Origin of the sequence: Agrobacterium fabrum str. C58, from assembly GCF_000092025.1 — a bacterium.
In the GTDB taxonomy this organism is placed as follows: domain Bacteria; phylum Pseudomonadota; class Alphaproteobacteria; order Rhizobiales; family Rhizobiaceae; genus Agrobacterium; species Agrobacterium fabrum.
In genome coordinates this window covers 2,036,544-2,094,214 of the sequence record NC_003062.2, presented here as the reverse complement: position 1 = coordinate 2,094,214, position 57,671 = coordinate 2,036,544, and the positions used below count along the sequence as shown (strand labels likewise).

The following is a 57,671-nucleotide window of genomic DNA, read 5'->3' as shown; positions in this document are numbered from 1 at the left end:
CTTGTGGTTTTCGGCAAATGCCCGGAAGGTTGCCACGCTTTCTTCGGACCAGCGTGTACCGCCGATAATGAAAATCGGCCGTTTCGCCTCGCCCAGCATTTTTGCGAAGGCCGTCATCTGCGAAGGGCCGGGATGCGCCTCCACCGGCATATAGGGCTTTGCCTCGGGCGCTTCGACCTCCTCCACCAGCATGTCTTCGGGCAGCGTCAGAACCACCGGGCCGGGGCGGCCGGAGGTGGCAACGGCGAAGGCACGGGTGACGAATTCGGGGATGCGGCGGGCATCGTCGATCTCGCCCACCCATTTGGCGAATTCGGTGAAGGCGCGGCGGTATTCGACTTCCTGAAACGCCTCGCGCTCGCGGGCTTCGCGCTGTACCTGGCCGATGAAGAGGATCATCGGAATGGAATCCTGTCTCGCAATGTGCAGGCCGGCCGATGCGTTGGTGGCGCCCGGTCCGCGCGTCACCATGCAGATGCCTGGTTCGCCCGTCAGGCGGCCCCAGGTGTCAGCCATCATGGCGGCGCCGCCTTCCTGGCGGCAGACGACGGTTTCGATGCCGCTTTCATAAAGTGCATCCAGCACCGCCAGGTAGCTTTCGCCCGGAACGCAGGAAACGCGCGAGACGCCATTGGCCTTCAGCGCTTCGACGATCAGTTGGCCACCAGTTCTTTTCATTCCTGCCTTCATGGCGTCGCGGTCCTTTCGATAGTTTCCAGTTCGGCCAGCACCTGCGCCTGATGTTCGCCGAGCTTCGGGCTCGGGCGCTCATAACGCAGCGGCGTCTGTGACATGATAATCGGTGTCCGCACACCGGGGATGACGGTGCCGTCTTCCGCCTCCAGATCGACGCGCAGGCCACGTGCCTGAACCTGCGGATCGGCGAACATTTCCTCGATGGAGTTGATCGGCCCGGCCGGCACGGCGTTCGTTTCGCAAGCAGTCAGAAGATCGCGCTTGTTCCATTTCAGCGTTTCGGTGGAAATGATCTGCCGCACTTCGACCTTATGCGCCACGCGGGCCTTGTTTGTCGCATAACGTTCGTCATCGGCAATCGCGCCAATGCCGAGAATGTTGCAGAGGCGGCGGAACTGGCCGTCATTGCCGACCGCGAGGATCAGGAAACCATCGGCCGTCGGCACTACCTCATAGGGGGAAATATTCGGGTGGGCGTTACCGAGCCGGATGGGCGGGCGGCCGGAGATCAGGTAATTCATGTTCTGGTTGGCGAGCACGGCCGATTGCACATCGAGAAGCGCCATGTCGATGTGCTGCCCCTCGCCTGATCGCATGGCGTGGATGAGGGCGGCCTGAATGGCTGACACGGAATAGATGCCGGTGAAGATATCGGCGACCGCCACGCCGGCCTTCATCGGCTGGCCGTCCGGTTCGCCCGTAATCGACATGAAACCGGACATGCCCTGCACGATATAGTCGTATCCGGCAAAATCGGCATAAGGTCCGGTCTGGCCGAAGCCGGTGATGGAGCAATAGATCAGCTTCGGATTGAGCACCCTCAGGCTCTCGTAATCGAGGCCATATTTGGCAAGCCCGTCGCGCTTGAAGTTTTCGATAACGACATCGGCAGTGCGGACCAGCCGGCGCACCAGCGCACAGCCTTCGGGCGTTTTCAGATCGGCGACGATGGAGCGTTTGCCACGATTGGTGGCGTGGTAATAGGCGGCAGACAGGTTTTCGCCATCGGCGCTTTCGACGAAGGGTGGCCCCCATGCCCGGGTATCGTCGCCACCTTCGGGGTTTTCGACCTTGATGACGTCAGCGCCCATATCGGCCAGCATCTGCCCCGCCCAGGGACCAGCCAGAACACGCGCCAGCTCAATGACGCGGATGCCTGAGAGCGGCGGTTTCCTGTTCGGCATGTCGGTCATCTGTCCCCCGGGATTTTCTGCTTGCCGGTTTATAGACCGCTGCTTGCCGCGCCGCATGTGATTTTATCTCATGGACTTATTCCGTTTCGGCAAAGACGCCCTCAGTCTTTGACGACCCGGCGCACCAGGCGGCGAAATCCGCCGCTACGGCCTGCCAGCCGATCTCGTTCAGCGTCTCGTGCCGCATTCCCTTGTAGATCGTGTGTTCGACATGACTGAAGCCCGCGTGGCGAAAACGTTCGGCCAGCCACACGATCTCCCTGCCATCATTGGTGGCTGCATCCTGATCGCCGCTGACGAGGAGAAGCGGCAAGGTCTTTGGTAGGCGCTCGATGAGTTTTGGCGCGCGATAGGACAGGTCGAAAACATCCTGCCAGAGCGAAACGCTGGCCTCGAACTGGCAGAGCGGGTCTTCCACATAGGCATCCACGGCCGCCTTGTCGTGGCTCAGCCAGTCGGCATGGGTGCGTTTTTCCGGCATTTTTGCATTCCAGGCGCGGAAGGTCGCCTTCGGCAGGATGGCGCTCGGCACGTCCGATCCCTTCAGCATCTTTTCAAGCCGGAGCACGACCTGTGCGATGCGGCCCATGACGCCGGGATTGAGATTGGAATTCCAGATCGACAGACCATCGAAGGCATCCGGGTGGTTGACGGCGGCGTTGAGTGCCACGAGGCCGCCCATGGAGTGGCCGAACAGAATGACCGGCAGGCCGGGATGTCTTTCACCGACCATGACGCGTATCGCCATGACATCGGAAACGACCTTTTCCGCGCCGTCCTTCCAGGCGAAGCGGCCGAGAGGCGCATCCGCCGCTTTGGTGCGGCCGTGGCCGCGATGATCATGGGCATAGACCTCGAAACCCTGTTTCGCCATGACATCGGCAAAACGGCGGTAGCGGCCGGCGTGCTCGACAAGGCCGTGGCAGATCATCAGCACGCCACGGGCGGGGGATAGAGCGGAAGGTTGATGACGGAAGGCGATCGATGCGCCGGAAGGGGCTTCCAGCCTCTGGATCTGGCTGAACGCGAAGTTATCGGTCGGCTCATTCATCATCGCACCCATCGCCTCATCACGCAGCCTGTCATAATCATGGGGTCATAATCGTGCCAGAGGTTGCCCCAAGGTCCTATTTACCCTACATAGCGGCAAATTTCCCGATACGTACTCTTAAAAATCCGATGTGGAGCATTCGCTACAATGGCACGTCAATTCATCTATCACATGGCTGGGCTGAACAAGTCCTATGGCGCGAAGAAGGTTCTGGAGAACGTCCATCTCTCCTTCTACCCCGATGCCAAGATCGGTATCCTCGGCCCGAACGGCGCCGGTAAGTCGACCGTTCTCAAAATCATGGCTGGCCTCGACAAGGAATATACCGGTGAAGCCTGGCTCGCCGAGGGTGCGACGCTCGGTTATCTCGAGCAGGAGCCGAAGCTCGACGAGAACAAGACCGTGATGGAAAACGTCATGGAAGGCGTGGCGAGCAAGACGGCGATCGTCGACCGCTACAACGAATTGATGATGAACTATTCCGACGAAACGGCGGATGAGGGCGCAAAGCTCCAGGACATGATCGACAGCCAGAACCTGTGGGATCTGGAAAATCAGGTCGAAATGGCCATGGATGCGCTGCGTTGCCCGCCCGGCGACTCTGCCGTAACCGGCCTTTCGGGTGGTGAGCGCCGCCGTGTGGCGCTTTGCAAGCTCTTGCTTTCGCAGCCTGACCTGCTGCTGCTTGACGAACCGACCAACCATCTGGACGCCGAAACCATCGCCTGGCTCGAAAAGCACCTGCGCGACTATCCCGGCGCCGTGATGATGATCACCCACGACCGCTACTTCCTCGACAACGTCACCGGCTGGATTCTCGAACTCGACCGTGGCCGCGGCATTCCCTACGAAGGCAACTACTCCGCCTATCTGCAGGCAAAAGCCAAGCGCATGCAGCAGGAAGCCCGTGAAGACGCCTCGCGCCAGAAGGCGATCAGCCGCGAGCAGGAATGGATCGCTTCCAGCCCCAAGGCTCGCCAGACGAAGTCCAAGGCGCGTATCCGCGCTTATGACGAGCTGGTGGAAGCCGCTGAAAACCGTCGTCCCGGCGACGCGCAGATCGTCATTCCGGTCGCCGAGCGTCTGGGCCGTGTCGTTATCGAAGCGGAAAACCTCACCAAGTCCTATGGCGATCGGGTTCTCATCGAAAACCTGACCTTCAAGCTGCCTCCGGGCGGCATTGTCGGTGTCATCGGCCCGAACGGTGCAGGTAAGACCACACTGTTTCGCATGATCACCGGTCAGGAACAGCCAGATAGCGGTTCGGTGACCGTTGGCGAGACCGTGCACCTCGGATACGTCGACCAGAGCCGCGATACGCTGGCCGGTGACAAAACCGTCTGGGAGGAAATCTCCGGCGGCAACGACATCATCAAGCTCGGCAAGTTCGAAGTGAACTCGCGCGCCTATTGCGGCGCCTTCAACTTCAAGGGCGGCGATCAGCAGCAGAAGGTCGGCAATCTCTCGGGTGGTCAGCGCAACCGCGTGCACCTTGCCAAGATGCTGAAGGCCGGCGGCAACGTGCTACTGCTCGACGAACCGACCAACGACCTTGACACCGAAACGCTGGCAGCCCTTGAAGAAGCGCTGGAAGCCTTCGCGGGTTGCGCCGTTATCATCAGCCACGACCGCATGTTCCTTGACCGTCTGGCCACCCACATCCTCGCTTTCGAGGGTGACAGCCATGTGGAATGGTTCGAAGGCAACTTCGAAGATTACGAAAAGGACAAGGTCCGCCGTCTCGGCCCGGAAAGCATCAAGCCCGGCCGGGTGAGTTACAAGCGCCTGACGCGCTGATCCTCTTGTCGAATCTCTTCGGAAAGGCCCGCCGCAAAGCGGGCCTTTTCTCGTGCAATAATTCGACTTGAAGACGGCGCATGACACTTTGCGCTTGCATCGAACGCGACATCGACATAAAGATATCTTTATATCTTGATTAGTTTGCGAGGCGCAGCAAATTGGCGTTCGGTTTGGACAAATTGGTGGATCTTCTGAAGGCGGCGGGCGAGCCGACGCGCTTCCGTTTGCTGGCGCTTCTGTCCGCCGGGGATCTGACCGTCACTGACCTTACCGAAATTCTCGGCCAGTCGCAGCCGCGCATCTCCCGTCACCTCAAGCTTTTGACGGAAGAGGGGCTGATAGAGCGTTATCAGGAAGGCGCCTGGGCCTATTTCCGGCTTCGGCAGGATGGCGAGCCCGCCGTTGTCGTCAGGCAACTGCTTGGCGCCGCATCGCCGTCTGACGCCGTTCTCCAGCGTGACAGCGAACGTCTTGCCACCGTCAAGCGGGTGCGGGCGGAGCGGGCGCAGGATTATTTCAGCCGCAATGCATCCGCCTGGGACGAGCTGCGCCGCCTGCATGTCAGCGACGAGGCCGTGGAAGGCGCGCTGTTGAAGCTGGTGGGCACAACGCCGATCGATTCGCTTCTTGATCTCGGCACCGGCACCGGCCGCATCCTCCAGCTTCTGAGCGGCATCTACCGCCGTGCGATCGGCGTGGACGCCAGCCGCGACATGCTCTCGGTCGCACGCGCCAATCTCGACAAGGCGGGTGTGGGAAATGCATCCGTGCGCCATGGCGATATTCTCAACCTGCCGCTCGAAGGGCAGGATTTCGATCTGATCGTCATCCATCAGGTCCTGCATTTTCTCGACCAGCCGGAAATTGCGCTCTCCGAAGCCGCGCGCATGCTGCGTCCGGGCGGGCGGTTGATCGTCATCGATCTTGCGCCGCATTCCTTCGAATATCTGCGTGATGAACATGCGCATGTGCGGCTCGGCTTCTCGCATCCGCTGATGGAAGAATGGATGAAAAAGGCCGGGCTTTCGCTGGAGCGCGCTGTCGATCTTCATTCTGAAAAAGCGTCCGACGAGGCTCTGGACGTGACGATATGGGTTGCCCGCGACCAGCGGCTGCTGATGGCAGACGATGTGGTGCAAGAGGCGGTTTTACTTCGCTCCGGGAGGGCATGATATGTTGAGGTCTGAAACCGCACGCCGTGATGGCGATATCCGGTTGTCTTTCGAATTTTTCCCGCCCAAGAATGCCGAGATGGACGCCCAGCTCTGGGAAACGGTTGCCGAGCTGAAGAAGTGGGATCCGGATTTTGTGTCCGTCACCTATGGCGCTGGTGGTTCCACCAAGGCGCCGACGCTGGATGCCGTGCGCCGGATGATCGGTGACAGCCATCTGCCGACCGCTGCGCATCTGACCTGCGTCGACGCCAGCCGTGATGATGTGCATCAGGTCATCGAAGAGTTTCGCAACGCCGGCGTTCGCCATTTCGTGGCGCTGCGTGGCGATCCCTCCACTGGCATTGGCACGGCTTACCAGCCGCATCCGGAAGGTTACGAGAACGCCGCAGCGCTGGTGAAGGGGCTGCGCGAGATCGGCGATTTCGAGATTTCCGTTTCCGCCTATCCGGAAAAACATCCTGAAAGCGCAAGCGAGACGGTCGATATCGACATGCTGAAGCGCAAGGCCGACAATGGTGCGACCCGGGCGCTGACCCAGTTCTTCTTCGATAATGACGTCTTTGAACGCTACATGGAGCGTGTGACTGCGGCAGGCATCACCATTCCGGTGGTTCCGGGCATCATGCCGATCCAGAACCTGACCCAGCTCAAGCGTTTCGCCGGCCGCTGCGGCACCAGCGTTCCCAGATTTCTGGATGAGCGTTTCGAAGGCTATGACGAGGATCTGGAAGGGCGTGCCCGCGTGGCCGCTGAAGTTGCGGCCGAGCAGATCGCCGATCTGCAACGGCGTGGCTTTAACGAGTTCCACCTCTACACCATGAACCGCGCTCCGCTGGTCGACGCGGTGCTGGAAAATCTCGGGCTGCAGCGCCTGCGCCGCAGCGCCGCCTGACGCCGGAAAGCCGATTACCGACATGAAAAAAGCGCAGGTCCCTCGGGGCCTGCGCTTTTTAAATTCGTGTCATCTACGGTTCTTAACTGCGTTTGGTCTTCACGTCGCGTCAGATGAAAAGCATCATCGCTACGAACAAAAACGCCAAACCGACTGCCAAGGCATTGAGAGATTTTGTAAGTCCCATGGGTGCCTCCTGTTGTTGACAGGTTCGATAATATGACCGTTTTGTGGCACTTGAAAAGCGGTTTCTGTGATGCGGTGCAGCACGGCTTGGCGCCTATTAAAAAAGTGACTTCTGTAATATATTGAAAATAAATGATTATTTATCTATCACGCAGTGCTTCATATCTTTAAAAAAGTAAATGACCGGGGTGTTATCCCCAGTCACCCGGTCGAGATTAACAGTTTGCGCCTTGATTCCGGCCGATAGATTAAAGGCCCGGTAGTGCGATTAACCCAGGTTAAAGCGCCTGGAGAAGTGCCTGGGTCGGCCATCCGTCTGCGGGCATTCCGAGGCGCTGCTGTTCCTTCTGGATAGCGACGCGGGTGCCGGAACCGAGAATTCCATCCACCTTGCCGACATCGTGGCCACGCGCTTCAAGCTTGGTCTGCAACTCTTTCATCGTGGCATCATCGAAGCCCGGATCGGGATTGCCCTTGTTATAGACCGGCGCGCCCATCAGGCGGTTGGCGAAATAGGCGGCCGAGGTCGTGTAGATAAACGACTGGTTCCATTCCAGATAGATATTGAAGTTGGGATAGGTAATGAAGGTCGGTCCCTTGCGGCCCTGCGGCATGATAAGGGCCGCGGGTAGGGAGGCAAAATTTTTATTGCCGTCGCGTGGGGTCACGCCAAGCGCAAACCAGTCGCCGGCGGTCAGGGACCCGCCAAGGCCGGATTTTTCCCAGGGCAGGTTTTCCGGTACGGAAACTTCCTGCATCCAGGGTTCGCCCTTCTTGAAGCCGAGGTGCTGGATAAATTTCGCGGCTGTCAGGATCGCATCCGGGGCGCTGTCCTTGACGTTGATATGACCGTTGCCATCACCATCGACACCAAAGGCGATGATGTCCTTGGGCAGCATCTGCACCTGGCCGATTTCGCCGGCCCATGCGCCCGTATTGGTGGCTGGGTCGAGATCGCCGTGCTGGACCATTTCGATCAGCGCCAGCAGCTGCGGGCGGAAAAGTTCCGGGCGGCGGCAATCATGCGACAGGGTCACCAGTGCGTTGCGGGTGTTGAAATCGCCCTGAACGGCGCCGAAATCGGTTTCCATGGCCCAGAAGGCGGCGATGACGCCGGCCGGTACACCGAACTCATTTTCGGCGCGGGCGAAGGTGGAGGAGAGTTCCTGCAGCTTCTTGCGGCCGATATCGAGACGCGCCTGGCTGACGGTGCGCTGGGAGAATTCCAGGAAGGTCTGGCGGAAGACGCCCTGGGCGCGGTCACGCGAAAGCACTTTCGGGTCAATCTGAGCGCCGGCCAGCGCCTTTTCGATGGCAGCGGCTGGAACGCCCTTGGCAACGGCCTCGGCCTTCACGCCCTCGAGAAATGCGCCGAGATCACCACCACAGGCAACCTGCTTTGGATCGTCAGGCGAAGCCACAGGCGGCGTGGCAAGGGCGGAGCCGGCGGAGAGAAGCGACAAAGCGGCGGCAAAAACGATGCTGCGCGACCGGAAGGTGGGCATGGGGAATTTCCTCGATAGGTTGTTGGCCCGCTTTACCCATATGTTTGCGACAAAAAAACGGACCGGACGATCTGGCGTTGCAGAACAACGCCGATTTTTCGAAAGTGTTGCTTCTTGGCCGCCTTATTTGGCGGAAGCAATCCATTTTCGCCAGTTTTTCTCACTTCCGGCAAATACATTGATGTCGGTGGGGCCGTTCACGCCGGGTACGACGCCGGTTGCGGTATATTGCCAAAAGGCCCATTTCCGGTCTTCGTAAATCTTGGCCGGATGGGCGGCGACGGAACGCACCCAGAAATGGTAGTCCTTGAACTGGCCGACGAGATTGTCACGGTGGAAATCGACCGAGGTATAGATGATCGGGCGCTTCCCATAATGGGCCTCGAGGCGGTCGAGGAAGCGCTGCATTTCGGCGCGCACGATACCCGGGGCAGGGCGGGTCTTGCAGGTGGGGGAGGAAGGATTCCACTCCACGTCGAGAACCGGCGGCAGGGTGACGGCTTCTTTCGGCACGTTGCTGATGAACCAGTCGGCTTGAGCGTCCGCCGTCGAACAGAAATAATAGAAGTGGTAAGGCGCATGCAGAATATTCGCCGAGGCCGCGCTGCGCCAATGGTCACCGAATTTCGGATCGATACGGTCCGACCCTTCCGTTGCCTTGATGAAAACGAAGGAGACGCCGGATTTGCGCACGGTTTGCCAGTCGACATCGCCATTCCATTTGGACACGTCGATGCCGTGTACCTCATGGCGGTGCGGGTTGTTGACGCCGAAATCCTGCGGGTCGGTATCGGAGAATTTCGGCCTGGAAACGGATGCGGTTTCCAGCAGGTCGTAACTGGTGGACGTGCAGCCGCTGACCAACAGCAAAGCCGACAATAGTGCCGAAAAACGCAGCCGCATTGGAACCCTGATGATTATTGTTGCCCATCCCGCGGCCGCAAAACGGCGCGCCGTATCTCCCGATTTACGCATAACATGGTAAACAAACTGATATGGCAAGGGGGAGCGCGTTTTTTGCACCTCGCAAGTTGCTGGATTCCAAGCGATTTGCGGTTTTAGTGCGGAGATTGGGCCCGACAGAAGCCTTGAGGACGATGCCGCATGGGGTCGGTCGGGTTTCTTAATCCGCCGGGAATCAGGCGTCAGCCAATAAGCGGTGGATCTTCGGCTGCGGGGCTTCGGCAACCGGAAGCGTGATGACAGCCCGCCATGCGTATCCCCTCGCGATTTCCTCGAAGACGAGATTCCCGTCGAAACGGCCGGCCATATTGGCGAGAACGTAACGGAGATTTGCGCGGGGCGTAACGTGAAAGCGGGTGAGCCAGGCTTGAAGAAGCGTGCGGAACCACTTCGGCAACTGTTCCTGCTGGCCGAAATCGACGATATGCAGCGAACCGCCGGGTTTCAGCGCCGCGAGCGCCTGTTCGATCGCTTTTTCCCAGTCCGGTATCATCGACAGCGCATAAGGGATCATGACGCGGTCGAAGCCATCGGGCTGGCCGAATTCCGAAGACCGGAAAGCGGTGGCATCGGCGACACGCAGAATGGGTCGCTCCGCTTTGCCGGCAAAATTCTCGGAGGCGGTCAGCAGCATTTCGGCTGATATATCGAGGCCGAAGAGTTTGGCGTCGGGAAACCGGCGGCTGGCCAGCAGCAGGTTGCGGCCGGTGCCGCAGCCGATTTCCAGCAGCGTGCCGCCCTTTGGCACGTCGAGGCCGGAAATGGTCCGGTCACGGCCCAGAAGATAATATTTGCGGGTGATATCGTAGATATGGCGCTGGTGGCGATACATGCGGTCCATCAAGCCCGCATGCGCGCTGTCTGCAAGGCCGACATTCTCGCCGATGGTTTTCATGCCATAGCCCTCTGGTAGATATGGAAGCCGCCATAAATGGCCGAGCGGTCCATGGCGTTGAGTTCGTTGGAGCGCTCTTCGAGATAGACCCACTGGTTGCGGATGTCGGGCGAAAGCCGGCCCTCGATAACGCTCTTTTCGGCCGCGGTGCGGAAGATGACGCGTGCCCCGGATGCGGCAGTGCGGCTGATCTGCGACCATAACTCGTTGAGCTGCACATCCGTCATCCAGTCCTGCGCATCGAGCAGGATATAGCGGTCGACGCCATTTGCCGGCTTGCGGGAAAGCAGCTCGGTATAGGTGGCGTGATGCACCGCGACGCGCGCGGTGTTGTTGCGGATCTTTTCGTAATATTCCGGCTTGAGATAAGCGGGCAGGGCACCCTCATGCGGCTCGGGATAACGGCGCGCAAAGGCCTGCCAGGCGAAATAATTGTCGCTGAGCGGGAAGTTGCAGGCAAGCTTTTCCAGCCGCTCCTTGAGGACGGAGGCAACCGTGCCGTCGCTGGAAAGGCTTGCCAGCTCGTCATACTGGCGCGGCGGAATGCCAAGGCCGAAAAGCGAGCTCTTGCGCTTCGTCAGCCAGCGCACCACCGGCTTGTCGAAAAGCGGCGCGACCTTGCTGTCAAAAAACTGGCGCTGTTCGTCCAGCGTCCGGGTCTTGGCCATTTCGGTGAGTTTCACGCCGTGCAGGCGGGCCATGATGTGGCCGGCGCCGATGAAACGGCCGAGCAGGCCGGTCCGGTAGATGTTCCTGTCGAACACCGAAATGCGACGGCGGCCGGAAAGGGTGCGCTTCGACCAGTATGCCTTGGTCGTGGCATCCAGATGCTCGGCGATGAAACGGTCATAACCGACGCTGTTGCTGCGGGTGCCGGCGCGGCCGAAGTGGCGCACCACATCCTGATGGGCGGGCAGATGGCGGAAGGCAGCGAGCTTCAGCTTGTTCAGCGCGATGTGGTGCGGGTTGAGGTCCACCACATCGATGCTGGCCGGGTTGCGCGAGAGATAGGCCAGCATGTTGCAGCCGCCGGAGCCGATGGTGACGATGCGGTGGCCTTCGCCAAGCTCCATCGCTTCCATGTCGATCTCGGGGTCTTCCCAGATCTGCGGATAGACGAGGCCGGAAAAGAGGACGCCGAAAAACCGTTCGGACAGGCCGCTTTTGGAGAGTGCCTTGTGCTGGAGCAATGCGGACTTCAGTTTCGTGTTTTTGCTGAAGCCGGTCTTGGGTGCCGCACTCGTCATATGTTCACCTCTCAGTCGATTGAGAGGCGTCTACAGCCGCCACGCTACAGTTTGATGACAGGGGTTGCTGGCAGAGAGAGCGAAAAGAAAAGACCATTGGAAAACCAGCCCGCACCAGCCCGAGCCGGGCACCAGAGAACGGCGGCGCCGCTGGAAGGCGAGGTGGTCACTGACCACTCAGTCGTCATCCCCGGGGCTATTCCCGAGGTTCTGCAACTGATCGATTTTTTACGGCATGTTTAGATCCCTGGGACGAGCCCAAGAATGACGACAGAAGGGAGCCGCAGCATTTTCAAAAAAGCCGCTCAGCTGCGCGGCGTCTCCAGCACAGGCAGAGGCCGTCAGTTCCGCAGAACGTGCAGCATGCCCTTGCGCTTGGCATCGTAATAATAACCGCGCGCATAAAGGCGGACGGCATTGTCACGGTCGTTACCCGCCACAACCCATGCGCCGCGCAAATATTTGACGGCGTATTTGAGATTGGTTTCGGCATCGAACAGGCCGGAGGCGGGGCCATCGAAGCCCAGGGAGCGGGCCGTGGCATGCCGGATTTGCATCAGGCCGAAATTGCCGCGGCTATAGGCGCCGGGATTGTAGCGGCTTTCGCGCTGCACCACGCGGTGAACCAGATCTTCCGGCACATCATACATGGTGGCGTATTTGGTAATCAGGCCACTCAGCTTTTCGCGTCCCGCCGGTGCGGTTCTGAGCGGTGCCGTCATTGATTCGTTCTGGCGAATTGCGGCGAGCGCGGCATTGGTCGGGCCGGCGGCATAAGCGAGAACCGTGCTGTCCGGTTTCGGCAGCGGGATGACTTTCCGTTCCGCCGTCAACTCGGTGCCGATGGACGGCGAACCGGGTGGTGGCGGCGCGGCCGGGAAGCTGCCCTTGACGGCAGCCACCTGCGGCAGATCGACGGCGGCATTGTGCATGGCCGGTTTTGCCGCCGCATTTGCCGTTTCGATGGCTGCTGCCGCCGGCGTGGTGTGTGTCGGTACAAGTGCCGCGGCCGTGGTCGGCGCGGCTGTCGTTGCTGCGGCTCCAGCCACTTCGGTCGGCTGCTGCATCTGCGTGGCGATGGCTGCGGCGGCTGCAATTTCGGAGGCAGGCGGCAGCGCCACGCGTCCGCCCTTGACGGCGACGGCGGTGGGAAGTGCTGCTGCTTGAGAAGAGGCTGCGGCGTCGGCGGTCTGAACTGCCGGTGCTGCCGGGGTGGCGCCCGCTACGGCTTCAGCCGTCGCTGGTTGCGTCGATGTCTGGGCCGAAGAGGTAGAGGTAACTGTTGCAATTTTCGGGCCGTTCGGCCCTTCCTTCGCGGCATATTCGACGCTGGTGCATGCGCTTAGTGCCAGTGCCAGACCCACCGTGGAAGACAGAAGAAGTGCACTTCTTCCGCGGAATTTGCCCGAATTTCGCATGTTGCCGCCTTCGTTATGCCTGTCTCTCGATACCCCCGCGTCAAGCGAAGCAGGCAGTGTCCCGTCGCGCCTTCATTAACCTATTGTAAGGAAAGCGGCAAGCGGGGACGTGGCGCCCCGGCTTTCAGGTGGATTTTCAGGCCGCGATGCGCCTGTATCCGGCGCTGACGGCGCGGCCGGAAATGAAGTGGGTGCGGTATTTCGGCCGGATTTTTTTATCGCCTGACATGCGGCGCACCAGCGCGAGTGTCTGGCCGGCGAGCATCGCCTGCGCTGCCAGAATCACACATGTCAGAATGAGGATAGCGGCCTGTGCCATGGCGAGCGTTTCAACGGCATTGCCCGTGGTGGAAACGAATTGCGGCAACATCGCAAGGAAAAAAGAGAAATAGCGCGGGCGCAGGGCGGCAACGGCGTAACAATCTCGGAAAATGCCGCTCCAGGATTTGCCCGGCAGATTGTCATTGTCGGCATTGGCCGCCTGGGCTGCGGGCGTTGCGAAGGTCCATAACACGAACAGCATCAGCCAGCCGATGCCTGCCCATTGCACGATTTCCAAGAAAGATTGCGGCAGATAGACGAGACCGGCCACCGGAATGGCGGAAATCGTCATGGCCGTGACGACGCCAAGCGCGCCGCCGCCGACGGAGGGGAAGATCGTCTTCCTGCCGCGAATGGCCGCATAAGAGGCGACAGAGAATACAAGGGGAGAGGGGAGTGCGAACACAACGGCACATGCTGCACAGAAAATCAGCCACGCCTGTCCAGACATTCTCTTCCTCCTTGCCCTCCCTGTCACCGCGTTATTTTAGCCTATCGTAAAATCAGGCCGCTGTGAACGGCTGACCGACGTGTTCCATCACTTCGGTAAACCATTTTGCAGAGAGGTCGAAATGCTTTCCGCCCTTGATACGCGGAAACTCGATGGTCCGCAATTTGCCATTCTGGTCTTCGTCATGACCGGTGACCCCGGAGACCTTATTGAGCGCGCTTTCGACCGCCAGATCGACCATGCCCTGGATGAGGCGAAGATCGTCGCCATTGGCGGGCGCGGAGCGGGCGAAATAGCCCGACTTCTGCACCATGGAGCGCTCGGCGCCGATGAGGCCGGCGAACTGCTTCTGGAACCAGCCGCCAACATTGATGGTGTCGATCTTCACATGGCCGAAGGCATCGCGCTTGACGGCTTCGCCAGCAGCTTCCCGCTCGGCGACGATGGCGTCGAGGCCCGCACCTTCGGAAACGAACAGCGTGACATAGCCATGTTTGTCCATGACCTCTTTGAGGCGCTCGGCTTCCGCCTCGATGTCGAAGGCCATTTCCGGCAGGTAGATGCCGTCGATGTTCTTCATCTGCGTGTTCATCATCAGGCCTTCGACATAGTCGTTGCCGCGGGTTTTCTGGATATAGGCGCGGGCGGTGGCGGCGGTCAGCCAGCCGCAATGGCGGCCCATGACTTCGTGGATGACGAAGGTTTTCGGTGCCGCGCTCTGCTCGTTGCTGACATTGTCGAAGAAGGCAGCACCGACTTCCGCGGCCGTCCAGGCGCCGAGCGACTGCTTGATCGGCACGACGTCATTATCCACCGTCTTCGGCAGGCCGACGACGGTGAGGTCATATCCGTTGGCGCCGAGATAGGCGGCAAGGTCCGCGGCGGTGGTGTTGGTGTCGTCGCCACCGATAGTATGGAGAATGGTGATGCCGTCAGCCGCCAGCCGTTCAGCGGCGACGCGCAACGGATTGTCGCCTTCCTTGACGAGGCCGCGCTTGGCGCAATCGGCGGCATTGGTCAGCTTGACGCGGCTGTTGCCGATCGGCGAGCCGCCGTAACGATGCAGTAGATGCGCCTTTTCGCGCATATCCTTGGTGATCTCGATACGCTCGCCCAGAAGCACGCCCTGATAACCGGAGCGGTAAGCGATGATGTCGATTTCAGGCGCGATGTCGCTATAGCGCTCGATCAGGCCACCCACGGCCGAAGAGAGACAGGGCGCGAGGCCACCCGCGGTCAGCATTGCGACTTTCTGTTTCGCCATCATGGCTCTCCTTTTTGCGTATACCCAAAGACATGTCTGGCAAATGGATGCGACAGCCGCGTGTAGGTGTAAAGTGAATTTATGACGAAAAATGCTGATTTCTTGCGGTTTTTCAGCGGCTTGACGAAAGCAGTCGAATATAATCGTTTCAATCCGCATCGGCGTGGCCGTATTGATACCTCCGCCCGCCGCGCCTGTGGAAAACCAAGGTTGCTCCTTTCGCCGCACTCTTGTTCCTGAAGCAAAACTGTCGCAAAGATGAATAAAAGTTAATGCCGACGGGCCGTCCCGCATATTGCATTCGCGGGAATATCCCTTCATGCTTGCCAGCATGATGTTCGATTTCGCCTGTTTGCAAATTTCATCCCTGTGGGAACGGCTGCTCGGCGCAATCGGCGACGCGGCAGGCAATGCGCTTGGGCGCGTTGTCGAAGCCATCCGCACCCTGTTCGAGGGCGACCCGGAAACCCGCCGCAAGGTATCCTTTTCCGTTGCCATCATTGCACTTTCCGCCAAGATGGCGAAGGCTGACGGCGTGGTCAACGATGCCGAGGTTCGTGCCTTCCGGCAGATTTTCGATTTCCCGGACGAAGAAGCCAAGAACGTCGCCCGTCTTTATAACCTCGCGCGTCAGGACGTCGCCGGTTACGAGGCCTATGCGGAGCGGCTCGCGGGTCTGTGCGGTTCGGGTCATGCCAATTGCGAGATGCTGGAAAGCGTCATCGACGGCCTGTTCCACATTGCCAAGGCCGATGGCCTGATCCACGAGCGGGAACTGGCCTTCCTCGGCCGTATTGCGGAAATCTTCCGTATCACCGAAGATCATTTCGAAACGATCATGGCGCGGCATGTGCACATGGACGGTCGCGATCCTTACCGTGTCCTCGGTGTTTCACCTTCGGACGACTTCCTGGATATTCGCAAGCGTTACCGTTCGCTGGTCGCCGAGCACCATCCGGACAAGCTCATTGCGCGCGGCGTGCCGATGGAATTGCATGCTGCTGCAAATGAGCGTATGGCGGCTCTCAACGCCGCCTATGCGGCCATCGAGAAAGAACGCCGCGTCGCATGAAAGAATGTCTGCCGGATTTTGCCCCGGATTTCGGGGGCGCAGCCGTTGCGCCTTCGCCTAACCATGGCGAAAGACTTGGCGTGGCCGGCCCCGATATCATTCTTCTCCACTATACCGGCATGACGACTGCGGATGGTGCCCTTTCGTGGCTCCGCAATCCGGAAAGCCAGGTTTCCAGCCACTATTTCGTCTTCGAGGATGGGCGTGTCATCCAGCTCGTGCCGGAAAGCCGCCGTGCCTGGCATGCGGGAAAAAGCTCCTGGGCAGGGGATGAGGACATCAATTCCCGCTCCATCGGCATAGAAATCGCCAATCAGGGTCACCCCGGCGGACTGCCGGAGTTTCCCGAGGCGCAGGTGGCAGCCGTCATCGAATTGTGTCGCGATTGCGGCCGGCGCTGGTCTATCGCCCCGGAAAGGGTGCTTGCCCATTCGGATGTCGCGCCGATCCGCAAGGTCGATCCGGGCGAAAAATTCCCGTGGGACATCCTGTCGCAGCACGGCGTCGGCCACTGGGTGGAGCCCGCGCCGATCCGCGGCGGACGCTTTTTCCAGCGCGGCGACCATGGACAGCCGGTCGAAGCACTGCAATCGATGCTGTCCATCTATGGATATGGCGCTGAAATTACAGGCGCTTATTGCGAAAAAACGGAAGGGGCCGTGGCTGCCTTCCAGCGACATTTCCGCCCCGCTCTCGTGGATGGCATCGCGGATTTTTCCACCATCGACACGCTGCACCGGCTGATCTCCAGCCTGCCGAGATTTTCGGCCGCCTGAGCGCGGATTCTGGAAAAGCATTCCCGTTTTTCCAGCGCCTCCAAGTCGCTTTTTTGTTGTGCCACAGTTAATCCGCATTGAGGAAGTCTAAGAACGGCACTGTATGCGGTGACGTTCTTCAGGGGAGCCTGCCGTCAATATCAATGAAGGAGACCGGACAGCGGAGCGTCGTGATCGACTTTCCGGGCCCAAGCTGTTTGTGCCATTTCACTGTTTCTGTCATCCGATCTGGAGACTTTTTCTACATATGAACAGGTTTGTTGTTGCTGTCGTGGCGGGCGTTGTTGCGCTCGCTTCGCAGGCGGGGATTTCTTTTGCCAAAGATGAGGACGTCAAGACCAAGACCGTGACGCTGGAGACCTTCGTGCGCAAGCCCGGTTATCCCATTCCCGAAAAAAGCCTGCCTGCCTCTCTCAAGAACGGCTATTCCGATCTGATCGTCAAATATGCCAAGCGTTACGGCGTTCCCACTAACCTGGCGCATGCCGTGGTTTCGGTGGAAAGCAAGTTCAACCCCAAGGCCCGTGGCAGCGCCGGCGAGGTCGGGCTAATGCAGATCAAGCCGGCAACGGCGCGGATGATGGGTTTTCGCGGCGCGACCAAAGCGCTCTACGATCCCGAGACGAATATTCGCTGGGGCATGCAATATCTGGCGACGGCGCATCAGCTTGGCGGCGGCGAAGTGTGCAGCACCATCCTGCGTTACAATGCCGGCCACGGTGCCACCCGCATGAACCCGGTCTCCAAGCGTTATTGCGGCAAGGTGCAGGCATTGCTGGCGAGCTGAGGCCGGCATCGATCATCTGCGAAATTGCGAAAAACGATTCCGGTTCGGGTCGGCATGCTGTAGTCAGAAACAAATCTGATACGGAGCATGACATGCCGGATTTCAAATATATCGTGGTCGGGGCCGGGATGATGGGAGCGGCCGCGGCGCGGCATCTTTCGGTGCAAACGGATGGCGTGGCGCTGATCGGGCCGGCCGAACCGGCTGATCGCAAGACACATCAGGGTGTATTTTCAAGTCATTACGACGTAGCGCGTATCACCCGCGGTTTTGACGGCGATCCGGTCTGGGCCGAACTCGCGTTGCGTTCGATCCGGCGTTACGCCGAGATAGAGGCGAAAAGCGGCATCCGGTTCTTCACCGAAGCGGGCTGCCTGTTCACGGGCAACGGCAAGGGGCTTGCGGGAGACTATGTATCGCGGGCGCTTTCCTCGGCAGATCGTCTCGGTCTTGGCGTGGAAACGCTTGGTGCTGAAGCGCTGGCAGGACGGTTTCCGATGTTTGCGCTGCCTGCCGATCATGGCGGGAGCTTTGAGGCCCGCAATGCCGGCCACATCAATCCACGGGCGCTGGTGAAAGCGCAATGCGCAATCGCCGAAGCGCAGGGCGGCCGGCTTGTGCGCGAGACGGCGGCGCATATTCGCGATACCTCCCGTAGCGTCGAGGTCATGACGCGGGAAGGGGCCACCTATACGGCGGAAAAGGTCATCGTCGCGGCGGGCGGTTTCACCAATATGGCGGCGCTTCTGCCGTCACCGGTCGATATGGCGGCGACGGGCCGCACCATCGTGTTCTTCGAGCTGGATGAAGCACGGCAGGCGCTGTTCAGCGCGATGCCCTCGACGATCGTGCTGGCGGAAACCGAGGACGATATCGTCTATATCCTGCCGCCAGTGCGATATCCCGATGGCAAGGTCTATCTGAAAATCGGTGGCGAAAGCGAAAAGGGCAGGCTTGAAACGCTGGTCCAAGCGGTCGACTGGTTCCACTCGGACGGCACGCCCGATGAGGTGGAGTTCCTGACGAAAAAAGCCCTGTCGCTGATGCCGGCGCTGGCCGGCTGCCCGGTCACATCAGGATCCTGCGTCGCCTCCATCACCTGCAGCGGTTATCCCTATATCGGCTATACGCAATCCTCCAATATTGCGGTTCTGACCGGCGGCAATTTCGTTTCCGCCAAGTCTTCGGATGAGATCGGGCGACTGGGCGCGCAACTGCTTCTCAATGGCCAGCTGACCGAGGATGAGTTCGCCGCCGAAATGTCGCCGGTTTTTGTCTGACATTCTCCATGCAGGCAGCTACAAGAATGCGGGTGAACGGAACAGGTAAAGAGGGCGGCATGTCGGGACATTTCAACTATATCGTCGTCGGTCGCGGCATGATGGGTGCGGCCGCTGCCCGCCATCTGGCGGAAACGGTGGACGGCGTGGCCCTGATCGGTCCCGGCGAGCCTGCCGATATAAAGTCGCATCAAGGCGTTTTCGCCAGCCATTACGATGAAGCGCGGATTACTCGCACCATCGATGGCGATCCCGACTGGGCCTTGCTCGCCAACCGCTCCATCGCGCGTTATGCCGATATTGCCGCACGTAGCGGTGTCGAGTTTTACGCGCCGGTCGGCTGCCTGATGGTGGGGCCCGAACGGGGCGGTGCCAATCCCTTTGTCGACGATGTTCTCAGGGCGGCGGCTCGGCTCGGCGTCTCCACGGAACTGCTTGGTGATCAGAGTCTGAAAAGCCGCTTTCCCTATTTCTCCTTCGAACCGGGTTGCGAAGGCGTGTTCGAAAGGGACAATGCCGGTTACGTCAATCCGCGCGCTCTGGTGAAAGCGCAGGCTATACTCGCCGAAAAGGCGGGCGTTACGCTGATCGACGATATTGTCGTCTCGACGCGGGAAGAGGATGGCCGCGCCTCGGTCCAGACGGCCTCGGGCGCGGTTTATACCGCAGAACGGGTGCTGGTGGCGGCCGGCGGCTTCTCCATCACCAGGGATTTGCTGCCGCAGCCGGTCGGGCTCGATGTTTATGCCCGTACCGTCGCTTTCTTCGAGATCGATGAAGGAGATCTGGGTCAATATGCGGGCATGCCGTCGCTGATCTATGAGCCGCACGACACCACGAAACATATCTATCTGCTGCCGCCGGTGCGTTATCCTGACGGCAAATTCTATCTGAAAATTGGCGGTGATCCCGATGATAAAAGGGTGGGCAGCGACCCGGAGATCCGCGAATGGTTCCGTTCCGGCGGGCGCGAAAGCGTGCGTGATCACCTTTCGGAGATTGTCGGAACACTGGTGCCTTCCGTTGATCACTCTCGTGTCTCGATGGCCGCCTGCGTCGTCTCCAAGACAAAGAGCGGCTATCCGGCCATCGGCTTCACCGCGTCACCGCGTATTGCGGTTCTGACCGGCGGTAACGGTACGGCGGCCAAGAGTTCCGATGAGATCGGGCGGCTGGGTGCTGCGCTCCTGCGGGACGGAAAAATCGCAGATGATGCCTTCTCGACGGATTTCAAACCGGAATTTCTTTGATCTTTCCGTCGCTTTTCGGTGGCTTTCGCTGCGGAACATGGTTATGCAGCCCATGCCAGTTGGCCGGGCAGCCGCGCTCTACCAATGTCGAAAGACGGTAAGGTGAGGAAAGTCCGGGCTCCACGGAAATACGGTGCCGGATAACGTCCGGCGGGGGCGACCCCAGGGAAAGTGCCACAGAGAGCAAACCGCCATGCCTTGCATGGTAAGGGTGAAAGGGTGGGGTAAGAGCCCACCGCGCCGCTGGTGACAGTGGTGGCAAGGTAAACCCCACCGGGAGCAAGACCGAATAGGGATGACACGGGGCGGGCGAAAGCCTGTTCACAGCCGGTTTCCGGGCCCGTCATCCGGGTGGGTTGCGAGAGGCGGCATGCAAATGCCGTCCCAGATGAATGGCTGCCACGTTCCGGGTCAAACCGGGGCCATACAGAACCCGGCTTACAGGCCAACTGGCGAATTTTCCTGCCGAATTTTTCGGCGGGGCTCACCCCTCGATGATATGGGGAACGTAGCGGGAGAGATTTGCGGTGATGGGCGACACGTCCTCGCGAATGCCAAGTCCGCAGGATCGATCGCCGACGATCCAGCTTCCCAGCACTGCATATCCGAACTCGCTCTTGAACAATGGTGCGTAGGCCTGAAAAACATACCCCTCTTTGCCATAACTGCCGGGGGCCGATAAAATTTCGCGTCGGTTTCGGTAGAGGCTGACATTTTCACCTTCACGCGAGAGAAGCGGCTTCACCACGTAATCCTGTAATTCGTATATTTCAGGATCGTCGGGAAAGAAGCTGGGGAGCAGATTCGGGTGATTGGGATGCCGTTGCCAAAGCATGGGCAGCAGGCCTTTGTTCGATAGCAGGGCTTTCCAGGCTGGCTCGATGAAAATGCCGCTTTCCGCAGGCAGATTTGCGGCAAAGGATTCCCGTAACATGAATTCCCAGGGATAAAGCTTGAAGCAGCGCTCAATGACGCGGCTTTGAAGGTCAGCGTAACGCCCGCTCGCATCGATGCCGATGTCCCTGATATCGAGAAATTGGGCGCGGTGGCCAGCCTGAATGGCGCAGTCCATTAGGTAAATTGTCGTGCCGCAATCTTCGGCGCTGTCGCTCACCGCTGCGAAATGGAAAATCGGGGGTGCGGACGAAAACTTGGACCACCAGGAGGTAGTTCATGTATTCCTACGCAGACAGACTTCGAGCGGTTGAGCTTTATATCCGGCTGGGCAAGCGGCTTAACACGACCATTCGCCAGCTGGGATATCCCACCAAGAATGCGCTGAGGGGTTGGTATCGCGAGTATGTGCAGCATCTCGACCTGCGTACTCAGCCGGTAGCGCGAGCGCCAAAATATTCAGAGGCTCAGAGGCAGGCGGCACTTGAGCACTTTCGCACCCATGATCGTTGCATCTCTGGGACGATGAGGGCGCTCGGCTATCCCGGTCGAGGAACTCTAACCGCATGGGTTCGTGAGGCTTTTCCGGAGGCGCGGACATCAATGGTCGGTCGATCGTGGCACCCTGGCTATTCCGAGGAGGTCCGGCAAGCGGGGGTAATCGGACTATGCAGTGGAGATGAAAGTGCTCAGCAGGTAGCTGACCGTCTGGGCGTCTCGAGACCGACATTGTATAGCTGGAAAGACCAGTTACTCGGTCATGAGGCTTCTTCATCCATGAAACGCCGCAAAGCCAACCCCAAGGTGCCTGAACGTGAAGAACTCGAGCGAAAGCTTGAAGCCCTCCAACGCGATGTCCGCCAGTTGCAACTCGAACATGATCTCCTGAAAAAGGCCAACGAACTATTAAAAAAAGGTCTGGGCGTCGATCTGCTGATCCTGAGTAATCGGGAGAAGACACAGCTGATTGACGCCCTCAAGGAAGTTTATCGCTTGCCAGAGCTGCTTGCCCAACTGCGAATTGCCCGAAGCTCGTACTTCTACCATCGCGCCCGTATGTGCCTGGCAGACAAGTATGCCGCCGTCCGCCTCAGCCTTGCGGAAATTTTTGAAGCGAACCGTCGTTGTTACGGCTACCGCAGACTACAGGCGTCACTGGCCAGGAAGAGCGTGATCGTCTCGGAAAAGGTTGTCCAGCGCTTGATGAAGCAGGAGCACTTGGCCGTAGCCAGACCGCGCCGACGGCGTTTCGGATCATACTTGGGAGAAATAAGTCCGGCACCCGAAAACCTGATCAATCGCGACTTTCATGCAGACGCGCCGAACGTGAAATGGCTGACAGACATCACCGAGTTCCAGATCCCAGCTGGCAAGGTCTACCTTTCGCCCATCATCGACTGCTTTGACGGAATGGTCATCAGTTGGTCCATCGGAACCCAACCAGATGCGGGTCTCGTCAACACCATGCTGGATGCAGCCATCGGGACCGTCGCCAACGGCGAGGAACGGCCTATCATCCATTCTGATCGAGGAGCCCATTATCGATGGCCCGGCTGGTTAACCCGTATCAGCGAAGCAAGACTGGTTCGTTCGATGTCCCGAAAGGGATGCTCGCAAGACAACGCCGCGTGCGAAGGGTTCTTCGGTCGGTTGAAAACTGAGCTCTTCTATCCACGCGACTGGAAGGCAATCACGATCGAACAGTTCGTCGCCGAGGTGGACGCCTACATCCGATGGTACAATGAGAAGCGTATCAAGATATCGCTGGGATCACTCAGCCCCGTCGAGTATCGTCAGAGCCTCGGCCTGAAATTATAAAGCAGTCCAACTTTTTATCCGCACCCCCATCCTGTCTCGCGAGAATTGCCCAAAGGCCTCGATCAAGGCTTCTTGAACCGAGTTGAACTGGTCGGTTTGCGCCGGGAGCGTTCCAAGGGCGACCTGATCGGTCAGCCAGTTATACTGGAAATATCCCGTTTCGAAGACGGAAGTGGGCGTGTCTGCATTGTATTCCAGCAGCTTTGCGGGGCCATGTCCGTCATAGGCGAGATCAAAACGGCCATATAGGTGGCGGTCACCCCGCCGCCATGAATTTCGGATCACATCGTGATAATCGCGCGGGATGGCAAGGCGGGTGAGCGCCTCCTCACTGTTTACGATGTCGGCGACGAGATCCATGCACATATCGTGTAGAATCTGGCTCGGTTCTTCGATATTGCGTTCGATTTCCTCAAGTCCAAAGCAATAGGCCGCATCGTCCACCCAGTAAGGTTCGCCGTGCATTTCATGGAAGGAGAAACCCACGGCATTGGCTTTTTCGCGCCAATCCGGGCGCGGTGGTACTGTGATGCGGCGCATGTCAGCTTCCGGAAAAGGAGTGGCCGCCGAATCCGCCGCGGCCCTTGACGTTCGTTTTGGCGTTGAGCGTCTTCACATCATTGGCCAGCGCGCCGCCTCCTGCAGCGCCTCCGCCTCCGCCGTTGTTCTGTTGGCCGGCACTCACGTCCGGTGTGACGAGGTCGCCGTTGCGTTTTCGATAGGCCGACATCGCACCCGCGGAACCAGACTCGTTGTTTTGCTGACGGCGACGATATTCACTGTAGTCTGAAAAGTTTTCGACGGATCGGGGCATCACAAATCCGGCCGGTGAAGGGACGAAAGCGCTCGTGCTGCTGGAATTGTCGGAATTGACGCTCTGTCTCAGCTGAGCGCAATTACCCGCACCATATTCCATTTCGCATGCGACCATGTTGCGAAATCTCGGTGCCGTGGCGAGGTGATGCTGGTTGGCGTCTTCGGATGCCGCTTGGCAAGCCTTGGGATAAACGCCTGAGGCGACGCACTTGTCAACGGAGGTGTAGAGGACCTCTTCCTCGGTTGAAAAAGCCATAAAAAGGCCTATCGCGGCAATCGTGCCCAGGGCAAGACGCGGATGTTCTGTCACGTCCAGATGCATGTCTGTTCCTCAATACGCCATGCAGGCGGCATTCAAAGTCCCGATGACCACGGCGATGCCGCCGCTCCAGAGCCCGGCCGCGACATTACCCTCCGTGATTTTCAAATGCAGGTCGGTCATGGTGAGCTTGGCGATGTAGAACGCAAGGACTTGCACCAGCAGGCCGATCGCTGCCCAGATCACGTAGTCGGGCAGGCTGACCGAATGGGCCGCCGCCGATGCCAGCGGAAGGCTGAAGCCGATCAGGGCGCCTAGAAAGGCGACCACCGCCGAAATATTTCCAGCCTTGATGAGCTCAACTTCTTCGTGTGGCGTCAGGCGCGTGTAAATGGTGGAAAAAATCGCAAAACACACTAGGCCGATGCTGAAATAACTTAGAAATGCGGGTAAACCGGCCGCGTATATTGTCATCATTATATCTCAATAAAAATCAATTTGAGGAGTATAAAATCAATTGAAAGTTTAAAAAGTCAAGCTCTCATTGGCCGTATTCGATCTCAACGTGGTCCGTATCAGCGCCGCCGGTGATCTATTCCTTCCTCGTTCGTCTTCATGGCCGCGAGTGGCGGGCAACTCGAAAAAATTACGCCGTTGATAGAAGCGGGGAACATATACACGGTGGTGGATTGGGTCTTCCTGCTCGAGAAGGCCAGAGAGGCGTCGGGGACTGCATGCAAACGGGTCGTAAGGAGGACAAGGTCGTGTAGCCGTAAGTGATGTCCGGCTGCTCTCCTTTTGCAGTTGGAGCGGTGCTCCAAATCATTTCCTTGTTTTTACAACAGAAACGTTGATTTCACAGCACCTTTCCGCGCCGTGAATGTGCCTCCGTGCGACTGAAGTAAACCATTCGTTAAACTTAACGGCTTATGAATTTCCGATGCGAAGTCGGTATCGTGCCGGCTTCATCCCATTGACGCCCATAGTGTCCCATGATATCCCAAATGCACACCACATTGGGTCGTGTTTTTGACCCGCAATCGCTGAAACGAGTGAGGAGCCTGCGAGGGGCTGCTGCAGGGCATCTTGCCCTGGCGCTTGGCGATGTGTCGTGCGTACCGGTGTCGTCTGTGAAGTGGATGGTTCGCTTCGCGGAACGCGGTTTTGGCGAGTTGAGTAATGGACCGCTTTTTATCGAACGTGACGAACAGGATCGACGCCAAGGGGCGCGTTTCGGTTCCGTCTCCGTTTCGTTCGGTGCTGGCGAGGCGCGACATTCAGGAGCTTTATTGTCTCCAGGATTTCGCCTTTCCGGCAATCAGCGTCGGCGGTCCGGATCTGCTGGAGCGCTACGAGCGGCAGATAGCGTCCATGGATGCCTTCTCGCCGGAGGCGAACGCGATGTCGCTGCTGGTTCACGGCGGCGGTGTTTTCATGAAGCTCGACCAGGAAGGTCGATTGATGGTGACGGATTTTGTGCGGGAATTCACCGGCATCTCCACCGAGGTCACCTTCGTCGGACGGGCGGATCATTTTCAGCTTTGGCAACCGAATGCGTTTCTGGCGGCGCAGGCGGAAGCAAGAGCGGGGCGCGGTTTTTCGGCTGCTCGCCCCGCATAGGACGGGGACACGGAATGGCGGCGAATTCTGGCGGGCGATCTTCTGATGCCGATGGCGGACCTCAGCGTCACATCCCGGTCCTGCTTCGCGAAGTCATTGCCGCGCTGGAACCAGCGCCCGGCAAGATCATTCTCGACGGAACCTTTGGCGCCGGCGGTTATACCCAGGCCATTCTTGACCAGGGTGCCAACGTCATCGCGCTCGATCGCGATCCGACAGCAATCGCCGGCGGCGAGGCGATGGTTGTCGCCAATGGCGGCCGATTGAGCCTCATCCAGTCGCAATTTTCCGATCTTGCCAAGCATGCTCCCGAGGATGGGCTTGATGGCGTCGTTCTCGATATCGGCGTTTCCTCCATGCAGATCGACGAGGCCGAGCGCGGTTTTTCCTTCCAGAAGAATGGTCCGCTCGACATGCGCATGTCCGCTTCGGGCGTTTCGGCGGCCGATGTCGTCAATCGTGCGAAGGTCGGCGATCTCATTCGCATCTTCGGTTTTCTCGGTGAAGAAAAGCAGCCGGGCCGCATCGCCCGCGCCATCGAGAAGAAGCGGGCGGAAGAACCCTTCCGCACCACCCGCGATCTGGCTGGTCTCATCGAGATCGTCACGCCGCGCAAGGCGAAGGACAAGATCCATCCCGCAACACGGGTGTTCCAGGCGCTGCGTGTTTTCGTCAATGATGAGCTTGGCGAGTTGGCGCAGGCGCTGTTCGCTGCAGAACGGTCCTTGAAGCCCGGCGGCCGGCTGGTCGTCGTCACCTTCCATTCGCTGGAAGACCGTATCGTCAAGAAGTTCTTCTCCGACCGTTCGGGCAAGGCCGCCGGTTCCCGGCATCTGCCAATGGTGGAGGACAAGCCCGCCATTTTCGAGAATATCGGCAAGCCGATGATCGCCGCCAGCGACGAGGAGGCGGAGCTTAATCCGCGGGCCCGTTCCGCCAAGTTGCGCGCCGGCCTGCGCACCACCGCACCGGCGCGGGCCGCGGATTTCTCGATCTTCGAGCTTCCCGATCTCGCCAGCCTTGAAAAGATGGGAGGCTGATATGCTGCGCACTTTCGATGTCATCTTGATGGGTGTGATGGTCGCTGCGGCCGTCGTGACCTATTCGATCAAGCACAAGGCCGATCTGAAGCTTGAGGAGGTCCGCAAGCTCGAGGCCGAGATCAAGCTTGAAAAGGATACGATCGATCTTTTGAGAGCCGACTGGGCGCTTCTGACGCAGCCGAACCGCCTACACCGTGTCGTGAACGCCTATCAGACCGAGCTTGGCCTTTCGCCGACGCTGCCGACGCAACTGGCGCAGCCGCGCGAGCTTCCCATGCTGCGCTCGCAATTGCCGCAGCCACCCGAACCTGAAGGCATGAGCGTCGAGGACGTGATTGCCGCCGCCGTCAACGGTTCCAAGCCGGGCGCCACGCTCGGTGGTGCCTCGAAGCCGAAATCGCCGCCCGCCGGCCAGATCGCCGTGAACGGCGTTCCGGTTCCGACGCCCCGCGCACGCGTTTCACGTCCGGCGCCGGCGCCGACACCTGTACCGGTTGCCTCCGCCACCGCTGGCGATGAAACCGGCGAGATGGATGAAACCATAACAGGATCGGTGAACCGCTGATGTCTTTCCTTTCCCGTGTCATGGTCCTGAAGAGCAAGGCTCACTTTTCCGCCAGCACCACCGGTGTCTATACCGACCACGCTGCTTTTGAGGGCGCCCGCAAGAAGCGCGCTGCCCAGGCGAAAAGCCGCGTCGGCCTTCTCATTTTCGGTTTCATCGCCTTTTATGCCGTCGTCGGTGGTCGTCTGGTGCAATATGGCATGGCGGAACAGGAAACGGTGTCGAGCATCGCGCCCGCAGACCGGCTGATGGCGTCGCGCCCCGATCTCCTCGACCGCAACGGCGAGGTGCTGGCCACCGATATCCGCACCGTCTCGCTGTTTGCCGAGCCGCATCGCATTGTCGATATCGACGAGGCCATCGAAAAGCTGCGCACCGTGCTGCCTGACCTCGACCAGCGCGGCACCTATCAGAAGCTCACCTCCAATTCGCGTTTCCAGTGGCTGCGCCGTCAGCTGACGCCGAAGCAGCAGAGCCAGATTCTGGCGCTCGGCATTCCCGGCGTCGGGTTCCGCCCGGAAAAGCGTCGCTTTTATCCCGGTGGGCCGACCGCCGCCCATGTCGTCGGCCACGTCAACATCGACAATCGCGGTGTTGCCGGCATGGAACGTTACGTCGACAGCCAGGGGCTGGCCGATCTGACGGCGCTCGGCATGACCAGCGACCAGCCGCTGGAACCGGTGAAGCTTTCGATCGATCTGCGCGTGCAGTCCATCGTGCGTGAAGTCGTGACGGCGGCGATCGCCAAGTTCCAGGCGATCGGTGCGGGTGCCGTGGTTCTGGATGTGCATACCGGTGAAGTTCTCGCCATGGCCTCGGTGCCGGATTACGATCCGAACAACCCGGCCGAAGGCGCCAAGGAAGGCTGGCTCAACCGCATGTCGAACGGCACGTTCGAAATGGGGTCCACCTTCAAGTCCTTCACGATTGCCATGGGTCTCGATTCGGGCCGCGTCCGTCTCGGTGATATGTTCGATGCGCGTTATCCGATCCGCATCGGCGGCTTCACCATCAAGGACTTCCACGGCAAGGGCCGGATGCTTTCGGTGCCGGAAATCTTCCAGTTTTCTTCGAATATCGGTACGGCCAAGATCGCCGACACCGTTGGTACCGAAGGCCACAAGGAATTCCTGACGCGGCTTGGCCTCCTGACCCGCATGCAGACCGAACTGCCGGAAGTGGCGTTGCCGTCGCAGCCGCGCGAATGGAAGAAGATCAACTCCATCACCATTTCCTTCGGTCACGGTGTTTCCACGACACCGCTGCAGACGGCGGTTGCCGGTGCGGCGCTCGTCAATGGTGGCAAGCTGATCGAGCCGACATTCCTGCCGCGTACCCGCGAACAGGCGGATCAGGTGGCGAAACAGGTTCTGAAGCCTGGCGCCAGCAAGGATATGCGTTTCCTGTTCGAGTGGAACGGCGTCAACGGTTCCGGCCGCAATGCGCGCGTCGACGGCTTCAACGTCGGCGGCAAGACCGGCACGGCTGATAAGGTCGTCAACGGACGTTACGTGCACGACAAGAACTTCAACGCTTTCCTGTCGGCCTTCCCGATGGATGACCCGCAATATGTGGTGCTGTCCTTCATCGATGAGCCGAAGACGGACAAGGGCAACGGCGCGGCGCTTGCCGGCACGTCCGCAGCACCGATGGTGCACGACATCATCACCCGCACGGCGGCGGTGCTGGGCGTGAAGCCGAAGTTCGGCAAGGATGGCTCGGCCTTGCTCGTGTCTTATTGATTGTTAGCTTATGATGTTCCGGCGATTCGCGCCGGGGGGACAAGACGGACACAGTCGATGAATTTGCGAGATATATCCGGAAATGCGTTTCCGGAATTGAAAGAATTGCTCCTGTCTGAAATCGGGGCGATCGAAATCGGGGGGATCACCGCAGACAGCCGCAAGGCTGCGCCCGGCAGCCTGTTCGTCGCGGTTGCAGGCACCAAGGCTGACGGTGCGGCCTATGTGAAGGACGCGGTTGCCAAAGGTGCGGTCGCCGTTGTTTCCGGACACGCAGTGGAAGCCGACGTGCCGGTGCTGGTGGTCACGGACCCGCGCCTTTATCTCTCGCTTGCCGCCTCCCGTTTTTACGGAAAACAACCTGATACCATGGTTGCCGTCACCGGCACGGCGGGCAAAACATCCGTTGCCTCCTTCGTGCGGCAGATCTGGGCTTTTGCTGGCCATGCCGCCGCTCAGATCGGCACCACGGGCGTCATCGCTCCTGGTCGCGAAGATTATGGCGCGCTGACGACGCCCGATCCGGTGACGCTGCACGCGCTTCTGGCCGAACTTGCGAGCGAAGGCGTGACCCATGCGGCAATGGAGGCCTCCAGCCATGGTCTGGACCAGCGTCGTCTTGATGGCGTGCACCTTTCCGCCGCCGGCTTCACCAATCTCGGCCGCGATCACATGGATTACCATCCGACCATCGAGGACTATATGGCCGCGAAGATGCGGCTCTTCGATACGCTGATGGAAAAAGGCGCTCCCGCCGTGATCTTTGCTGACGATCCATGGTCGGACAAGGCGATCGGTGCGGCGCGCGAAGCGGGTCTCGAGGTGCGCACCGTCGGCCGCAACGGTCAATATCTGACGCTGAAGCGTGTCGAGCATTTCCGTCACAAGCAGATGATCGAAGTACATCATGACGGCGTAATCTTTGAAGTCGACATTCCATTGGCTGGCGATTTCCAGGTGGCGAATGCGCTTGTCGCTGCCGGTCTTGCCATGTCCACCGGCGTTCCCGCCGCGACAGCGTTGAAGGCGCTTGAAAAGCTTGTTGGCGCTGCCGGTCGTCTCGAACTCGTCGGCCAGACGAAGAATGGCGCGCTCGCCTATGTGGATTACGCCCACAAGCCCGACGCACTGGAAAACGTGCTGACCTCGGTTAGGCCCTTCACCTCCGGCCGAATCATTACCGTTTTCGGTTGTGGTGGCGACCGCGACAAGGGCAAGCGCCCGATCATGGGCGAGGTGGCGACGCGGCTTTCCGACATCGTCATCGTCACGGACGACAATCCGCGTTCGGAAGATGCCGCAACGATCCGCTCCGAGGTCATGGCGGCGGCAGCCGGCGCGTTGGAAATCGGCGATCGGGCAGAGGCGATCCGTCATGCGGTGTCGATGCTGTCGCATGGCGATACGCTGATCGTCGCGGGCAAGGGGCACGAAGAAGGGCAGATCGTCGGCTCCGTGACGCTGCCGTTTTCCGATCATGAACAGGTGCGCTCTGCACTGGCAGAGCTGGAAGGATCGAAGATTTGAGCTGGTTATGGACAGTCGCCGACATGATCGCCATCACGGCAGGCCGCCCGGTGGGCAACCTGCCGACCGGTATCACCGGCATTTCCATCGACAGCCGGACGGTCAAACAGGGTGAAGCCTTCTTCGCGATCAAGGGTGATCGGGTAGACGGCCATGACTATACCAGCTTTGCCGTTGCCAACGGCGCCAGCCTTCTGGTGGTTGCCGAAGCCAAGCTGCCGGCGCTTGGTCGCCTAACCGTGCCGATGATCGTGGTCGAGGACGTACTTGCAGCCCTTGGCAAGCTTGCCCTTGCGGCGCGCGAAAGAACCTCGGCGCGCATCATCGCGGTGACCGGTTCGGTGGGTAAGACAACGACCAAGGAGATGCTGCGGCAGGCTCTGGCCCCTTCGGGGCGGGTGCATGCGGCGGTGGCGTCCTTCAACAACCATTGGGGCGTGCCGCTGACGCTCGCACGCATGCCTGCCGATACGGAATTCGGCGTGTTCGAAATCGGCATGAACCATTCCGGCGAAATCCGGCCGCTGGTAAAGATGGTCCGCCCGCATGTGGCGATCATCACCACCATCGCGCCCGCCCATCTCGGCAATTTCAAGAATATCGAAGAGATCGCTGCCGCGAAGGCCGAAATTTTCGAAGGCGTGGAAGAGGGCGGCTCCGTCATCCTCAACCGCGACAACGCCCAGTTCGAGCAGCTTGAAGAGGCGGCGCAGGAGGCGGGTATCGAACATATCCTCACCTTCGGCCAGCATGCCAAGGCCGATTTCCGCCTTGCGGATTTCGAGAGCACGACGACGGGTTCGACGATCTGGGCGATCCTCAACGGCGAAACCAGCGAGCTGCACATCAACATTCCCGGCCGGCACATCGCCGACAATGCGATGGCGGTCCTTGGTGCCGTTGCCGTCACCGGTGCCAATCTCGACCGTGCGCTTGAGGCGCTCGGAACGCTCGAGGCGGTGAAGGGACGTGGCCAGCGCCACCACCTGACGATCAATGGCGGATCCTTCCTGCTGATCGATGAAAGCTACAATGCCAATCCGGCCTCCATGCGTGCGGCGATTGCCGTGCTGGCGGAAACGGAAACGCAGGGTCACGGCCGGCGCGTCGCCGTTCTCGGCGATATGCTGGAAATGGGCGAGTTTTCGGCGCAGTTGCACGAAGAGCTGGCCGGGCCGCTGCTCGCTGCCGGTATCGAACATGTCTGGCTCGCGGGCGAGGCCATGGCCGCGCTTCGCGACGCGCTGCCTGACAGCGTCACCGTCATCTGGTTCCCGACGACGGCGGAACTCACCGATTTTGCCCTGCAATGGGTGCAACCGGGAGACGCGCTGATGGTAAAATCGTCACTTGGGCTTGGTTTCGGCAAGATTGTCGCCGCCCTGCTTGACAAGTATCCGGCATTCCCCGAGACGGAACGCCAAGTCTGAAATAGCCTTTTGAAAGGGCAATTATGCTGATCTGGCTCGTCGAACTGTCGGACAAAGTTCAACTGTTCAACCTCTTCCGGTACATCACCTTCCGGGCGGGTGCTGCAATGTTCACCTCTGCGTTGATCGTGTTCCTGTTCGGACCGGCGATCATCAACTCGCTGCGCGTGCGCCAGGGCAAGGGCCAGCCGATCCGCGCCGACGGGCCGCAGACGCATTTCAAGAAGGCCGGTACGCCGACCATGGGCGGACTGATGATCCTTGCGGGCATTCTCGGCGGTTCGCTGCTCTGGGGTGACCTGTCGAACGTCTATGTCGTTGCCGTTCTGATGGTGACGCTCGGTTTCGGCGCCATCGGCTTTTACGACGATTATCTGAAGGTGACGAAGCAGAGCGACAAGGGTTTCTCCGGCAAGGCCCGTCTCGGCATCGAATTTCTGATTGCGGCGATTGCCGTGTTCTTCATGATGAAGATGGCGCTTGCCTCCGCACCGCATGGCGGCACGCTCGGCAGCTCCATCGCCTTTCCCTTCTTCAAGGAATTCGTGATCAATCTCGGTTATTTCTTCGTACTGTTCGGTGCTTTTGTCATCGTCGGTGCGGGCAATGCGGTGAACCTGACCGATGGTCTCGATGGTCTCGCCATCGTGCCGGTCATGATCGCTGCCGCCACCTTCGGCGTGATCGCCTATCTCGCCGGTAATGCGGTTTTTGCCAATTACCTGCAGATCAATTTCGTGCCCGGTACGGGTGAACTCGCCGTCATCGTCGGTGCCGTCATCGGCGCGGGCCTCGGTTTTCTGTGGTTCAATGCGCCGCCCGCCGCCATCTTCATGGGCGATACGGGTTCGCTGGCGCTCGGCGGTCTGATTGGCTCCATCGCCGTCGCCACCAAGCATGAGATCGTCATGGTCATCGTTGGTGGTCTGTTCGTCATGGAAACGCTGTCGGTCATCATCCAGGTCTTCTGGTTTAAACGCACCGGCCGCCGCGTCTTCCTGATGGCGCCGATCCATCACCATTTCGAGAAAAAGGGCTGGACGGAAAGCCAGGTGGTTATCCGTTTCTGGATCATCTCCGTCGGCCTCGCGCTGCTCGGTCTTGCCACCCTGAAGCTGAGGTGAGCGATGATCCCGGTCACGTCGTTTAGGGGTAAGAAAGTCGCTCTCTTCGGGCTCGGCGGTTCCGGTCTCGTCACCGCCCGCGCGCTGGTTGCCGGTGGTGCTGCTGTCGTTGCTTTTGACGACAATCCTGACAGCGTCGCGAAGGCGCAGGCCGAGGGTATTGCGACTGCGGATCTCCACACGATTGACTGGTCTTCGTTTTCCTCGTTTGTGCTGGCTCCGGGAGTCCCGTTAACGCATCCGAAGCCGCATTGGTCGGTGGACCTTGCGAAGGCGGCGGGCGTCGAAGTGATCGGCGATATCGAGCTTTTCATCCGTGAGCGGCGGGTGCATGCGCCGGATTGCCCTTTCATTGCGATTACCGGCACCAACGGCAAGTCGACGACGACAGCGTTGATCGCGCATATTCTGCAATCATCGGGCCGCGATACCCAGCTCGGCGGCAATATCGGCACGGCGGTGCTGAGCCTCGATCCGCCCAAGGCACAACGTTTCTACGTGGTGGAATGCTCGTCCTACCAGATCGATCTGGCGCCGACGATCAATCCGACCGCCGGCATTCTGCTCAATCTGACGCCTGACCATCTCGACCGGCACGGCACGATGCAGCATTATGCCGACGTCAAGGAACGGCTGGTGGCCGGCAGCGGCACTGCGATTGTCGGCGTGGATGACAGTCATTCGACGCTGATTGCCGATCGCATCGAGCGCGCCGGCGTCAAGGTGGAGCGCATCTCCAAGCGCAATGTCGTTTCCGAAGGTCTCTATGCCGAAGGCAGCCAGATACTCAGGGCGCATGGCGGCACGTCTTCGCTGCTGGTCGATCTCGACGGTATCCAGACGCTTCGCGGCAGCCACAATGCACAGAATGCAGCGGCAGCGATTGCTGCCTGCCTTGCGGTCGGTGTTTCCGAAGAGGAAATTCGTGCCGGTCTCAAGTCCTTCCCCGGTCTCAAGCACCGCATGCAGCCCGTCGGCCGGCGTGGCAATGTCACCTTCGTTAATGATAGCAAGGCGACCAACGCCGATGCGGCAGCGCCCGCACTTTCGAGCTTTGACCGCATCTACTGGATCGCCGGCGGTTTGCCCAAGGCGGGCGGCATCACCAGCCTTTCGCCGCTCTTCCCGCGCATCGCCAAGGCCTATCTGATCGGTGAGGCAGCGGCGGAATTTGCTGCGACGCTTGGCGAGGCGGTGCCTTACGAAATATCCGGTACGCTGGACAAGGCGGTGCAGCACGCGGCGGCGGATGCGGAAAAAGATGCGACGGCCGGCAATGTCGTGATGTTATCCCCGGCTTGCGCAAGCTTCGATCAATATAAGAACTTTGAAATCAGAGGTGATTCGTTCGTCGCGCAGGTTGCGGCGCTCGAGGGCATGACGATGCTCGTTCACTCTGGAAAAGGGGGCTGAGGCCATGGTAAGCCGAGTTGATCGCGGTCCGGTCGCGGAGTGGTTCTGGACCATCGATCGTTTCTTTCTGGCGGCGTTTGTCGCGCTGATGGGTATCGGCCTGATGCTGTCCTTTGCAGCGTCGCCTGCGGTTGCCGAGCGTATCGGTCTCAACAGCTTCTTTTTCGTTGAACGCCAGGCGATGTTCATGGTGCCGTCACTGGCAATCATGGTCGGCCTTTCCTTCCTGTCACCCCGACAGGTCAGGCGCGTTGCGGTCATCATGCTGATTGCCGCACTGTTGATGATGATCTTTGCGCTGTTTTTCGGCATAGAGGTCAAGGGCGCGCGGCGCTGGATTTCCATCGGCACTTTCTCGATCCAGCCTTCCGAATTCATGAAGCCGGCCTTCGTCATTGTCTGTGCATGGCTCTTTGCTGAGCGGGCGCGCCATCCTGAAATTCCGGGCAATCTCTTCGCCATCATCACCTTTGGCATCGTTGCCGCACTTCTTATCGCCCAGCCGGACTTCGGTCAGACGATCCTGACATCGGTGGTCTGGGGCGGCATGTTTTTCATGGCCGGCGTGCCGTGGTTCTGGATCATCATGCTCGGTGGTCTCGGTGTCGGCGGCATTGTGACCGCCTATCTCATGTTGCCGCACGTTGCAGGCCGTATCGACCGGTTCTGGACGGGTGAGGGCGATACGTTCCAGGTGGATACCGCGCGCGAGGCGATCATTCGCGGTGACTGGTTCGGGCGTGGACCGGGCGAGGGCATTGTCAAGCGCATCATTCCAGACAGCCATACTGACTTCATCTTCTCGGTGGCGGCGGAAGAATTCGGCATTATATTCTGCATGTTCCTCGTCGCGATCTTCGCCTTCATCGTGCTGCGCGGCCTCTCGCACGCCTTCAAGGAAAAGGACGATTTCTGCCGTTTTGCCGTGGCCGGTCTGGTCCTTCAAATCGGCATGCAGTCGATGATCAATATCGGCGTCAATCTGGAGCTGATGCCCGCCAAGGGCATGACGCTGCCGCTGATTTCATATGGTGGTTCGTCGATGATGGCGATCTGCGTGACCGCCGGCTTCCTTCTGGCGCTGACACGCCACAGACCGGAAAAGCGGGCGCAGGAGCGCAGCTTCTTCCGCGTCGGTTCCGGCGTTCCTGCGGAGTAAACGATCATGAACAAGGGTATTGTTCTTCTTGCCGCCGGGGGAACCGGCGGCCATGTGTTTCCGGCGGAAGCCCTGGCGCATACGCTGAAGGCGCGCGGTTATCAGGTGCATCTCGTCACCGACAGCCGCGCCGAACGTTATGCCGGCAAGTTCCCGGCCGATGAAATTCACGTCGTGCCTTCAGCCACCATCGGCTCGAAAAACCCGATTTCGGTCGTGCGTTCGCTCTGGAAACTATGGGTGGGCCTGCGCACCGCGCGCCGGCTGGTGACGAAACTGAAGCCGGTCGCGGTTGTCGGTTTCGGCGGTTATCCCACCGTGCCGCCGCTGCTGGCCTCGACCGGACTTGGCGTTCCTTCGATCATTCACGAGCAGAATGCGGTTATGGGCCGCGCCAACAAGGCGCTCGCTGCCCGCGTGAAGGCGATTGCCGGCGGCTTCCTGCCGCCCGCCAACGGCCAATATTCGGAGAAGACGGTTGCGACCGGCAATCCGGTGCGCCCGGCGGTGCTGGCTGCATCTGAAATTCCCTATACGCCTTCACAGACGGGCGAGACCTTCCAGCTTGTGGTTTTCGGCGGCAGCCAGGGCGCGCAGTTCTTTTCGAGCGCCGTTCCGGCAGCGATCTGCCTGATGAAGGACGAGCAGCGCAAACGCATCGTCGTGACCCAGCAGGCGCGCCCCGAAGACAAGGACAGCGTCATCGCCTCCTACCAGAAGCTGGGTGTGAAGGCTGACGTTTCCCCCTTCTTCGGCGACATGGCCTCACGCATCGGTGAGGCCGATCTCGTCATCAGCCGCTCGGGCGCCTCGACCGTATCGGAGCTTTCGGTGATCGGCCGTCCGTCGATCCTCGTGCCTTATCCGCATGCGCTGGACCATGATCAGGCGGCGAATGCGGCAGCGCTTTCGGCAGCCGGCGGGGCAAGCGTCATCAAGCAGGCGGAACTGTCGCCGCAGAAGCTTTCCAGCCTGTTGTCATCGGCGCTTGCCGAGCCCGACCGGCTTTCTGCCACCGCGGCAGCGGCCAAGGCGACCGGAAAACCGCATGCGGCGGATGTGCTGGCCGATCTGGTCGAGGCGATTGCCGAAGGCCGGTCCGTACAGGAATTCAAGAAGAAGAATGAAGGAGTTGGGGCATGAAGATGCCGAAAGCCATAGGCCTTGTGCATTTCATCGGCATAGGCGGGATCGGCATGAGCGGCATTGCCGAAGTGCTTCACAATCTCGGCCATCGCGTTCAGGGGTCGGATCAGGCCGACAGCGCCAATGTGCAGCGCCTGCGCGACAAGGGCATCGAGGTTTTCGTTGGCCACACGGCGGATAATCTCGGTGATGCCGAGGTCGTTGTCGTTTCCACCGCAATCAAGAAGAACAACCCGGAACTGATCGCCGCGCGTGAAAAACACCTGCCGATCGTTCGCCGCGCCGAAATGCTGGCCGAGTTGATGCGTTTCCGCAATGCCATCGCCATTGGCGGCACCCACGGCAAGACAACGACGACCTCCATGGTCGCAACGCTGCTCGAAGCCGGCAATCTCGACCCGACCGTCATCAATGGCGGCATCATCAATGCCTATGGCACCAATGCGCGCATGGGCGAGGGCGAGTGGATGGTGGTGGAGGCCGACGAATCCGACGGCACCTTCCTGAAGCTGCCGGCCGATGTGGCCGTCATCACCAATATCGATCCGGAGCATCTGGATCACTATGGCAATTTCGACGCCGTGCGCGCTGCTTTCCGACAGTTCGTCGAGAACGTGCCGTTCTACGGTTTCGGCGTCATGTGCCTCGATCACCCTGAAGTGCAGGCGCTGGTCGGCCGGATCGAGGACCGCAAGGTCATCACATACGGTGAGAACCCGCAGGCCGACGTGCGGTTCTCGAATGTCCGCATCGATGGTACGCGGTCGATCTTCGACGTGGAAATCCGTCGTCGCCGCACCGGCAAGATATTCTCCTTCAAGGACCTCGTACTGCCGATGCCCGGACGCCACAATGTGTCCAATGCAACGGCGGCGATTGCCGTTGCCAACCGTCTCGGCATCTCGGAAGCCGACATCAAGAAGGGACTTGCCTCCTTTGCCGGTGTCAAGCGTCGCTTCACGCTGACGGGTGAGGCCAATGGCGTGCAGGTCTTCGACGATTACGGCCATCATCCGGTTGAGATCAAGGCCGTGCTGGCGGCAGCGCGGGAGGCCTGCAAGGGTCGCATCATCGCCGTGCACCAACCGCACCGCTACAGCCGTCTTTCCAGCCTGTTTGACGATTTCGCCCATTGTTTCAACGATGCCGATACGATTCTTCTTGCCCCGGTCTATGCTGCGGGCGAAGATCCAATCGAAGGTGCAAGCTCGGAAGCGCTGGTTTCGGCCATCAAGGCCGCCGGTCACCGCGATGCCCGTTTCCTCGAAAAACGGGAGGACCTTGCGTCGCAGGTCGCAGCCATTGCGAATCCGGGTGATTTTGTGGTTCTCTTGGGGGCTGGAAATATCACACAATGGGCAGCCGCGCTGCCTTCGGAATTGAAGAGCATATCAGGAAAGTCTGAATGAGACAGGTCGATGGGGTTAAATTGCTGGGGAGGCTCGGCGACGGGGTAAATGAATTGCGGGGACGTCTGACACCGGATGCGCCCATGGACCGCGTGACGTGGTTCAGAGCCGGCGGTCTTGCGGAGGTGATGTTCCAGCCGCACGATACCGACGATCTGATCGCCTTCCTGAAAATTCTGCCGGAAGACGTGCCGTTGACCGTGGTCGGCGTTGGCTCGAACCTGCTGGTGCGTGATGGCGGCATTCCGGGCGTTGTCGTGCGTCTGTCCGCCAAAGGCTTCGGCTCGGTGGAGCTTGCGGACGAAAACCGCATCAAGGCCGGTGCGATCTGCCCGGACAAGCACATTGCCGCCATGGCCATGGATAATGGCATTGGCGGTTTCCACTTCTATTACGGCATTCCCGGCTCCATCGGTGGTGCGCTGCGCATGAATGCCGGCGCCAATGGCGGTGAAACGCGTGAGCGTGTCGTTGAGGTCTATGCGGTCGACCGTCAGGGCAACCAACATGTGCTTTCCAATGCGGATATGGGCTACAGCTATCGCCATTCCGGCGCCGATGCCGGCCTGATCTTCACCGGGGCGCTGTTTGAGGGTTATCCGGAAGACAAGGCAAAGATCCGGGCGGATATGGACGCTGTGCGGCATCACCGCGAGACCGTGCAGCCGATCCGCGAACAGACCGGTGGTTCCACCTTCAAGAACCCTGAAGGTCATTCCGCCTGGGAACTGATCGACGAGGCGGGTGGCCGCGGTCTGGTCATCGGCGGCGCGCAAATGTCGTCGCTGCATTGCAATTTCATGATCAATACCGGCCATGCGACCGGCTACGATCTGGAATATCTGGGCGAGACCATCCGCAGGCGCGTGTTCGAGAAATCGGGCATCCGGCTGGAATGGGAAATCAAGCGCCTTGGCCTCTTCATGCCGGGCCGTGAAGTGGAGCCGTTCCTCGGGGCGTAAGCCTTGATCGCGCTTCTATACTGAAAGAAAATACGAGTGTTGATAAGACCGTTGCGTTTATCGTAACGGTCGATCAACGATTTTTGCCATAATCTTGGCGACAAATACGTGAGTGGGCGAAGTAACGCCCCGCTCCTTAAATATTAAATCTTTCTTTATTTGCAAATACCAACGGCATTACGTGATTTAGGCACTCTGAGCATGATGTTGGGTCTTTGGAAAAAACCGATCGAGATGATGAGTTTTTCGGTCGCTACGCAGGCGGGTCGCCGGCGGCTGGGGCCTCTTGAATTCTCCGTTCGTATCGCTTGTCTCGTGACGCTCATTGTCATCGTGATGTGCACGGGTGGCCTGACGCTTCTCGCGCAGTTCGGGCTCGTGACCGATCTCTTCAACGGGATCATGTTAAGCGTGACGCTCGGCGGGGCTGTCGCCTTTACGGTGACGTTGCTGGTCTGCTGGCTGAATGCGAGGGAAGTGCAAATTCTCGTGCAGTCCCACGAACGCTTCCTGCACCTGAGCCATACGGACGCGCTGACTGGCCTTAGCAACCGGCTAGGCCTTTATGCGGCATGCGCCGAACTTGGCAGCGACTATTGTGTTGCCTTTTTGGACATCGATCATTTCAAAGCGGTGAACGACGGGTACAGCCATCTTGTTGGTGACCTCGTCATCGCAAGCGTCGCCCGCCGGATAAAGGAGCATTTCGATCCTCCCGCGCATGTCGCCCGCCTGGGTGGCGAGGAGTTCGTCGTCGTGCAGGAAACCAGCCCGCTCGCGTTTCTGCAGATGTGCGAAAGGGTTCGTGCGGCGATCGAGACGACGCCGGTGGCGTATCAGGATCTGCGAATTACGGTGACGATTTCAATTGGCGTCGCCTTTCGCGGCGACGCCGAAATCTTCGACAAGGTCATGCACAATGCCGATCTCGCGCTTTATCGGGCCAAGGGCGGAGGACGCAATCGCGTTTGCATGAGCGGTCATGTCGAGCGGCGCCAGGCAGTGGCTTAAGCAGAAATAGACAAGGAAAAGCCCGCGAAACGAAGGTTTCGCGGGCTTTTTGACGTCGATGGTCTCAGATCAGACTTCGTCCTTGCGGGACAGAAAAATGCAGGCCAGCGTGATGAGGGCGGAGATGCAGAGGTAGTAACCCACATAACCCATGCCGTAATTCACCTGCAGCCATGTGGCGATGTAAGGCGCCAGCGATGCGCCGAAGATACCGGCCATGTTGAAGGTGATGGACGAGCCGGTGTAACGCACGCGGGTCGGGAAGGGGGCGGCGAGCGCCGTGCCGATCAGGCCGTAGGTCATGCCCATCAGCATCATCGCCAGAGCCGCGAAGACGAAGATCGAGCCTTCGCCGCCAGTCATCAGGCTGGGGAGCAGGAAGGAGAACAGGCCGATCAGTATCGTCGTCACGATCAGGACTTCACGACGGCCGAATTTCTCGGCGAGCTTGCCGGCGACCGGGATGAAGATACCGAAGACGATGGAGCCGAGGATTTGCACTTCCAGTGCATCAAGGAACGGAATTTTCAGAACCTTGACGTTGTAGGACAGAAGATAGGCGGTGCCGATATAGAACAGCACGAAGGTGGCCAGCGCCACGAAGGTGCCGAGCACGAGGCTGCGCTTGTGGCTGCGGAACAGTTCCGCAATCGGCACGGCCACACGTTCTTCCTTTTCGATCGCTTTCTGGAAGTCGGGCGTTTCGGTGATCGACAGGCGAACCCACATGCCGACAGCGATCAGAATGATCGAGGCGACGAAGGGGATGCGCCAGCCCCAGCTCAGGAGCGCTTCCTGCGACATGAAGTGCAGCAGAATCCAAAAGACGCCGGAGGAGAGGAAGAGACCGACGGGTGCTCCGAGCTGCGGGAACATGCCGTACCAGCTGCGTTTACCGGGCGGGGCATTTTCCGTGGCGAGCAAGACTGCGCCGCCCCATTCTCCGCCAAGGCCAAAACCCTGGCCGAAGCGGCAAAGCGCCAAAAGCAGCGGCGCCAGAACGCCGGCCGTCTCATAGGTCGGCAGAAGGCCGATCACGACCGTCGACACGCCCATGGTGAGCAGAGCTGCGACAAGCGTCGCCTTGCGGCCAACGCGATCACCATAATGGCCGAAAACCACCGCGCCGAGCGGGCGGGCGAAAAAGGCGATGGAGAAGGTGGCAAAGGATGCCAGAAGCGCCGTCGTCGGGTCGCTGTTCGGGAAGAACAGGGCCGGGAACACGAGCACCGCGGCCGTGGCGTAAACGTAAAAATCGAAAAACTCGATGGTCGTGCCGACCAGGCTGGCAGTGAGAACTCGTGCAGGCGAATTTGTCTTTACAGCGTTCGAATTGCCAGCTGTCGACGATACCCGAGATACCGCGTCAGTCATGGTTTGGGTTCCATTTCAGATGATTGGAATGTCATGCCTTGGAAGGCAGGGACTGCGTTAACGCAATTTTTGTTCCTATGGAATGCTAAAAAAGAAATAATGCAAATAATGTGATTGTTGAACACCGCAGGCCTCGCAATGCACTGCCGGTCACGGTGCTGCGATTGAGAGACTGATTCAGGCCGCGGATTTAAAATGCTGAAACGCCAGATAATTTTGTCTGGGGAATAAGCCCGTCTGTTAACGTTTCGACCTTGCCTTCATCGCGAAGTGGCGAACCCGCCAGGGCGGTTTTATTTCCGATCATTGAAAACCTGCATGTTGCAATCCGTACAACTCTCTGATTCCAAGGAGGTAATCGGGATTGATGCTGATTCTTTAACGGAACTCGGCATGTTGGACGCGGCGGTTAACGAAAGTAAACGATTCATTAACCTTAATGGCGTTTAACTGATCTCAAGGATCATGTGCCAGAATCACCGTCCGTTTCATTCGGTCGGTTTGGACATGGTTCGTAATGGAGAGTTGGTGTCAGAGGGTTCGATGGGCGGCAAGCACGTAGCTGTTCTTTTGGGTGGATTTTCGTCGGAGCGGCCGGTCAGTCTCTCGTCGGGCAACGCCTGCGCGCTTGCGCTCGAAGGCGAAGGCTACAAGGTCACCCGTGTTGATGTGGGGCGCGATGTCGCCGCCGTACTCGATGAGCTGCGCCCGGATGTCGCCTTCAACGCCCTGCATGGCCCCTTCGGCGAGGACGGCACCATTCAGGGTATCCTCGAATATCTGGCCATTCCCTATACACATTCCGGCGTGCTGGCGTCCGCCCTTGCCATGGATAAGGCGCAGGCCAAGAAGGTTGCCGCCGCCGCTGGCATCCCGGTTGCTGGCGAGCGCGTCATGAACCGCTTCGATTTCACCAGCGAACATCCGCTGCAGCCGCCCTATGTGGTGAAGCCGGTGCGCGAAGGTTCGAGCTTCGGGGTCGTCATCGTCAAGGAAGACCAGTCGCATCCGCCGCAGATTCTCACCTCGTCGGAATGGCCTTTCGGCAACCAGGTGATGGTCGAGCGCTACATTCATGGGCGCGAACTGACCTGTGGCGTGCTCGACGGCGAGGCGCTGGGCGTCACCGAAGTGGTGCCGCTGGGTCACAATTTCTATGATTATGATGCGAAATACGCTGCTGGTGGCTCGAAACATGTCATTCCCGCAGGAATTTCACCGAAAATTTACCAAAAGATTCAAACATTGGCGGTTATGGCGCATCAGGCGATCGGGTGCCGTGGCGTAAGCCGTTCAGACTTTCGTTACGACGACCGCTTCTCAGAAGATGGCGAAGTTATCTGGCTTGAAGTGAATACGCAGCCGGGCATGACGCCGACCTCCCTGGTGCCGGAAATGGCGGCCCATGCTGGCCGCTCCTTTGGTGACCTTGTCAGCTGGATGGTGGAGGACGCTTCGTGTTTGCGGTGACCGGCAAAAAGTCGACGGCAAAAAAGCGCGAGCAATACGCGGCGACGGCCAATGCCGACGATCGCAGGGTGCTGCCGCGTCCTCTGCGTCGCTTCGTGCGTTTCGGTGTCAGCCTTGCGACCGGACGCATTCATATTCCCGCCCATACCGGCACGATTTCGGCCGTCGCCTTTTACGCGATGATCGGGCTTTACGGCATGTCGCTCGGCGGCCATACGAATATCGTCACCCAGACGACGACCTCGGCCGCCGGTTTCGCGGTTGAGGACGTCAAGGTCTCCGGCAATCTGCAGACTTCGGAAATCGAAGTCTTCCAGCTTCTCGGCCTCGACGGCAGCACCTCGCTGATTGCGCTTGATATCGATGCGGCACGCCGCAAGCTCGTCCAGCTTCCCTGGGTGGAAGATGTCGATATCCGCAAGGTCTATCCGAAGACGGTGGAAGTTCGCCTGAAGGAACGCCAGGCCTTCGGCATCTGGCAGCACGGCACGGAACTGTCGCTGATCGAAAAAAGCGGCAGTGTCATCGCGCCGCTGCGTGACAATAAATTTGCCGCCCTGCCGCTGTTCGTCGGACGCGACGCGGAAACGGGTGCTGCCGGTTTCGTCGCGCAACTGGCCGACTGGCCGGAAATCCGCAACCGCGTTCGCGCCTATGTGCGCATTGCCGGTCGCCGCTGGGATCTGCATCTCGATAACGGTATCGTCGTCAAGCTGCCAGAAGAAAACCTGCCGCAGGCGCTGCAATTGCTGGCGCGGCTCGATCTCGAGGAAAAGGTGCTGTCGCGCGATGTCGCAGCGGTGGACCTCAGACTGACGGACCGCACCACTATCCAGTTGACCGAAGGTGCTGCCGAACGCCGTCAGACCGCGGTAGATGCGCGCACCAAGGCTCTCAAGAAAGCGGAGAAGAACACATGAGCTTTTTTGGTTCTTCCCATTTCGGCCTGCCTCGTCTGAAGCCGCTTTCTTCCAAGCGCAGCCACATCGTCTCCGTACTCGACATCGGCTCGACCAAGGTCGTCTGCATGATCGGCCGGCTGACACCGCGTCAGGAAAGCGAAATCCTGCCGGGCCGTACCCACAAGGTCGAAATCATCGGCATCGGCCATCAGCGCTCGCGCGGCGTGAAATCCGGCGTGATCGCCGATCTCGACGCACTCGAAGGCGTGATTCGTCTTTCGGTCGATGCGGCCGAGCGCATGGCGGGCCTGACCGTCGACAGCCTGATCGTTAATGTTTCGGCCGGACGGCTGGCAAGCGACATCTATACCGCGAGCATCGATCTCGGTGGCCAGGAAGTGGAAGCAAGCGACCTGCGCAAGGTTCTGGTGGCGGCAAGCCAGCAGTCCATGCGCCAGGACCGGGCGATCCTGCATTCGCTGCCGACGGGTTATTCGCTGGATGGAGAGCGCGGCATCCGTGATCCGCTATCGATGTATGGCGATCTTCTCGGTGTCGACATGCATGTGGTGACGGTCGAACGCACGGCGTTGAAGAACCTCGAGCTTTGCGTCAATCGCGCGCATCTTTCGGTCGAAGGCATGGTGGCGACGCCTTATGCCAGCGGTCTTGCGGCGCTCGTCGACGATGAAGTCGAGCTTGGCTGTGCAGCCATCGACATGGGCGGCGGCACCACGACGATCTCGGTTTTTGCTGAGGGCCGCCTCATCCACACCGACGCGATCGGCCTTGGCGGCCATCACGTCACGACAGATCTTGCACGAGGCCTCTCGACACGAATCGAAGATGCGGAGAGACTGAAGGTGGTGCATGGTTCGGCTTTGCTGAATGGCGCGGATGAGCGCGACATGATTTCGATCCCGCCGATTGGCGAAGATGATCGCGATCAACCATCGCAAGTTTCAAGAGCACTTGTTACCCGCATCGTGCGGGCGCGTATCGAAGAGACGCTGGAATTGATCCGTGATCGTATCCAGAAGTCCGGCTTCAGCCCCATCGTCGGCAAACGCGTTGTCCTGACTGGCGGCGCAAGCCAGCTGACGGGACTGCCGGAAACGGCACGGCGCATTCTCGCCCGCAACGTTCGTATTGGCCGCCCCATGGGCGTGGCCGGTCTTCCGGTAGCGGCCAAGGGACCGGCATTTTCAACCGCCTGCGGACTGATGATCTATCCGCAGGTGGCGGACATCGAAATTCATGCGGCGCAAGGCGGAATGTTTTCGCCGTTTGGCAACGGTAGCGGCCGGATAGCCCGGGTTGGGCAATGGCTGAAAGAAAGTTTTTGAGTGGCCTCGTGGCGTAAGCCGGAGGTTTCAGAGTTGAGTTTTCAAGAATCGGCCAGCGGGGCGATGCGGCCAGAGAAAGAAGGAATGGTAAAATGACGATACAGCTGCAAAAGCCTGATATCACCGAGCTGAAGCCACGCATTACCGTTTTCGGTGTTGGTGGCGGTGGCGGTAACGCTGTCAACAACATGATCACGGCTGGCCTCCAGGGCGTCGACTTCGTCGTCGCCAACACGGATGCGCAGGCTCTGACCATGACGAAGGCAGATCGGGTCATCCAGCTCGGCGTCAACGTCACCGAAGGTCTCGGCGCCGGTTCCCAGCCGGAAGTCGGCCGCGCTGCCGCTGAAGAATGCATCGACGAGATCATCGATCACCTGAACGGCACCCACATGTGCTTCGTCACCGCCGGCATGGGCGGCGGCACCGGCACCGGTGCTGCACCCGTCGTCGCACAGGCTGCCCGCAACAAGGGTATCCTGACAGTCGGCGTCGTCACCAAGCCTTTCCACTTCGAAGGCGGCCGCCGCATGCGTCTGGCCGAACAGGGCATCGAGGAACTGCAGAAGTCCGTCGATACGCTGATCGTCATTCCGAACCAGAACCTCTTCCGCATTGCCAACGACAAGACGACCTTCGCCGACGCCTTCGCCATGGCTGACCAGGTTCTCTATTCCGGCGTTGCCTGCATCACCGATCTGATGGTGAAGGAAGGTCTCATCAACCTCGACTTCGCCGACGTCCGTTCGGTCATGCGTGAAATGGGCCGCGCAATGATGGGCACCGGCGAGGCTTCGGGTCCGGGCCGCGCAATGCAGGCTGCGGAAGCGGCAATTGCCAACCCGCTGCTCGACGAAACCTCGATGAAGGGCGCACAGGGCCTGCTGATCTCCATTACCGGCGGTCGCGACCTTACCCTGTTCGAAGTCGACGAAGCGGCGACCCGTATCCGCGAAGAAGTCGATCCGGATGCCAACATCATCCTCGGCGCAACCTTCGACGAAGCTCTGGAAGGCCTCATCCGCGTTTCCGTCGTCGCCACCGGCATCGACCGCGTTGCGGGCATCGGCGAACAGAACATTGCCGAAATGCGCGCAGCTGCCGCCAAGCCGCTTATCCGTCCTTCCGCGGCCGTTGCTCCCGCTCCGGCCGCAGTTCAGCCTGCACATGCAGTATCGCAGGCACCAAAGACCGTAGACCAGATCGCCCAGACCATCCGTTCGGCGGAAGCTGAAATGGAACGCGAACTTGGTTTTGCCGCCCACCAGCAGCCTTCTCAGGACTTCCGTCCGCAGAGCAAGCTGTTCGCATCGTCCCCGGCTGAAGCGCCGGCGGCTCTTCGTCCGGCCCAGCCGGTTCAGCAGGCTGCTCCGGCGCCGGTTGCTCAGGCACCGGTCTACCACGCTCCGGAACAGGTTGCCGTTCCGGCGCCGCGCATGCAGCAGCCGCAGGCACCAGTCTACCAGGAGCCTGCTCCGGTTGCCCGCCAGCCAGAGCCGGTACGCATGCCGAAGGTCGAAGACTTCCCGCCGGTCGTGAAGGCCGAGATGGATCACCGTGATCGCGCTACTCCGGTTGCACAGGAAGAGCGTGGCCCGATGGGTCTTCTGAAGCGCATCACCAACTCGCTTGGTCGCCGCGAAGAGGAAGAAGTTCCCTCCGACATGATGGATGCGCCGAGCATGGCGCCGCAGCGCCGCGCGCCGCTTTCGCCGGAAGCCAGCCTCTACGCACCGCGTCGTGGCCAGCTTGACGATCACGGCCGTGCGACGCCTTCCTCGTCCAGCCATCACGACGACGATCAGCTGGAAATCCCGGCCTTCCTGCGCCGCCAGTCCAACTAAAGGCGATTCCATACGCTCTTCGAAACGCCCGGATCTCACGATCCGGGCGTTTTGTTTATTTTACGTTATTAACACTAAATTAATTTGCGTTTTCAAAGGCTTGTGCATGTAACAATCCGAAACGAACAGTGATTTGTCGTGACACCTTCATGTGCGTATGTATGAGCCTGGGTAAGGGATAATACGGACTTGGCCGGTTGCCAAAACCGGCTTGAAAACTTGAACGGCGCTGGTTCAGACGGCGCGGTTTGCAAAACAAGGCATAGACGCATGACCATCGGACTGCTCGGATTTCAGACAACTATCGCACATGCTGTTCAGCTTAAAGGCATTGGCGTGCATTCCGGCAACCCGGTGTCGATGACGTTCCAGCCCGCGGAAGCCGGAACGGGCATTCTGTTTCAGCGCCTTCACGACAATGGCAGCGTCACTGAGTTGAAGGCCGTTTCGGCCAATGTCGGCAATACCGATCTGTGCACGGTGCTCGGCCGTTCGCTATCCCAGTCAGTGGCGACGATCGAACACGTCATGGCTGCCATCTACGCGATGGGCCTCGACAACCTCATCGTTGAAGTCGACGGTCCCGAAGTGCCGATCATGGATGGCAGTTCCGCTCCCTTCATCGAGGCGATCGAATCGGTCGGCATCAAGAATCTCGGTGTGAAGCGCCGTTACATCCGCGTCACCAAGCCGGTGCGCATCGATTCGGGTGCGTCCTGGGCTGAGTTCCGCCCCTATGACGGCACACGCTTCGAGGTCGATATCGATTTCGACACGCCGCTGATCGGCAGGCAGTCCTGGAAGGGTGATCTGACGGCAGAGACGTTCAAGAACGAACTGTCGCGTGCCCGCACTTTCGGCTTCATGCGTGACGTGGAGCGTCTGTGGGCCGCGGGTTATGCGCTCGGTTCCTCGCTTGAGAATTCGGTCGTCATCTCCGACGACAACAGCGTCATCAACATGGAAGGCCTGCGTTACGCCAAGGACGAATTCGTTCGTCACAAGACGCTGGACGCCGTGGGTGACCTGGCACTTGCCGGTGCGCAGTTCATCGGCTGCTACCGCTCCTATCGTGGTGGCCACAAGGTCAACGCGAATGCGCTGAAGGCGCTGCTGAGCGATCCTTCGGCCTATGAGATCGTCGAAGCGCCGGCTGCCCGCAATCAGGTGCGCGCCCGCGAATTCGTGGCGGTCAACATGCCGGAATTTGCACCCTGGTCTGCGTAAGTTTGTTTGCAGGCTATCAATTGACAGAAAAAGCCGCTCCCCTTGGGGCGGCTTTTTTGTGAGGCGGGGCAGGAAGTTGCATGTTATCGCCCGATAATCGTGCGATTGCATGGGCCGATGCCATAAAAATGCGTTAATGCGTCATCATTGCGTTGCCCTGCGGATGCTTTTATGGCTAGAACGCCAGTGCAAAGCCGATGCTTATGTATTTGCGCGGGAAGTGGGAACTGTCGAATGAAGCATGTAGGGTCTGGTGCAATGAAGGGTACGATGCGGGGGATCGCCGTTTCGTTGATGTTGGTCGGCGCAAGTGTCGTCGTCACGGCCTGCCAGTCCGATCCGGATATCGACATTACCAAGCTCGGCGTCGAGACCGATCCGCCTGACGTTCTGTACAAGCAGGGGCTTGCCAACATGAACGCCGGCAACATGACGGAAGCCTCACGCAAGTTCGAGGCGATCGACAAGCAGTACCCCTTCACCGAGTGGGGCCAGAAGGCGCTTGTCATGCAGACATTCATTGCCACGCGCACCAACAAGAACGATGTGGCCATCACGTCCGGCAGCCGTTTCCTGCGTCAGTATCCGCGCTCCAAGGATGCCGCCTATGTTCAGTACATGATCGGCCTTGCCTATTCGAAGCAGATTTCCGACGTGACGCAGGATCAGCGCGCCGCGCAGCGGACGATCGAAGCGATGAACAAGGTCGTGAACGACTATCCGTCTTCGGAATATGTCGCCGATGCACAGGCCAAGATTCGTTTCGCCCGCGACCAGCTCGCCGGCCGTGAAATGCAGGTCGGTCGTTATTACCTTGAGCGCAAGGAATATCTCGCCGCCGTTTCGCGCTTCCGCATCGTCGTCGAGCAGTACCAGAACACCAACCAGATCGAGGAAGCGCTGGCGCGTCTGACCGAAGCCTATTACGCCATGGGCCTGGTGGATGAAGCGCAGACCGCGGCCGCCGTTCTCGGCAACAACTATCCCGACAGCCAATGGTATGCAGATTCCTACAAGCTGCTGAAGGGCCAAGGCCTGGAGCCGCGAGAAAACAAGGGGTCCTGGATTTCGCGCGCCGGCAAGAAGCTCATCGGCGCCTGAGACGGGGCATAGGCCATGCTGGTCCAGCTCTCCATACGCGACATCGTTCTGATTGAAAGGCTCGACCTCAGTTTTGAGGCGGGCCTTTCCGTGTTGACGGGCGAGACGGGTGCCGGCAAATCCATCCTGCTTGACAGTCTTTCGCTTGCGCTTGGTGGTCGTGGTGATGGCGGCCTTGTGCGCCATGGCGAAGACAAGGGGCAGGTGACCGCCGCTTTCGAAGTCCCGAACGATCATCCCACCCGGCTTCTCCTGCGCGAAAACGGCCTTGATGACGATGGCGACCTTATTTTCCGGCGCGTGCAATCGGCTGACGGGCGCACCAAGGCCTATGTCAACGATCAGGCCGTGAGCGTGCAGATGATGCGCCAGCTTGGGCAGATGCTGGTCGAAATCCATGGTCAGCATGACGACCGCGCCCTTGTCGATACCGACGCCCATCGCACGCTGCTCGATGCCTTTGCGGGACTTAGTGATGAGGCGCGCAGCGTTCAGGGCCTCTACCGTACCTGGAAGGATGCCGACCGTGCTCTGAAGACGCACCGGGCCAAGGTGGAGGCGGCGGCGCGCGAGGCGGATTATCTGCGGTCTTCCGTCGAGGAGCTGGAAACACTTTCGCCGCGCGACGGCGAAGAGGACGAACTGGCCGAGCGCCGGGCGGTGATGCAGAAATCCGAACGCATTGCCGGTGATATCGCCGAAGCCAGCGAATTCCTGAACGGTAATGCGTCGCCCGTGCCTGTCATCGCCTCGATGATGCGCCGACTGGAGCGCAAGAGCCACGAAGCGCCCGGCCTGCTGGAAGATACCGTACAGTTGCTGGATGCTGCGCTGGACAGTCTTTCCAATGCGCAGATGGAAGTGGAGGCGGCGTTGCGCCGCACCGAATTCGATCCGCGTGAGCTGGAGCGGGTGGAGGAACGATTGTTCGCGCTGCGCGCTGCCGGCCGCAAATATAATGTTGCCGTGCCTGACCTGCCGGCGCTTGCCGAAAAAATGGTGACGGATCTCGCCGATCTCGATGCCGGCGAAGAAAAGCTCGGCAAGCTCGAGGCCAATCTCGGCATCGTGAAGGCTGATTTCGACCGGGCCGCCCGGTCGCTTTCCGAAAAGCGCCGCAATGCGGCGGAGGCGCTATCGGGGGCTGTCATGGCCGAACTTCCGGCGCTGAAGCTGGAGCGGGCGCGGTTTACCGTCGAGGTAACTTCCGATCCCGAGCAGGCGACGGCCGACGGCATCGATACGGTGGAATTCCACGTTCAGACCAATCCGGGCACACGGCCGGGGCCGATCATGAAAGTGGCATCGGGCGGCGAATTGTCCCGCTTCCTGCTGGCCCTTAAAGTGGCGCTGGCGGATCGCGGTTCGGCACCGACCCTGGTGTTCGATGAAATCGATACGGGCGTCGGCGGTGCGGTGGCGGATGCCATTGGCCAACGGCTGCGCCGCCTGTCGAAAACCGTGCAGGTTCTGTCCGTCACCCACGCGCCGCAGGTGGCGGCACGGGCGGCCACCCACCTTCTCATTTCCAAAGGCCCATCGGGCGATGGCAGCGAGCGCATCGCTACGCGCGTCGCGACCATGGAACCGAACCACCGTACCGAAGAGATCGCTCGCATGCTTGCCGGCGCGTCGGTGACCGACGAGGCGAGGGCTGCGGCGGCCCGTCTCCTCGCGGCAAAGGACTGATCGTTCGCCCAGCGCTGCAAGAGCGCCTTTGGTGTTGTGGGTCTTGTGAGACTGGCGGCAAAACTGATTTTATTGCTGTTTCATTTCGGCTAAAAGCGTTCGGTAATTCTGAAACGAGGCCGCTATGTCGAAAGACCAGATTCCCGTCGAAAACCTGACCGAGCTTGAAGCCTCTTCGGAGCTGGCGTTTCTGGCAGCCGAGCTTGCCCGTCATGATGCGCTTTACCACGGCAAGGACGCACCGGAGATTTCCGATGCCGACTATGATGCGCTGAAGCGGCGCAACGATGCCATCGAAGCGGCGTTTCCGGCATTGGTGCGGGCTGACAGCCCGTCGAAGAAAGTCGGCTTCACACCGTTGCCGACCTTCGCGCCCATCGTGCATGCCCGTCCGATGCTGTCGCTCGACAATACGTTTTCGGAAGAGGACCTGCGCGATTTCGTCAGTTCCGTCTATCGTTTCCTCGGGCACTTGCCTGATGATTCCATCGCCTTTACCGCCGAGCCGAAGATCGACGGGCTTTCCATGTCGATCCGCTATGAGAACCGCAAGCTCAAAACGGCGGCGACGCGCGGCGATGGTACGACCGGCGAAAACGTCACCGCCAATATCAGGACCATCAAGGAAATTCCGAACGAACTGCCGGCCGATGCGCCCGATGTGGTGGAGGTACGCGGCGAAGTCTATATGGCCAAGAGCGACTTCCTGGCGCTGAACGCCCAGATGGAGGCCGATGGCAAGCAGACCTATGTGAACCCGCGCAACACGGCATCCGGTTCTCTGCGCCAGCTCGATGCGAATGTGACGGCGAAACGCAAGCTGCGGTTCTTTGCCTACGCGCTGGGTGAAGTCTCCAACGGCGGCCAGCCGGCGCGGATTGCCGATACGCAATATGGCATCGTCGAGAAGTTCCGGGAGTGGGGATTCCCGGTCAATCCGCTGATGAAGCGATTCACCTCCGCCCAGCAATTGCTTGAGCATTATAATGAAATCGGTGTCGCACGGCCCGATCTCGATTACGATATTGACGGCGTCGTCTATAAGGTCGACCGGCTCGATCTTCAGGAACGTCTGGGTTTCCGCTCCCGCAGCCCGCGCTGGGCCACTGCACACAAGTTTCCGGCCGAGCAGGCCTTTACCACCGTCGAGAATATCGAAATTCAGGTGGGACGCACCGGCGCTTTGACGCCGGTGGCGCGCCTCACGCCGATCACCGTTGGCGGCGTGGTCGTCACCAATGCGACGTTGCACAATGCCGATTATATCGAAGGCATCGGCAATAGCGGCGAGCGTATCCGCCCGGAGGATCATGACATTCGCATCGGCGACACTGTCATCGTGCAGCGTGCCGGCGATGTCATTCCGCAGGTGCTGGATGTGCTTCTGGAGAAGCGCGCGGCTGGGGCGGCGAAATATGTTTTTCCGGAGAAATGTCCGGTCTGCGGCAGCCATGCGGTGCGGGAACGCAACGAAAAGACCGGCAAGCTCGATTCGGTCACCCGCTGCACCGGCGGTTTCGTCTGCCGGGCGCAGGCGGTGGAGCATCTGAAACATTTCGTCTCGCGTAATGCCTTCGACATTGAAGGGCTGGGCACCAAGCAGATCGATTTCTTCTTCGAAAGCGACGATCCGGCACTTTCGATCAAGACCGCGCCTGACATTTTTACGCTGAAGGCGCGGCAGGAAGCGTCTCATCTGACCAAGCTCGAGAATATCGACGGCTTCGGCAAGGTTAGCGTGAAGAAGCTGTTCGATGCGATCGATGCCCGCCGTGCGATTGATCTACACCGGCTGATTTTCGCGCTCGGCATCCGTCACGTCGGCGAGACCACGGCGAAGCTTCTGGCGCGTTCCTATGGCACTTATGAGCATTTCGAGAAGGCGATGAAGGCGGCGGCCGATCCGGCGAGCGATGCCTGGGCGGAACTCAACAGTATCGACGGCATCGGCGAGGTGGTGGCCCGTGCCATCATCGAGTTTTACAAGGAGCCGCGCAATCTCGATGTTATCGACCGGCTGATACGGGAGCTTCAGCCGAAGGAGGCCGAGAAGCCTTCAACTGAGGGCAGCCCGGTGGCAGGCAAGACTGTCGTCTTTACCGGCTCGCTGGAAAAATTCACCCGCGATGAGGCGAAGGCGCGGGCCGAAAGCCTGGGCGCAAAGGTTGCCGGTTCCGTTTCGAAAAAGACGGATATTCTGGTGGCAGGGCCGGGGGCGGGCTCCAAGCTTGCCAAGGCGACGGAGCTGGGTGTGCAGACCATGGACGAGGATGAGTGGCTGGCGTTGATCGGCGGCTGATACGGCGTCATCGCTGTGTTGCCTTGCACCGCTAGAGGTTTGCGCCTGAAACGGGGAACGCATCATGGATGACCGCATTGTCGTCACCACTCAGCAGGTCCGCGCGCTGATTGCCAGCCAGTTTCCGCAATGGGCGGCGCTGGATGTTCAGCCGGTGGACCTGAGCGGCTGGGACAATCGCAGCTTTCGCCTTGGCGAAGATATGCTGGTCCGCATGCCGAGTGCTGAGCGTTATGTGGCGCAGGTGGAGAAGGAACATCGGTGGCTGCCGGAGCTTGGACCTCTCCTGCCGGTCCCAATTCCAGCACCGTTGGCGCTTGGACAGCCGGGCGAGCAATATCCATTCTGCTGGTCCGTCTACCGCTGGCTCAAGGGCGAACCTCTCGCCCGGTATCTGGACAGCATCGAGCTTTCGGCCATTGCCATCGATGTTGCTGCGTTTTTAAAGGCCCTGCACGGCATAGATGCTTCGGCGGGCCCACCTGCCGGCGCGCATAATTTCCATCGTGGCGGCTCGCTCGCAGTCTATGACGGGGAGGCGCGGGCCTCGGCGGCGCGCCTTGCCAATGAAGTGGATCAGGCGCTGGCCATGGAGATATGGCAGCTTGCCCTTTCCAGCCATTGGCAGGGGAAGGGCGTGTGGGTGCATGGCGATATTGCCGAGGGCAATCTGCTGGTGCAGGACGGGCGGCTGTCGGCGGTCATCGATTTCGGCAGTTCCGGCGTCGGTGATCCGTCGTCCGATCTCATTCTCGCGTGGAATGTGCTTGATGCGCATAGCCGGGCTGTTTTTCGCCAGGCTCTGGGTCTGGATGAGGCCACATGGCAGCGCGGGCGCGGCTGGGCACTGTGGAAGGCGCTTATCGTGCTGGATGCCGAGCGCGGGCGGAACGAAAAAATGGCCGAATGGTCGCGGCGGACCCTTCGGGAGATATTTGCGGATCACTTGGAAAACTGATCGCCTATCGAAGCCGTGCCATCACATGGGCATCGACGTATTTTCCATCACGATAGGCATCGTTGCGCAGGGTGCCTTCGCGTTCGAAACCGAATTTCTCGTAAAGCCGGATGGCCGGGAGATTGTCGGTGAAGACGTTGAGCTCGATGCGACGGATATCGTGCCAATTGTCAGCCGTGTCGATGAGAGCCCCAAGAAGATGCGATCCCACACCTTTTCCCGCGAAATCGTCATGAACACTGATCACCAGATCGGCGATGTGGGCCTGCCGTCCCGCCCGGCGATACAACCCGCCATTGGCAACGATCTTTCCGTGCCATTCGCCGATAATCGCAATATCGTTCGGACCGCGGTTTTCCATTGCCTTCCTGGTCTTTTCCACCGATTGAAACGGTTGCCGAAGCGTGCCGTAACGAACCCCCGGCAGATTGAACAGTTCGGTCAAGGCTTCGGCATCGTCCAGACGTGCAGCACGCAGGATAACGTCGCTTAACTGGAACTGTCTGTCTTCATTGTCGGCAATTTTTACAGTGTGCATGCCTGTCTCCTTGGGCGTGTGTGGAGCAGGTGTCCGAACCCTGCTCTGGCTGGCAGGGTGGAAATGGATCGCTTAACGCGACGACATACCTTCCCCTGCCGAATGGCCGGTCATTGTATGGCGACGGGTGATGTTGTGTTTCGTTGCGATCATGCGCGCAGAATGCTTTTGCCCCGCGACCCTGTCAAGCGGGCGCGTTGCGCAGCAGGCTTCGAAGTTTCACCGGTAACCTTCCATCGATGGCGGCCAGTCCGGCGGCGATCATCGCCATGCCCGCGAAGTGCTTGATTTCCAGCTGCTCGCCGAGAATGAGCGAGCCAAGTAAAATGGCGCTGACCGGTATGAGGAAGGTGACAAGGGCGAGGTTGGTGGCGCCGGCGCTGGCAAGAATGCGGAAGAAGATGAGATAGGCAAGCGCTGTCGATAGCAGGGCGATGCCGATCAGCGCCCCCCAGGTGCCAAGGCCTGGCATGGCGAGTGTCCAGGGTTTGTCGATGAGGAGTGCGGCGGGGATAAGCATCAATGTCGACGAGGATATCTGCCCGGTGGCGGTCATCAGCGGCGGCACGCCCATGGCCTTAAAGCGACGGCCGAAGATGCCCGCGAAGGAATAGGAGATGGCCGCGCCGAGAATGGCGATCTGGCCCCACAGGCCGGATGATCCGCCAAAGGCTGCCGGTCCGATCATGGTCGCCACGCCGACAAAACCGATTAGCACGCCGGCGAGCTTGTTGCCGGTCATCTTTTCGTCGGCGGTCAGAAAGTGGGCGACGATGACGGTGAAGAGCGGCGTCGTGGCATTGAGGATCGAGGCGAGACCGCTGGCGATCTGGGTCTGGCCCCAGACGATCAGGCAGAAGGGAATGATGTTGTTGAGCAGGCCCATGCCGAAAAAGGCGCGCCACACCGCCCATTCACGCGGCAGACGAAGGCCCATGATGCGGCAGACGACCAGCAGCGCCACGGCCGCAAGGCTGACGCGCAAGGTGACGATGGTGACGGGGGGCAATTCCTTCACCGCGACGCCGATGAAAAAGAATGATCCGCCCCATAGCAGCGAAAGTGCTATCAGCATCGCCCATTCACGGGCATCCATCTGTTTCTGTATCGCCATCTTCGTCTCCCACGGGGTATGAATATTGACATGGTCGCAGATCGGGGTGCTGCCATCCACCCGATATCGGTTGAGTTTATCTGAAGCTCATATTGCTGGCGTTCCGCAGCTTTCATGTCCTGTTGCGTCTATTTACTCCCTGTTTTAAGATGTTTTCAAACGATTGTTTCTCGTTGGATAATTGAGTTGAGCTAAACCATGGCGACGGAACTTCCATCTCTGAAGGGGCTGCAGGCCTTCGAGGCCGCAGCGCGTTATCGCAGCGTCACGCTTGCTTCCAACGAGCTGAACGTCACCCCTGGTGCGGTCAGCCTGCAGATCCGCGAGCTGGAGGCGCGCCTTGGCGTGCAGCTGTTCTTTCGCAAACCGCGCAGCATCCAGCTGACGCGCGAGGGAGAGCGTTATTACGGCGCGCTCCGCACCGCCTTCCGGATGATGCGCGAAGCGACGGCGGAACTGACGGCACGCTCCGAGATCACTGTTCTGACGCTTAGCTGCACGCCGACTTTCGCCGTGCAATGGCTGATGCCGCGATTGCCTTCCTTCCAGCAGCAACACCCGCATGTGGATGTCCGTATCAGCGTGACCAACCGGCTGGTGGATTTTTCGCGGGACGATGTCGATCTGGCGGTGCGGCATGGTTTCGGGCGTTATGAAGGGCTGGAGAGCATCCGTTTCATCGATGACAGCACCCTGCCGGTCTGCGCACCGCAACTTCTGGAAAAATACGGGCCGCTTCGGGAGGCGGGAGACTTGAAATCCGTGCCGCTGCTGCATGATGAAAACCGCAACGAGTGGCGGCGCTGGCTGGAGGCGGCGGGCGCATCCGAGGTGGACGCTTCGGGCGGCACGGTCTTCATCGACAGCAATGGCGCGCTGGATGCGGCCAAGGCTGGGCACGGCATTGCGCTGACGCGGCGTTCGCTTGTTTCCCGCGAACTTGTGGAGGGCGCATTGATAGCGCCCTTCGGCACGGACATGGCCAGCACGCTCGCCTATTTCCTGGTTTATCCACGGCGCATGCTGGATAATCCCGATCTCGTGACGCTCATCGACTGGATGCTTTCGCAAGCGGGTTCCACTGAGGCTGGTTCTCTTTGACGCCAATCCGGTCTATGCCGGAAGACAACAACGGGAATCACTCTTGAAAACTATCGCCATCGATTTCGAGACCGCCAATGAGGAGCGGGGCAGCGCCTGCTCCGTCGGGCTTGCGTGGATTGAGGACGGCCAGATCGTTCGTGTCGAGGAACGTCTCATCCGCCCCAGGGACATGCGGTTTTCGCCCTTCAACATCGCGGTTCACGGAATTCGCCCTCGTGATGTCGAGGACGCGCCGGAGTTTCCTGAGGTGATGGAGGAGTTCATCGACGATTTCCACGGCGCGACCATGATCGCTCATAATGCCGCCTTCGATTTCAGCGTCATGCGTGCGTCGTTCGACAAGTACCGGCTGTCCTATCCTGATCTTTCCTACCTCTGCAGCGTCAAGATCGCCCGACATGTCTGGCCACATCTGGTGTCGCACAAGCTGAATGTCATTGCCCATCATCTCCAGTTGCGTTTCGTGCATCATAATGCGGCGGAAGATGCGGTTGTCTGTGCTGCCGCCTCGATTGCGGCGGCGCGGGCTCTCGGTGTTGCGCATA

48 protein-coding genes, 1 other RNA gene and 2 pseudogenes (2 of these 51 cut by a window edge) are annotated in these 57,671 nt (G+C 59.8%); 34 read left to right on the top strand and 17 right to left on the bottom strand.

Translation table 11 applies throughout. The features are described 5' to 3' along the window. From ATU_RS10390 to ATU_RS10380, 3 genes are all read right to left on the bottom strand, one after another. Window positions 1–678: the start of a thiamine pyrophosphate-binding protein gene (locus tag ATU_RS10390; protein ID WP_010972077.1), read on the bottom strand. It extends 975 nt beyond the left edge of the window; the window shows 678 of its 1,653 coding nt (coding positions 1–678); it begins with the start codon at window positions 676–678; its stop codon lies off the left edge, out of view. 8 nt (window positions 679–686) lie between these two features. Then, a complete protein-coding gene (gene caiB, locus ATU_RS10385; RefSeq protein ID WP_010972076.1) occupies window positions 687–1,889 on the bottom strand; it encodes a succinate--glutarate CoA-transferase in 1,203 nt (400 codons plus the stop codon). A gap of 76 nt (window positions 1,890–1,965) precedes the next feature. Next, window positions 1,966–2,940, bottom strand: coding sequence for an alpha/beta hydrolase (locus tag ATU_RS10380; RefSeq protein ID WP_046033583.1), 975 nt, complete (start codon window positions 2,938–2,940; stop codon window positions 1,966–1,968). 147 nt (window positions 2,941–3,087) lie between these two features. Here ATU_RS10380 and ettA point away from each other — a divergent pair, with 147 nt between their 5' ends. From ettA to metF, 3 genes are all read left to right on the top strand, one after another. Further along, on the top strand, window positions 3,088–4,737 hold the full coding sequence (gene ettA / locus ATU_RS10375) for an energy-dependent translational throttle protein EttA (protein WP_006310476.1): 1,650 nt from the start codon (window positions 3,088–3,090) through the stop codon (window positions 4,735–4,737). Between the two features lie 161 nt (window positions 4,738–4,898). Then, entirely contained in the window at window positions 4,899–5,912 is a 1,014-nt protein-coding gene (locus tag ATU_RS10370; RefSeq protein WP_006310475.1) for an ArsR/SmtB family transcription factor, read from the top strand. Window position 5,913: 1 nt separating this feature from the next. Further along, window positions 5,914–6,807: a methylenetetrahydrofolate reductase [NAD(P)H] gene (gene metF, locus ATU_RS10365; RefSeq protein ID WP_035255983.1), complete on the top strand. Its 894-nt coding sequence runs from the start codon at window positions 5,914–5,916 to the stop codon at window positions 6,805–6,807. 464 nt (window positions 6,808–7,271) lie between these two features. Here the strand turns inward: metF and ATU_RS10360 are convergent, their stop codons facing one another. The 7 genes from ATU_RS10360 to ATU_RS10330 form a co-directional block, all read right to left on the bottom strand. Next, window positions 7,272–8,498 (bottom strand): lytic murein transglycosylase, encoded by a 1,227-nt coding sequence (locus ATU_RS10360; protein WP_010972073.1) that lies wholly within the window; start codon window positions 8,496–8,498, stop codon window positions 7,272–7,274. 123 nt (window positions 8,499–8,621) lie between these two features. Beyond that, entirely contained in the window at window positions 8,622–9,401 is a 780-nt protein-coding gene (locus ATU_RS10355) for a glycoside hydrolase family 25 protein (protein ID WP_006310472.1), read from the bottom strand. Window positions 9,402–9,636: 235 nt separating this feature from the next. After that, window positions 9,637–10,356, bottom strand: a complete 720-nt coding sequence (locus ATU_RS10350; protein ID WP_035255987.1) for a class I SAM-dependent methyltransferase — start codon at window positions 10,354–10,356, stop codon at window positions 9,637–9,639. Continuing rightward, on the bottom strand, window positions 10,353–11,603 hold the full coding sequence (locus ATU_RS10345; protein ID WP_010972070.1) for a BtaA family protein: 1,251 nt from the start codon (window positions 11,601–11,603) through the stop codon (window positions 10,353–10,355). The genes ATU_RS10350 and ATU_RS10345 overlap by 4 nt, the downstream gene beginning before the upstream one ends. Window positions 11,604–11,944: 341 nt before the next feature. Further along, entirely contained in the window at window positions 11,945–13,021 is a 1,077-nt protein-coding gene (locus ATU_RS10340; protein WP_010972069.1) for a lytic transglycosylase domain-containing protein, read from the bottom strand. Window positions 13,022–13,157: 136 nt separating this feature from the next. Continuing rightward, a complete protein-coding gene (locus tag ATU_RS10335; RefSeq protein WP_010972068.1) occupies window positions 13,158–13,793 on the bottom strand; it encodes a LysE family translocator in 636 nt (211 codons plus the stop codon). Window positions 13,794–13,845: 52 nt separating this feature from the next. After that, window positions 13,846–15,057 (bottom strand): pyrophosphate--fructose-6-phosphate 1-phosphotransferase, encoded by a 1,212-nt coding sequence (locus ATU_RS10330; protein ID WP_010972067.1) that lies wholly within the window; start codon window positions 15,055–15,057, stop codon window positions 13,846–13,848. A gap of 331 nt (window positions 15,058–15,388) precedes the next feature. Between ATU_RS10330 and ATU_RS10325 the strand changes: the two genes are divergently transcribed. From ATU_RS10325 to rnpB, 6 genes are all read left to right on the top strand, one after another. Then, window positions 15,389–16,129, top strand: coding sequence for a J domain-containing protein (locus ATU_RS10325; protein WP_035214648.1), 741 nt, complete (start codon window positions 15,389–15,391; stop codon window positions 16,127–16,129). Then, a complete protein-coding gene (locus ATU_RS10320; protein ID WP_010972065.1) occupies window positions 16,126–16,905 on the top strand; it encodes an N-acetylmuramoyl-L-alanine amidase in 780 nt (259 codons plus the stop codon). The genes ATU_RS10325 and ATU_RS10320 overlap by 4 nt, the downstream gene beginning before the upstream one ends. 247 nt (window positions 16,906–17,152) lie before the next feature. Then, window positions 17,153–17,692 carry a lytic transglycosylase domain-containing protein gene (locus ATU_RS10315; RefSeq protein ID WP_010972064.1) on the top strand — a complete coding sequence of 180 codons (540 nt, stop codon included), beginning with the start codon at window positions 17,153–17,155 and terminating at the stop codon, window positions 17,690–17,692. A gap of 92 nt (window positions 17,693–17,784) precedes the next feature. Further along, a complete protein-coding gene (locus ATU_RS10310) occupies window positions 17,785–18,972 on the top strand; it encodes an FAD-dependent oxidoreductase (protein WP_010972063.1) in 1,188 nt (395 codons plus the stop codon). Window positions 18,973–19,031: 59 nt separating this feature from the next. After that, complete coding sequence (locus tag ATU_RS10305; RefSeq protein WP_010972062.1) at window positions 19,032–20,222, top strand: NAD(P)/FAD-dependent oxidoreductase; 1,191 nt, start codon at window positions 19,032–19,034, stop codon at window positions 20,220–20,222. Between the two features lie 55 nt (window positions 20,223–20,277). After that, an RNA gene (gene rnpB, locus ATU_RS10300) (RNase P RNA component class A) lies at window positions 20,278–20,679 on the top strand. Between the two features lie 27 nt (window positions 20,680–20,706). Here rnpB and ATU_RS10295 read toward each other — a convergent pair. Then, window positions 20,707–21,357: pseudogene (locus ATU_RS10295) on the bottom strand (glutathionylspermidine synthase family protein); the annotation flags it as partial. 38 nt (window positions 21,358–21,395) lie between these two features. Between ATU_RS10295 and ATU_RS10290 the strand changes: the two are divergent. Next, window positions 21,396–22,934: an IS3-like element ISAtu3 family transposase gene (locus tag ATU_RS10290; protein ID WP_010972061.1), complete on the top strand. Its 1,539-nt coding sequence runs from the start codon at window positions 21,396–21,398 to the stop codon at window positions 22,932–22,934. 33 nt (window positions 22,935–22,967) lie between these two features. On the opposite strand, the pseudogene ATU_RS10285 reads toward ATU_RS10290, so the two are convergent. The 3 genes and pseudogenes from ATU_RS10285 to ATU_RS10275 form a co-directional block, all read right to left on the bottom strand. Beyond that, window positions 22,968–23,474: pseudogene (locus ATU_RS10285) on the bottom strand (glutathionylspermidine synthase family protein); the annotation flags it as partial. A gap of 1 nt (window position 23,475) precedes the next feature. Continuing rightward, window positions 23,476–24,072, bottom strand: a complete 597-nt coding sequence (locus ATU_RS10280) for a DUF1190 domain-containing protein (RefSeq protein WP_006310457.1) — start codon at window positions 24,070–24,072, stop codon at window positions 23,476–23,478. Window positions 24,073–24,081: 9 nt separating this feature from the next. Next, on the bottom strand, window positions 24,082–24,483 hold the full coding sequence (locus ATU_RS10275; RefSeq protein WP_010972060.1) for a DUF350 domain-containing protein: 402 nt from the start codon (window positions 24,481–24,483) through the stop codon (window positions 24,082–24,084). 705 nt (window positions 24,484–25,188) lie between these two features. Between ATU_RS10275 and mraZ the strand changes: the two genes are divergently transcribed. The 13 genes from mraZ (at window position 25,189) to ATU_RS10210 (ending at window position 40,160) form a co-directional block, all read left to right on the top strand. Next, a complete protein-coding gene (gene mraZ, locus ATU_RS10270; RefSeq protein WP_006310455.1) occupies window positions 25,189–25,629 on the top strand; it encodes a division/cell wall cluster transcriptional repressor MraZ in 441 nt (146 codons plus the stop codon). Between the two features lie 14 nt (window positions 25,630–25,643). Continuing rightward, window positions 25,644–26,669, top strand: coding sequence for a 16S rRNA (cytosine(1402)-N(4))-methyltransferase RsmH (rsmH, locus tag ATU_RS10265; RefSeq protein WP_010972059.1), 1,026 nt, complete (start codon window positions 25,644–25,646; stop codon window positions 26,667–26,669). A gap of 1 nt (window position 26,670) precedes the next feature. Then, window positions 26,671–27,237: a cell division protein FtsL gene (gene ftsL, locus ATU_RS10260; RefSeq protein ID WP_010972058.1), complete on the top strand. Its 567-nt coding sequence runs from the start codon at window positions 26,671–26,673 to the stop codon at window positions 27,235–27,237. Continuing rightward, on the top strand, window positions 27,237–28,979 hold the full coding sequence (locus ATU_RS10255) for a peptidoglycan D,D-transpeptidase FtsI family protein (protein WP_006310452.1): 1,743 nt from the start codon (window positions 27,237–27,239) through the stop codon (window positions 28,977–28,979). Before ftsL ends, ATU_RS10255 begins: the two co-directional genes overlap by 1 nt. A 57-nt stretch (window positions 28,980–29,036) precedes the next feature. Beyond that, window positions 29,037–30,506, top strand: a complete 1,470-nt coding sequence (locus tag ATU_RS10250; protein ID WP_010972057.1) for a UDP-N-acetylmuramoyl-L-alanyl-D-glutamate--2,6-diaminopimelate ligase — start codon at window positions 29,037–29,039, stop codon at window positions 30,504–30,506. Then, window positions 30,503–31,936 carry a UDP-N-acetylmuramoylalanyl-D-glutamyl-2,6-diaminopimelate--D-alanyl-D-alanine ligase gene (locus ATU_RS10245; RefSeq protein WP_010972056.1) on the top strand — a complete coding sequence of 478 codons (1,434 nt, stop codon included), beginning with the start codon at window positions 30,503–30,505 and terminating at the stop codon, window positions 31,934–31,936. Before ATU_RS10250 ends, ATU_RS10245 begins: the two co-directional genes overlap by 4 nt. 23 nt (window positions 31,937–31,959) lie before the next feature. After that, window positions 31,960–33,060: a phospho-N-acetylmuramoyl-pentapeptide-transferase gene (gene mraY, locus ATU_RS10240; RefSeq protein ID WP_006310449.1), complete on the top strand. Its 1,101-nt coding sequence runs from the start codon at window positions 31,960–31,962 to the stop codon at window positions 33,058–33,060. 3 nt (window positions 33,061–33,063) lie between these two features. After that, the gene (murD, locus tag ATU_RS10235; RefSeq protein ID WP_010972055.1) at window positions 33,064–34,473 is read left to right on the top strand and encodes a UDP-N-acetylmuramoyl-L-alanine--D-glutamate ligase; all 1,410 of its coding nucleotides are present in this window, start codon (window positions 33,064–33,066) and stop codon (window positions 34,471–34,473) included. A 4-nt stretch (window positions 34,474–34,477) separates the two neighbouring features. Then, window positions 34,478–35,632, top strand: coding sequence for a putative lipid II flippase FtsW (gene ftsW, locus ATU_RS10230; RefSeq protein WP_010972054.1), 1,155 nt, complete (start codon window positions 34,478–34,480; stop codon window positions 35,630–35,632). Between the two features lie 6 nt (window positions 35,633–35,638). After that, the gene (gene murG, locus ATU_RS10225) at window positions 35,639–36,775 is read left to right on the top strand and encodes an undecaprenyldiphospho-muramoylpentapeptide beta-N-acetylglucosaminyltransferase (RefSeq protein ID WP_010972053.1); all 1,137 of its coding nucleotides are present in this window, start codon (window positions 35,639–35,641) and stop codon (window positions 36,773–36,775) included. Beyond that, a complete protein-coding gene (gene murC / locus ATU_RS10220) occupies window positions 36,772–38,187 on the top strand; it encodes a UDP-N-acetylmuramate--L-alanine ligase (RefSeq protein WP_010972052.1) in 1,416 nt (471 codons plus the stop codon). Before murG ends, murC begins: the two co-directional genes overlap by 4 nt. After that, the gene (murB, locus tag ATU_RS10215) at window positions 38,184–39,149 is read left to right on the top strand and encodes a UDP-N-acetylmuramate dehydrogenase (protein WP_010972051.1); all 966 of its coding nucleotides are present in this window, start codon (window positions 38,184–38,186) and stop codon (window positions 39,147–39,149) included. Before murC ends, murB begins: the two co-directional genes overlap by 4 nt. Window positions 39,150–39,350: 201 nt before the next feature. Then, complete coding sequence (locus ATU_RS10210) at window positions 39,351–40,160, top strand: GGDEF domain-containing protein (RefSeq protein WP_010972050.1); 810 nt, start codon at window positions 39,351–39,353, stop codon at window positions 40,158–40,160. A 69-nt stretch (window positions 40,161–40,229) separates the two neighbouring features. On the opposite strand, the gene ATU_RS10205 is transcribed toward ATU_RS10210, so the two are convergent. Continuing rightward, the gene (locus ATU_RS10205) at window positions 40,230–41,534 is read right to left on the bottom strand and encodes an MFS transporter (RefSeq protein ID WP_010972049.1); all 1,305 of its coding nucleotides are present in this window, start codon (window positions 41,532–41,534) and stop codon (window positions 40,230–40,232) included. Between the two features lie 543 nt (window positions 41,535–42,077). Here ATU_RS10205 and ATU_RS10200 point away from each other — a divergent pair. The 9 genes from ATU_RS10200 (at window position 42,078) to ATU_RS10160 (ending at window position 54,370) form a co-directional block, all read left to right on the top strand. Next, a complete protein-coding gene (locus ATU_RS10200) occupies window positions 42,078–43,004 on the top strand; it encodes a D-alanine--D-alanine ligase (RefSeq protein ID WP_010972048.1) in 927 nt (308 codons plus the stop codon). Further along, window positions 42,992–43,924 carry a cell division protein FtsQ/DivIB gene (locus ATU_RS10195; RefSeq protein ID WP_006310438.1) on the top strand — a complete coding sequence of 311 codons (933 nt, stop codon included), beginning with the start codon at window positions 42,992–42,994 and terminating at the stop codon, window positions 43,922–43,924. The genes ATU_RS10200 and ATU_RS10195 overlap by 13 nt, the downstream gene beginning before the upstream one ends. Further along, complete coding sequence (ftsA, locus tag ATU_RS10190; protein ID WP_004442783.1) at window positions 43,921–45,252, top strand: cell division protein FtsA; 1,332 nt, start codon at window positions 43,921–43,923, stop codon at window positions 45,250–45,252. The genes ATU_RS10195 and ftsA overlap by 4 nt, the downstream gene beginning before the upstream one ends. Before the next feature lie 92 nt (window positions 45,253–45,344). Further along, window positions 45,345–47,096, top strand: a complete 1,752-nt coding sequence (ftsZ, locus tag ATU_RS10185; RefSeq protein ID WP_010972046.1) for a cell division protein FtsZ — start codon at window positions 45,345–45,347, stop codon at window positions 47,094–47,096. A 270-nt stretch (window positions 47,097–47,366) separates the two neighbouring features. Further along, entirely contained in the window at window positions 47,367–48,323 is a 957-nt protein-coding gene (lpxC, locus tag ATU_RS10180) for a UDP-3-O-acyl-N-acetylglucosamine deacetylase (protein ID WP_010972045.1), read from the top strand. Between the two features lie 234 nt (window positions 48,324–48,557). Further along, the gene (locus tag ATU_RS10175; protein WP_010972044.1) at window positions 48,558–49,424 is read left to right on the top strand and encodes an outer membrane protein assembly factor BamD; all 867 of its coding nucleotides are present in this window, start codon (window positions 48,558–48,560) and stop codon (window positions 49,422–49,424) included. A gap of 15 nt (window positions 49,425–49,439) precedes the next feature. Then, entirely contained in the window at window positions 49,440–51,113 is a 1,674-nt protein-coding gene (gene recN / locus ATU_RS10170; RefSeq protein WP_010972043.1) for a DNA repair protein RecN, read from the top strand. Between the two features lie 124 nt (window positions 51,114–51,237). Next, window positions 51,238–53,412, top strand: coding sequence for an NAD-dependent DNA ligase LigA (gene ligA / locus ATU_RS10165; protein WP_010972042.1), 2,175 nt, complete (start codon window positions 51,238–51,240; stop codon window positions 53,410–53,412). Between the two features lie 64 nt (window positions 53,413–53,476). Then, the gene (locus ATU_RS10160) at window positions 53,477–54,370 is read left to right on the top strand and encodes an aminoglycoside phosphotransferase family protein (protein WP_010972041.1); all 894 of its coding nucleotides are present in this window, start codon (window positions 53,477–53,479) and stop codon (window positions 54,368–54,370) included. A 4-nt stretch (window positions 54,371–54,374) separates the two neighbouring features. Here ATU_RS10160 and ATU_RS10155 read toward each other — a convergent pair whose 3' ends face one another. Beyond that, window positions 54,375–54,908 carry a GNAT family N-acetyltransferase gene (locus ATU_RS10155; RefSeq protein WP_006310431.1) on the bottom strand — a complete coding sequence of 178 codons (534 nt, stop codon included), beginning with the start codon at window positions 54,906–54,908 and terminating at the stop codon, window positions 54,375–54,377. A 184-nt stretch (window positions 54,909–55,092) separates the two neighbouring features. Beyond that, window positions 55,093–56,022 (bottom strand): DMT family transporter, encoded by a 930-nt coding sequence (locus ATU_RS10150; RefSeq protein ID WP_035258509.1) that lies wholly within the window; start codon window positions 56,020–56,022, stop codon window positions 55,093–55,095. Between the two features lie 198 nt (window positions 56,023–56,220). On the opposite strand from ATU_RS10150, the gene gcvA reads away from it, so the two are divergent. Together gcvA and ATU_RS10140 are read left to right on the top strand one after the other, a co-directional pair. Continuing rightward, on the top strand, window positions 56,221–57,123 hold the full coding sequence (gene gcvA, locus ATU_RS10145) for a transcriptional regulator GcvA (protein WP_010972039.1): 903 nt from the start codon (window positions 56,221–56,223) through the stop codon (window positions 57,121–57,123). A gap of 43 nt (window positions 57,124–57,166) precedes the next feature. Continuing rightward, a protein-coding gene (locus ATU_RS10140; RefSeq protein ID WP_006310428.1) for a 3'-5' exonuclease crosses the window boundary here: on the top strand, window positions 57,167–57,671 show its 5' portion. Its footprint extends 104 nt past the window's final position; 505 of the gene's 609 nt are visible here — the first part of the coding sequence; its start codon is at window positions 57,167–57,169; its stop codon lies beyond the right edge, outside the window.

Excerpts from the sequence above, each read along its gene's own strand:
- ATU_RS10150 (WP_035258509.1), bottom strand. The coding sequence starts at position 56,022 with ATGGCGATACAGAAACAGATGGATGCCCGTGAATGGGCGATGCTGATA.
- ATU_RS10250 (WP_010972057.1), top strand. The coding sequence starts at position 29,037 with ATGAATTTGCGAGATATATCCGGAAATGCGTTTCCGGAATTGAAAGAA.
- mraY (WP_006310449.1), top strand. The coding sequence starts at position 31,960 with ATGCTGATCTGGCTCGTCGAACTGTCGGACAAAGTTCAACTGTTCAAC.
- ATU_RS10200 (WP_010972048.1), top strand. The coding sequence starts at position 42,078 with ATGGGCGGCAAGCACGTAGCTGTTCTTTTGGGTGGATTTTCGTCGGAG.
- ATU_RS10315 (WP_010972064.1), top strand. The coding sequence starts at position 17,153 with ATGAACAGGTTTGTTGTTGCTGTCGTGGCGGGCGTTGTTGCGCTCGCT.
- murB (WP_010972051.1), top strand. The coding sequence starts at position 38,184 with ATGAGACAGGTCGATGGGGTTAAATTGCTGGGGAGGCTCGGCGACGGG.
- metF (WP_035255983.1), top strand. The coding sequence starts at position 5,914 with ATGTTGAGGTCTGAAACCGCACGCCGTGATGGCGATATCCGGTTGTCT.
- ATU_RS10345 (WP_010972070.1), bottom strand. The coding sequence starts at position 11,603 with ATGACGAGTGCGGCACCCAAGACCGGCTTCAGCAAAAACACGAAACTG.
- ATU_RS10380 (WP_046033583.1), bottom strand. The coding sequence starts at position 2,940 with ATGAATGAGCCGACCGATAACTTCGCGTTCAGCCAGATCCAGAGGCTG.
- ATU_RS10160 (WP_010972041.1), top strand. The coding sequence starts at position 53,477 with ATGGATGACCGCATTGTCGTCACCACTCAGCAGGTCCGCGCGCTGATT.
- murG (WP_010972053.1), top strand. The coding sequence starts at position 35,639 with ATGAACAAGGGTATTGTTCTTCTTGCCGCCGGGGGAACCGGCGGCCAT.
- murC (WP_010972052.1), top strand. The coding sequence starts at position 36,772 with ATGAAGATGCCGAAAGCCATAGGCCTTGTGCATTTCATCGGCATAGGC.
- ATU_RS10280 (WP_006310457.1), bottom strand. The coding sequence starts at position 24,072 with ATGCATCTGGACGTGACAGAACATCCGCGTCTTGCCCTGGGCACGATT.
- ftsW (WP_010972054.1), top strand. The coding sequence starts at position 34,478 with ATGGTAAGCCGAGTTGATCGCGGTCCGGTCGCGGAGTGGTTCTGGACC.
- ATU_RS10320 (WP_010972065.1), top strand. The coding sequence starts at position 16,126 with ATGAAAGAATGTCTGCCGGATTTTGCCCCGGATTTCGGGGGCGCAGCC.
- ATU_RS10175 (WP_010972044.1), top strand. The coding sequence starts at position 48,558 with ATGAAGCATGTAGGGTCTGGTGCAATGAAGGGTACGATGCGGGGGATC.
- ATU_RS10310 (WP_010972063.1), top strand. The coding sequence starts at position 17,785 with ATGCCGGATTTCAAATATATCGTGGTCGGGGCCGGGATGATGGGAGCG.
- ettA (WP_006310476.1), top strand. The coding sequence starts at position 3,088 with ATGGCACGTCAATTCATCTATCACATGGCTGGGCTGAACAAGTCCTAT.
- ATU_RS10330 (WP_010972067.1), bottom strand. The coding sequence starts at position 15,057 with ATGGCGAAACAGAAAGTCGCAATGCTGACCGCGGGTGGCCTCGCGCCC.
- rsmH (WP_010972059.1), top strand. The coding sequence starts at position 25,644 with ATGGCGGCGAATTCTGGCGGGCGATCTTCTGATGCCGATGGCGGACCT.
- recN (WP_010972043.1), top strand. The coding sequence starts at position 49,440 with ATGCTGGTCCAGCTCTCCATACGCGACATCGTTCTGATTGAAAGGCTC.
- ATU_RS10325 (WP_035214648.1), top strand. The coding sequence starts at position 15,389 with ATGATGTTCGATTTCGCCTGTTTGCAAATTTCATCCCTGTGGGAACGG.
- ftsA (WP_004442783.1), top strand. The coding sequence starts at position 43,921 with ATGAGCTTTTTTGGTTCTTCCCATTTCGGCCTGCCTCGTCTGAAGCCG.
- ATU_RS10305 (WP_010972062.1), top strand. The coding sequence starts at position 19,032 with ATGTCGGGACATTTCAACTATATCGTCGTCGGTCGCGGCATGATGGGT.
- gcvA (WP_010972039.1), top strand. The coding sequence starts at position 56,221 with ATGGCGACGGAACTTCCATCTCTGAAGGGGCTGCAGGCCTTCGAGGCC.
- ATU_RS10205 (WP_010972049.1), bottom strand. The coding sequence starts at position 41,534 with ATGACTGACGCGGTATCTCGGGTATCGTCGACAGCTGGCAATTCGAAC.
- ATU_RS10340 (WP_010972069.1), bottom strand. The coding sequence starts at position 13,021 with ATGCGAAATTCGGGCAAATTCCGCGGAAGAAGTGCACTTCTTCTGTCT.
- ftsZ (WP_010972046.1), top strand. The coding sequence starts at position 45,345 with ATGACGATACAGCTGCAAAAGCCTGATATCACCGAGCTGAAGCCACGC.
- caiB (WP_010972076.1), bottom strand. The coding sequence starts at position 1,889 with ATGACCGACATGCCGAACAGGAAACCGCCGCTCTCAGGCATCCGCGTC.
- ftsL (WP_010972058.1), top strand. The coding sequence starts at position 26,671 with ATGCTGCGCACTTTCGATGTCATCTTGATGGGTGTGATGGTCGCTGCG.
- ATU_RS10155 (WP_006310431.1), bottom strand. The coding sequence starts at position 54,908 with ATGCACACTGTAAAAATTGCCGACAATGAAGACAGACAGTTCCAGTTA.
- ATU_RS10210 (WP_010972050.1), top strand. The coding sequence starts at position 39,351 with ATGATGTTGGGTCTTTGGAAAAAACCGATCGAGATGATGAGTTTTTCG.
- ATU_RS10275 (WP_010972060.1), bottom strand. The coding sequence starts at position 24,483 with ATGACAATATACGCGGCCGGTTTACCCGCATTTCTAAGTTATTTCAGC.
- lpxC (WP_010972045.1), top strand. The coding sequence starts at position 47,367 with ATGACCATCGGACTGCTCGGATTTCAGACAACTATCGCACATGCTGTT.
- ATU_RS10360 (WP_010972073.1), bottom strand. The coding sequence starts at position 8,498 with ATGCCCACCTTCCGGTCGCGCAGCATCGTTTTTGCCGCCGCTTTGTCG.
- ATU_RS10350 (WP_035255987.1), bottom strand. The coding sequence starts at position 10,356 with ATGAAAACCATCGGCGAGAATGTCGGCCTTGCAGACAGCGCGCATGCG.
- murD (WP_010972055.1), top strand. The coding sequence starts at position 33,064 with ATGATCCCGGTCACGTCGTTTAGGGGTAAGAAAGTCGCTCTCTTCGGG.
- ATU_RS10290 (WP_010972061.1), top strand. The coding sequence starts at position 21,396 with ATGTATTCCTACGCAGACAGACTTCGAGCGGTTGAGCTTTATATCCGG.
- ATU_RS10335 (WP_010972068.1), bottom strand. The coding sequence starts at position 13,793 with ATGTCTGGACAGGCGTGGCTGATTTTCTGTGCAGCATGTGCCGTTGTG.
- mraZ (WP_006310455.1), top strand. The coding sequence starts at position 25,189 with ATGGACCGCTTTTTATCGAACGTGACGAACAGGATCGACGCCAAGGGG.
- ligA (WP_010972042.1), top strand. The coding sequence starts at position 51,238 with ATGTCGAAAGACCAGATTCCCGTCGAAAACCTGACCGAGCTTGAAGCC.
- ATU_RS10255 (WP_006310452.1), top strand. The coding sequence starts at position 27,237 with ATGTCTTTCCTTTCCCGTGTCATGGTCCTGAAGAGCAAGGCTCACTTT.
- ATU_RS10355 (WP_006310472.1), bottom strand. The coding sequence starts at position 9,401 with ATGCGGCTGCGTTTTTCGGCACTATTGTCGGCTTTGCTGTTGGTCAGC.